Consider the following 56,573-nt stretch of genomic DNA (forward strand, 5'->3'; position numbering starts at 1 on the left):
CATGGCGGCGAGGCCGGGCATGTCGCCCCGCCCAATCTTGCGCAGAGCCTCAAGCAACTCGCCGCGATGCCCGCGGTGCAATTCCCCGGCGAGGGACCGCACCCCGACAATCACGGCAAGAGCGCGCCGACCGCGCCCAGCTACGGCCACGGCCGCTTCTTCCAGACCGGGCGCACGCTGGCGACGATGGTCGCGCGCGTCTGCGACGATGAAGAAGCGGGTCCCCTGCCCGTGTCCGTCGATGAACCGCCGCTGGTGACGGTGCAGCGCAGCGGCGCACGCGTCGAGGTCGCCGCTGCCAATGAAGCGGCACGCGCGCTCGGCATCGGCCCCGGCACCGCGCTCACCATGGCGCGCGCGCAGGTGCCGGGGCTCGACGTGCGCGAGGCCGAGCCCAACCGCGACGCCGCCGATCTCGCCGCGCTCGCCACGTTGCTCGCGCGCCGCTGGGCGCCGACCGTCGCGGTGTCGGACGCCGACGGGCTGTTCGTCGAGCTGACCGGGGTCGCGCATCTCCACGGCGGCGAGGCGCGCTTCTGCCGGCGGCTGCTGCGGCTGCTCGCGCGCTACGGCATCGCGGCACGCATCGCGGTCGCCGACACGCCGGGCGCGGCCTGGGCGCTGGCACGGTTCGGCGCGCAGGACGCCGTGCAGATCGTCACACCTGGTGGACAGGGCAAGGCGCTGGCGCAGCTGCCGGTCGCGGCGCTGCGGCTCGACGCATCCGCGCTGGAACTGCTCGCGCGGCTCGGGATCGAGGCGATCGGCCAGCTCACCGCGCTCCCCCGCGCGCCGCTCGTCCGCCGCTTCGGCCGCGCGATCGCCGACCGCATCGATCAGGCGCTCGGCCAGCTGCCCGAACCTTTCGAGCCGATCGTCCCGCCGACGCGCGTCGCGGTCGAGCAGCGCTTCGTCGAGCCGATCGCCACCCCCGAGGCGATCGAACATTGGCTGCGCGAACTGATGCAGCGGCTGGCGGTCGCGCTGGCCAAGGCCGGTCAGGGTGCGCGCGCGGTCGAGATGATCGCCGCGCGCGTCGATGGCGTGCCGCAGATCCTGCGGCTCGGTTTCGCGCGCCCGACCCGCGACACCGCGCACATGCTGCGGCTGACGCTGCGCCGCATCGAGGAGATCGAACCCGGCTATGGCATCGACGGCATCGCGCTGATCGTGCGCCGCGCCGACCCGCTCGGCGCCGAGACGCTCGCCCCCGCGCTCGCCGACGATGCCGCGCCCGATCTCGCGCCGCTGATCGACGCGCTCATCAACCGCATCGGTGCGGGCCGGCTGTGGCGCGTCGCGCCGGTCGAGAGCGACGTTCCCGAACGCTCATGGACGCGCACCGCGCCGCTCGATCCCCCACAACGCGAGGCACAGAAACTGCGTCCCGACGACGTGCGCCAGCTCGACGCGCGCAGCCCCGACCACCCGTGGCACCCGCGCTGGCCGCGCCCGGTGTTGCTGCTGCGTCGTCCGGAGCGGATCGACCACGTTCTCGCCGAACTCCCCGACCAGCCCCCGAAGCGCTTTACGTGGCGCGGCACCACCCACCGCATCATCGGCGCTGAAGGGCCGGAGCGCGTCGCCGGCGAATGGTGGCGGCGCGCGCCCGAGCGGATGGCGGTCCGCGACTATTACCGTGTCGAGGACGAGACCGGGCAGCGCTTCTGGCTGTTCCGCCGCGGCGACGGGATGCGCAGCGAGACCGGCGATCTCAGCTGGTTCCTCCACGGGCTCGGCAATTGAGCGGGGCCCGCGTCATGCGCCCCCCTCCCGTCATTGCGAGCGTAGCGAAGCAATCCAGGGCCGGACCAGGACGCCCTGGATTGCTTCGCTGCGCTCGCAATGACGACGACGCTTACGGCTCACGGCTCCCGGCTGTGACCCCATGACCTATTCCGAACTTCAGGTCGCGACGCACTTCTGCTTCCTGCGCGGCGTGTCGTCGTGCGAGGAGCTGTTCACCACCGCCTCGGAAATGCGCCTCCCCGCGCTCGGCATCACCGATCGCAATTCGGTCGCCGGGATCGTCCGCGCGCTGGTCGCCGCCGAACAGACCTCGGCGCAGGGCAACCCGGTACGGATGGTCGCCGGCTGCCGGCTCGATCTCGTCACCGGCGCGTCGCTGCTCGTCTGGCCGCAGGACCTCGCCGCGTGGAGCCGGCTCACCCGCTTGTTGACGATCGGCAAGGCGCGCGCCCGCCCGCAGCATGGCGAGAAGGGTCGCTGCTTCCTGCACTGGGAGGATGTCGCCGCGCACGCCGCCGGGCTGGTCGCCGCGCTCGTCCCCGGCGCGGACGGCGCGGACGAGGGCGAATTGCGCTGGATGGCCGATCTGTTCGGCGCAGGTTCGGGCGACGCGCGCGGGCATGTCTGCCTGACGCAGCAGCGCCGCCCCGACGACGCGCGCCGACTGTACGAGGCGGCCGCCGCCGCGCGCCGCTACGGCCTCGCCCCGCTCGCGACCGGCGACGTGCTCTACCACCACCCCGACAAGCGCATGATCCAGGACGTCGTCACCGCGATCCGCGAGAAGACCACGATCGACGCGCTCGGGCTGCGCCGCGAACGCTCCGCCGACCGCTGCCTCCACCCGCCGCACGAGATGGAACGCCGCTTCGCGCGCTTCCCCGACGCGCTCGCCGCGGTTGAAGCGGTGGTCGAGCGCTGCACCTTCTCGCCGCGCGACCTGCGCGACCAGTATCTCTACCCCGAAGAGAAAGTGATGAGCGGGCAGACCCCGCAACAGGCGCTGGAGAAGCTCGCCACCCGCGCGCTCGACCGGCGCTTCGACGGCGCGGTGCCGCAGGCGTATGTGGACCTGCTCGCCAAGGAACTCGGGCTGGTCGCGAAACTCAACTACGCCGCCTATTTCCTGACGGTCCATTCGATCGTCGAATTTGCGCGCAGCCAGGACATCCTTTGCCAAGGGCGCGGGTCAGCGGCCAATTCGGTGATCTGCTTCGTGCTCGGCATCACCTCGATCGACCCGATCGTCCACCAATTGCTGTTCGAGCGCTTCCTGTCCGAGAACCGCGCCGAGCCACCCGACATCGACATCGATTTCGAGCACGAACGGCGCGAGGAAGTGATCCAGTGGATCTACGATACCTATGGCCATGACCATGCCGCGCTGACCGCGGTGGTCAGCCGCTTTCGCGCGCGCGGCGCGGTGCGCGAGGTCGGCAAGGTGCTCGGCCTGCCCGAGGACATGACCGCCGCGCTCGCCGGGCAGGTATGGGGCTGGTCGGAGGAAGGCGTCGCCGACCGCCATGTCGATGCGCTCAACCTCGATCGCGGCGACCCGCGGCTCGCGCTGACGCTCGAACTGGCGCGCGAGCTGATCGGCACCCCGCGGCATCTGTCGCAGCATCCCGGCGGCTTCGTGCTCACCCGCGACCGGCTCGACGCGCTCGTGCCGATCGAGCCTGCCGCGATGGCCGATCGCCGCGTGATTGAATGGGAAAAGGAGGATGTCGAGGAAGCCGGGATGATGAAGGTCGACATCCTCGGGCTCGGGATGCTTGGCTGTATGCGCCGCGCCTTCGACCTGCTCGCGCGGCACAAGAACCTGCATCTGACGCTCGACCACCCCGATTTGCAGACCGACGACGAGGCGACGTTCGCGATGATCCAGAAGGCCGATACGCTCGGCGTCTTCCAGATCGAGAGCCGCGCGCAGATGGCGATGCTGCCGCGGATGCTGCCGGTCAATTTCTACGACATCGCGATTCAGGTGGCGATCGTCCGCCCCGGCCCGATCCAGGGCGACATGGTCCACCCCTATCTCAAGCGCCGCGAACAGAAGCGCCGCAACCCCGCGATCGAGTTCGATTATCCGAGCCCCGAGCTGAAGGCGGTGCTCGGCAAGACCTATGGCGTGCCGCTATTTCAGGAACAGGCGATGAAGGTCGCGATCGAGGGTGCGGGCTTCACCCCGGCGCGCGCCGACGAATTGCGCAAGGCGATGGCGACCTTCAAATACACGCAGGGCGTCGGCCAGTTCAAAACCGAGCTGATCGAGGGCATGGCGAAGAAGGGCATCGGCCCGGACTTCGCCGAGCGGCTGGTCAAGCAGATCGAGGGGTTCGGCTCCTACGGCTTTCCCGAAAGCCACGCCGCCTCCTTCGCCAAGATCGCCTATGCCTCGAGCTGGATGAAATGCCATCATCCGGACGTGTTCTGCTGCGCGCTGCTCAACGCGCAGCCGATGGGCTTCTACGCCCCCGCGCAGATCGTCCGCGACGCGCGCGAGCATGGCGTGGTGATCCGCCCGGTCTGCGTCGTCGACAGCGACTGGGACACGCGGCTGGTCGATGAGGGCGACACCGCGCGGCTGCCGCTGCGGCTGGGGATGAAGATCGTCCACGGCGTGTCGATGATCGACGTGGCGCGGATCATCGCCGCGCGCGCCGAGGCGCCGTTCCGCTCGGTCGAGGATCTCTGGCGGCGCTCGGGCGTGCCGCTCGCGACGCTGGAGAAGCTCGCCAAGGCCGATGGCTTCCACGCGCTCGGGCTCGACCGGCGACAGGCGCTATGGGCGATCCGCGGGCTCGGCGAGACACCGCTGCCGCTGCTGGAGGCGGCCGAGCGCCGCGAACCGCCGGTCAGCCTCGTGCCGCTGACCGCCGGGCGCGAGGTGGTCGAGGATTACCGCGCGACGCAGCTCACCTTGCGCGAACATCCCTTGTTCTTCCTGCGCGACCGGCTCGCCGACCAGCGCGTGATCCCGTGCGCGCAGCTCAGGGAGACGCGCGACGGCCGCCGCGTCGAGGTGGCGGGGATCATCCTTGTCCGCCAGAAGCCCGGCTCGGCCAAGGGCGTGCTGTTCATCACCATCGAGGACGAAACCGGCGTCGCCAACATCATCCTGTGGCCCGACCGGTTCGAGGCACAGCGCACCGTCGTGATGTCCTCGGCGATGATCAGCGTCACCGGCGTCGTCCAGCGCGAGGGCGAGGTGATCCACGTCATCGCCGATCGCATCCACGATCGCACCGCGATGCTGCGCGCCGTCGGCGACATCGACCTGCCGCGCCTCACCAGCCGCGGCGACGGCGCGACCCATCCCGGTTCCCCGGACCGCGGCGATCCCGGCTGGAAGACGCGCGTGCGCAGCGACTATCATCCGCCGTTCCGCACCGGCTGCGATCCCGAAGACGTGATCCCGATCCGCAGCCATGATTTTCATTGATCCACGCTCGGCCACGCGTGAATTGCGCTAACAATGCCGCAACGATTGATCCATGTCATGCATATGACCGATCCCGTCTATCAGCTCGTCTATATCAGCCGCGCCACCCGGCCGCTCGACGACGCCGAGCTGGCGCGCCTGGCGAGCGGCGCCGCGCGCTTCAACGACCGGTACGGCATCACCGGGCTGCTGCTCCATGACGGCAGCCGCTTCATCCAGGCGCTCGAAGGCCCGCAGCCGCACATCGAGACATTGATGGCGCGGATCGCGCGCGACCCGCGTCATGACTCGATCGCCTATGTCGAGCGGCGCACCGTCGCGGCGCGGCAGTTCGGCGGCTGGGCGATGGACGCACGCCGCATCCGCGACGCCGAAGGGGCACAGGCATTCCTCGACGATCTCAAGCAGATGCTCACGGCGGTCGACGATCATCGGCTGGTCGCCGCGTTCATCGGCTTCGCGATGCTCGGCCGCCCCGAACTCCGCGCGCACCGCGCGTCGCCCGGGGCCTAGCCGGTCAGCCGACCGTCTGTTCGATTGTGCCGAAGATCGGGTGGTGGCGATCGTCCTCCATCCAGATCCGCACCGTGTCGCCCTTGCCGAGGTACGGCGTCTGCGCCGCGCCATGCTGGATCGTCTCGATCGTGCGCAGCTCGGCGAGGCACGAATAGCCGACCCCACCTTCCGCGATCGGCCGCCCCGGCCCACCCTCGGCGTCGCGGTTGGAGACGGTGCCCGACCCGACGATCGTCCCCGCGCCCAATGCGCGCGTCTTCGCGGCGTGTGCGATCAGCGTCCCGAAGTCGAAGGTCATGTCCTCGCCCGCCTCGGCACGACCGAACGGCGCACCATTCACCTCGACCAGCAACCGGCGGTGCAACTTGCCATCGCGCCACCAGTCGCCCAGCGCCTCGGGGGTCACGAACACCGGCGAGAAGGCCGAGGCCGGCTTGGACTGAAGGAACCCGAACCCCTTGGCGAGTTCGGCCGGTATCAGGTTGCGCAGCGACACGTCGTTGGTCAGCCCGACCAGCCGGATCGCCGCCAGCGCCTCTTCGCGCGAGGCGCCCAGCGGCACGTCGCCGGTGACGACCACCACCTCGCCCTCCAGATCGCAGCCCCAGTCCTCGTCGGCGAGCGGGATCGCGTCGCGCGCGCCGAGGAACCCGTCCGACCCGCCCTGATACATCAGCGGATCGTGCCAGAAGCTGTCGGGCAGTTCCGCCCCGCGCGCCTGCCGTACCAGCGCGACATGGTTCACATAGGCCGAGCCGTCGACCCATTGATAGGCGCGCGGCAGCGGCGCGGCGGCATCATGTTCATGGAAGCGCTCGCGCGGGATCGCCTCGTTGCGCAGATCGATCGCCAGCAGCTCCAGCGCGGGGGCGACCTGCGCCCAGTCGTCGAGCGCGGCCTGCAGCGTCGCGCAGATATGGCCGGCATCGGCATACCAGGCCAGATCGTCCGAAACGACGACCAGGCGACCGTCGCGCCCCTGCTTCAGACTGGCGAGTTTCATGCGCTACCTCTCCTTGTTCTCGGGCGAGTGTAACGAGGTGGCGCACGCCCCGCTACAGCCGCCGCAGCAGCAACGTCGCGCGCCCGATCACCTCGATCTCGGCGAGCGGCACGCGCTCGACCGGCCATAAGGGATTGTCGCTGCGTATCTCGACCGTATCGCCGTCCGGCACCAGCCGCTTGACCATCACCGCCTCGCCGCGCCGCACCACATAGATGCCGCCACGCGCTGCGATTCTCCGGTTCGCCTGATCGACCAGCAGCCGGTCGCCATCCTTCAGCGTCGGCGCCATCGAGTCGCCGCTCACCCCGACCACCGAGGCGGCCTCCGGCGTCACCCCAGCACCGCGCAACACCACGCGCGGCAGCCGCTCGTGGCGCAGCAGTTGCTCGTCGGCGACCTGCCCGACGCCCGCTGCGGCCCGGACCGCCAGCCATGGCACCGCCACCTCCTCGCTGATCGGCGGCGGTGCCCCCAGTACCGCCTCGTCGATCGCGAGGAAATCCGCCAGCATCCGCCGCTCGCGCTCGGGCAGCACGCGCGGCGAGCCGCGGTTCACGAACTGCCCCAGATACGCCTGATTGCGCCCGAGCATCCGCGACAGCGCCGACAGCGCCACCCCGCGCGCGCGCGCGGCCGCCGCAAGTGCCTGTTGTGGCGTCTCGTTCATCACACGACCCTACACTGAGGATTTTTCCTCGACAAGAAGAACAAAGGAGAACATATTAGGAACACAGAGTCGGAGTGAGAGTCCATGTGCCTGTTGAACGACATCGACGTCTATTTGCGAAGAACCGGCGTGGCGGAGACCACGTTCGGGCGGCGCGCGGTCAACGATCCGCGGCTGGTCCGCGACCTGCGCCGTGGGCGCGTACCGGGGCCGGCGCTGTGCGCGCGGGTCGCGGCGATCCTGTCGGCGCGCCCGCAATGATCGCGCGGCTGTTCCAGCGTGCGCTGGTGCGCGACGCGGCGCGTTACGGTATCGCGCTCGCGGTAGAGCATGATCGCGCGATCCCGTGGCACAGCGCCACCTTCTCGGGCGCGCGTCACGAATTGATCGTCAGCGCCGCAACCGATGCGACGCTCGATGCCTGGCTGACGGGGCTACCGACACGCGACGTGGCGATCCCCGGCCAGATCGTCGCCGACCTGCGCATCGTCACGCAGGTCGCCGATGCGGAACGAACGATGCTGCGGATCGAGGGGGTGACGGTGGCGTGCGACCTCAGCGCGCCGGAATGCGGTGCAGCGTCCGTTCGAGCACGATCGGGTCGACGAACGCCGCCGCCGACACCGGCGTACAGCGGCGCAGCGCGCCCGGATCGAAGGCGCTGAGCTTCAGGTTCAGGTCGCGCGGCAGCGGCCGCTCGGGCGGCGGCGCCATCCACGCACACGGCGCGACGCCCCCCGCCGCCGTGGTGCGCTCGACGCGCCGTCGACCGAGCCGCGACACCGCGGCACGCATGGTATCGAGCACGCCGTGGCCGCGCGCGGAAAGCGGAAGGGGCAGGATGTCGTCGAGCATGTCCGCAGTGTAGCGGAACAATCGTGAGCAGATGGTAAACGCCGCAGTATCCTTATTGCGGCGTTTACCCTGCCCGCTGCTTAGTCGGCGTCGGCGAGTTCTTCGGTCAGTGCGTCGATGATCGCCTTGTTGAACGCCGGGATGTCGTCGGGCTTGCGGCTGGTGATCAGATTGTCGTCGATCACCACCTCCTCATCTTCCACTTCGGCACCGGCGTTCGCCAGATCGGTGCGGATCGAGACGAAGCCGGTCACGCGCCGCCCGTCGATCACGTCCGCCTCGGCGAGCAGCCACGGTGCGTGGCAAATCGCGGCGACGATCTTGTCATCGTCCATGAACTGCTGGACGATGTCGACCGCCAGTTCCTCGACGCGCAGCTTGTCGGGGTTGGCGACCCCGCCCGGCAGCACCAGCGCGTCATAATCGTCGACCTCGACCTCCTCCAGCGTCAGGTCGGGCGTGGCGGTTTCCGCCTTGTTGATGTCGCCCTTCATCCCCTGGATCGGGTCGCGCTTGATCGAGGCGAGCGTCACGGTCGCGCCGGCCGCCTCCAGCGCCTTGCGCGGCTCGAACAATTCCACGGTCTCGAACCCGTCGGCGGCGATCATCAGCACGCGGGCTTGCGACAAATCGGCCATGTCAGTCTCCTGCTGGAAAGGAAGTGTTCCGGCGCCCCAACCCCCCGCGTGTGCCGCCCGTTCCGGGAACGATGCGCGGACCTTGCGCATTTCAAAAGCCGGGTCACAGCACCGCGGAAGGGCACAGGTGGCAGGCAATATCGTTTTCTTTGAGGATGATACGCCCGGTATCACGCGCAAGCGCACGCGCCACGATGCCTGGGCCTATTATGATGCGAGCGGCAAGCGGATCACCGATCGCGACGAAATCGACCGGCTGAATGCGATCGGCCTGCCCCCCGCCTATACCGATGCCTGGTTCTGCCCCGATCCCGATGGCCATATTCAGGCGGTCGGCTGGGACGAAAAGGGCCGCAAGCAATATCGCTATCACCTCGGCTTCCGCGCGCAGCAGGAGGCCGCCAAATACGATCTCTGCGCCCCGTTCGGCCGCGCGCTGACCAAGCTGCGCGCGCGTGTCGAGGCCGATCTCGAACGCCGCCGCCACACCAAGGAGCGCACCGTCGCCGCGGTGGTCAAGCTGCTCGACGTCGCCGCGCTTCGCATCGGCAACGAGACCTATGCGAAGACGAACAAGAGCTTCGGGCTGACCACCCTGCGCGACCGCCATGCGCAGATCAGCGGCAGCACGCTGAAGCTGGAATATAAGGCGAAGTCGGGCAAGATCCGCAAGCTCAAGATCACTGACGGCAGCCTCGCGCGCTTCGTCAAGAAATGCCAGGACCTGCCCGGCCAGAAGCTGTTCCAATATGTCGGCGAGGACGGCGAGCCGCACGCGGTCACCTCTTCCGACGTCAACGCCTATCTGCGTGAGGCAATGGGCGCGGGCTTCACCGCCAAGCACTTCCGCACCTGGGGCGCGAGCGTCGTCGCCTTCGAAACGCTGATCGAGGCCGAGGCGCCGATCGGGCTCAAGGCGATGCTCGAACCCGTCGTCGCGCATCTCGGCAATACCCCGGCGATCGCGCGCAAATCCTATGTCCACCCGGCGTTGATCGAACTCGGCAAGGACAAGGCCGCGCAGGCCGCGTTCCGCCAGTCGCTGCGGCTGCCGCGGTCGACCCAATATCTGACGCGTACCGAGCGCGGGCTGATCGCCTTCCTCGAAGCCTGCGGTGCGTGCGAGCTGAAAGCCGCCTGACATGAGCAATACCAGTACCGCCGCCGCGCAGAAGGCGGCGTTCGATACCGATCGCGTCGGTCAGCAGGCCGGCGCGTTGCTCCACTCCAGCCTGATCTGGCTGCAACAGCATTGGTTGCAGATCCTGATCGCGGTCGGGATCGGCGTCGCCATCGCGCTCTTACTGTTCTGGGTGCGCGCGTTCGGGCCGCGGCTGGCGCATCGCAGCGCCTCGGGCAAGGGCTGGGCGGCGGTGCTCGGCCGCGCGATCGAGCGCACCAACGCCTTCTTCATCATCATGCTCTCGGCCAAGCTGGTCGACGGCTATGCCGCGACCCCGGCCGACGTCGACAAGACGATCACCTTCCTGTTCACCGTCGCGGCGGTGTTCCAGGCGGCGATCTGGGCGCGCGAGCTGATCCTCGGCGCAATCGAGCACCGCACCCGCGACGAACATTATTCGGGCGAGGCGCTGATGAGCGCGATGGGGCTGATCCGCCTGCTCGTCAGCTTCGCGGTGTTCGCGATCGCGCTGGTGGTCGTGCTCAGCAACCTCGGCGTCAACGTCACCGGCCTCGTCGCGGGCCTCGGCGTCGGCGGCATCGCGATCGGTCTGGCCGCGCAGGGAATTTTCGCCGATCTGTTCGCCGCGCTGGCGATTATCTTCGACCGCCCGTTCCGCCGCGGCGACAAGGTCAGCTATGGCAATACCAGCGGCGTGATCGAGGCGATCGGGCTGAAATCGACGCGCATTCGCGCCTTCACCGGCGAGCTGCGGATCATCTCCAACCGCAATCTGCTCGACAAGGAGATCCAGAACACGTCGCAGCGCGATCACGTCCGCGTGTCGTACACGATCGGCGTCGCTTACGAGACGCCACCCGAGACGCTGGAGCGCATCCCCGCGATCCTGACCGAGCTGGTCGAGGCGGAGGGCGCCAAGGTCGCGCGCGCCGGCTTCGAATCGTTCGGCGCGTCGAGCCTCGACTTCGCGTTGCAGGTCGACACGCCCGGCGACGACTGGGCGACCGCGCACAACGTCCGCAACCGCCTGCTGGTCGCGATCATCCGCCGCTTCGCACAGGAAGGGATCACGATCCCATACCCGACGCAGACCACCTATACCGCCGCGCCCGACGGAACGCTGGTGATGCCGTACGCGGAGCCGGCACCCTCGCCAAACAGCTGACCGTCGCCCCTGCGCAGGCAATTCGGGAATCGACGAGCAAGCGTAAGACGCTCTCCACTCAATATCCGTCGCCCCTGCGCAGGCAGGGGCCCATGTCTGTCGAATGCATGAGGACGGTTTGACACACACCCAACGTGTATGTGTCCGATGATCCACCTCGACGAAACAGAGATAGGCCCCTGCCTTCGCAGGGGCGACGGCGGGTTTGGTGACGCCACCCTCCCGATAGAGCCCGTCATTCCCGCGAAGGCGGGAATCCAGAACCTCTGACGCTCCGGCGCTTGCCAACACCTGCGTCCCCAAAATCTCTCCGGCACGAAAAACGGCGAAGGCCGCCCACCCCAAAGCCCCACTCCCCACCCACAAACGCAAAGTTGCTGGCACAATCCCCCGCCTGCTCTCACCTCGGCAACATGCAGAAACCTTCCTTTACGGTGCAGGTGTTCGCCGGCATGGCGATCGGCGTCGCGCTCGGCTTCGTGGCGCGCTCCGCTCCCGACGGCGCGCTCGCCGAAACCCTCCGCCTCACCGGTGAGAGCTTCGTCAAATTGCTCAAGGCGTTGGTCGTCCCACTCGTTTTCACCGCCCTGGTCGCTTCGGTCGCGGCGCTCCGCGATCTCGGCAATGCCGCGCGGCTGGTCGGCCAGACGCTGCTGTGGTTCGCGATCACCGCGCTGATCGCGGTCGCGATCGGGCTGACGCTCGGCACGATCCTCCAGCCCGGCGCGCGCGCCGGCGTCGATGCGGCCAGCGCGGTCGAGCCGGGCACCACCGGCTCGTGGCTCGACTTCCTGCAAGGGCTGATCCCCGCCAATTTCCTCGGCCTGGAAGGATCGACGAAGCTGGCGGACGGCGCGGCCACGACGCGCCTCTCGTTCAACGTCTTGCAATTGATCGTCGTCGCGATCGCGGTCGGCGCGGCGGCGGTGAAGGTCGGCGCGGCAGGCGAGGCGTTCCTGTCGGTCAACGCCTCGCTGCTGACGATCTTCCATCAGTTGCTGCGCTGGGTGGTGCGACTCACGCCGTTAGGCACCGCCGGGCTGATCGGCACCGCGATCGTCCGTTACGGCTGGTCGTCGCTCACCGCGCTGGGCAGCTTCGCGGGCGCGGTCTATCTCGGGCTCGCGCTGGTGCTGTTCGGCGTCTATCCCGCGCTGCTCGTGGCGAACCGCCTTTCCCCGCGCCGCTTCTTCGCGACCGCCTGGCCCGCGATCCAGCTCGGCTTCGTCTCGCGCTCGTCGATCGCGACGTTGCCGGTCACCGAGGATGTCGCCGAAAAGGCCGGCGTCCCGCGCGACTATGCCGCCTTCGCCGTCCCCTTCGCCGCAACGACCAAGATGGACGGCTGCGCCGCGATCTACCCGGCGGTGTCGGCGCTGTTCGTCGCGCAATATTATAACGTGCCGCTCCACGCGCCCGATTACGTCCTGATCGCGCTCGTCTCCGTGATCGGCTCGGCCGCGACCGCCGGGCTGACCGGCGCGCTCGTCATGCTCACGCTGACGCTCACCACGCTCGGATTGCCGCTCGAAGGGGCCGGATTGCTGCTCGCAATCGATCCGATCCTCGACATGGGGCGCACTGCGGTGAACGTAGCGGGGCAAATCGTGGTCCCGTTGATCGTCGCACAGCGTGAAAAGCTGCTCGTTTCCGATCCCCGACGCGCCGTAACGCGACCGGCATGAACCCTTCCGTGCCTGCGACGTTCGTGCAGGCACTGGTAGGAGTATGATCGAGATGAAGAAAGCTCTGCTGACGGCGCTGGCGATCGCCACCGTCTCCGCCCCGATGGTCGCCGCCCCCACGGCAGACGCCCAGCGACGCGACCGGGATTATCAATGGCATGGCGACCGCGACGACTGGGACGCATCGCGCGATTACCGCCGCGGCAAGTATCGCGAGCGCCGTTTGACCCGCGAGGATCAGGTCTATCGCGGTCGTGACGGCCGGTCCTACTGCCGCCGCAACGACGGCACCACCGGTCTGGTGGTCGGCGGCGCCGGCGGCGCGCTGCTCGGCAACCTCGTCGGCGGCGGGCTGCTCGGCACGCTGGCCGGCGGTGGCGCGGGTGCGCTGCTCGGTCGCGAGATCGACCGCGGCAAGGTGCGCTGCCGCTAAGCGCGAAGGCCCGCGCCGGCATGTATCACCGGCGCGGACCTGCTTTTTAGAAGATCGGGTTCGCCACTCCGCACCCGCTATATACTGAATTTCATATTTTCGGTTCGTACCGACTTGCGAGCGGCTCATTGATGCGCCTACACAACCGCCAGAGGTTGGGAGAGAGGCGCCGTGACGCTCGACGATGTGGAAGCCGCGATCGGACGCACCAGCGTCTCGGCGTGGATCACGGTGACGCAGGCGATGATCGACGCCTTCGCCGAGGCCACCGGCGACCGCCAGTTCATCCACATCGACCCCGTCCGCGCCGCCGCGACGCCGTTCGGCACCACGATCGCGCACGGCTTCCTCACCTTGTCGTTGCTCCCGCGGCTGATGGCTGAAACGCCCGACCTGCCGACGGTCAGTAACGCGACGATGCACGTCAATTACGGCGGCAACCGCGTCCGCTTCCTCGCCCCCGTCCCGTCCGGCGCGCGCATCCGCGCGCACTCGCGGCTGTTGTCGTTCGAGCAGAAGCGCCCCGGCCAATATCAATCGACCGCCGAGGTCACGATCGAGATCGAAGGGCAGGAAAAGCCCGCGATGCTCGCCGAATGGATCACCCAAATCTTCGTCTAGGCTGCACCGAAAGGCCCTACCCCATGCGCTCCGCCGTCATCGTCTCCACCGCCCGCACTCCGATCGGCCGCGCCTATCGCGGCGCATTCAACAACCTGCCCTCGCCGACGCTCGCCAGCCATGCGATCAAGGCCGCGGTCGAGCGTGCCGACGTCGACGGCGCGGAGGTCGACGACGTCGTTCTCGGCGCCGCGCTGCAACAGGGGCACCAGTCGCCGAACATCGCGCGCACCAGCCTGTTGCGTGCCGGGCTGCCGACCAGCGTGTCGGGCATGTCGCTCGACCGGCAATGCGCCTCCGGGCTGATGGCGATCGCCACCGCCGCCAAGCAGATCGTCCTCGACGGGATGCAGATCGCGATCGGTGGCGGGGTCGAGAGCATCAGCATGGTGCAGACCCCCGAGATGCGCGTTGCCCCCGACCCCGAGCTGCTGGCGATGCACAAGGACATCTATATGCCGATGCTCCAGACCGCCGAGATCGTCGCCAAACGCTACGGCATCTCGCGCGAGGCGCAGGACGAATACGGCTATCGCTCGCAGATGCGCACCGCTGAGGCGCAGGCCGCCGGGCGCTTCGATGCCGAGATCGTCCCGGTCACCGCCACCAAGGCGAACGTCAACAAGGAGACGAAGGAAGTCTCGCACGAGCAGGTCACGCTGACTAAGGACGAGGGCAACCGCGCCGACACCACGCTGGAGGGGCTGCGTGGGCTGAAGCCGGTGCTGGGGCCGGACCTCAACATCACCGCCGGCAACGCCTCGCAGCTGTCGGACGGTGCCTCGGCCAGCGTGCTGATGGAGGAGAAACTCGCCGAGCAACGCGGGCTGACCCCGCTCGGCCGCTACGTCGGCATGGCGGTGGCGGGCACCGCGCCCGACGAGATGGGGATCGGCCCGGTCTTCGCCGTGCCCAAGCTGCTCGAGCGCAACGGCCTGACGATGGACGATATCGGCTTGTGGGAACTGAACGAGGCGTTCGCGGTGCAGGTACTCTATTGCCGCGACAAGCTCGGCATCCCCGACGAATTGCTCAACGTGAACGGCGGCGCGATCTCGATCGGCCATCCCTATGGCATGTCGGGCGCGCGGATGGTCGGCCACGCGATGATCGAGGGCAAGCGTCGGGGCGCCAAGCATGTCGTCGTCACGATGTGCGTCGGCGGCGGCATGGGCGCGGCCGGGCTGTTCGAGGTGCTGTGACGTTGAACGCGCGGCTGCATTCCGCTATATAGAATGTCGGTGACGTCATAGCACCGCCTCATGTGAGCCCCGGTCGTGCCAGCGGCCGGGGCTCAAATGCGTTTGGGGCCCGGCTGCCAGGCCGGACCCCGCCCGTGCGCTACTTCCGCGCCGCCTCGATCATCCGCACGACCAACGTCGCGAAGGCGATCAACACGCCGAGGAACATGCACAAGTCAGCAAACGTCATAGTTCACTTCCTCATGGTGGCGGCGGGATTGCCGCCGCTTGCCATCATGACGGTGGCGCAACGACCGCGCAACCAACGCCCCCGCCTCACGTTCTCCCGTCGAACCCGAACAGGAGATGCGATATGGCCGACGCCAACACCGATCCGAAGAAGCTGAAGCAGGATCTCTGGGAGAAGATGGCCGACAGCCCGTTCGTGATGGTCGGCCCGGCCGACGGCCACGCCCACCACGAACCGCTGACCGCGCAGCTCGACGAGGATCAGGTCGACACTTTGTTCTTCTTTATCGGCAAGACCAACCGGCTCGCCGACGGCGGTCGCGTGATGGCGCAATATGTTTCGAAGGGGCATGACTTCTTCGCCTGCCTCGACGGCACCGCGCGGATCGACAACGATCAGGCGCAGATCGACAAGCTCTGGAATAAGCAGGCCGAGGCGTGGTTCCCGGAAGGCCGCAACGATCCGAACCTCGCGCTGCTGCGAGTCGACATCGACTCCGCGGAGCTGTGGGAGACGGACATATCGCTGTCGGGGCGTGTGAAGATGCTGTTCGGGGGCACGATCAAGGCCGGCGAGGAAGGCAGCCACGCCAAGCTCGAGACGACCGCCGAGAACAGCCCGGCCTGACCGTCGCCCCTGCGCAGGCAGGGGCCCATGTCTGTGGAGTCCTTTGCAGGCGTTTGACACAAGAAGCGACGTTCCTGTGTCTAACGGAGGTGACAGACTAGACAGACATGGACCCCTGCCTGCGCAGGGGTGACTGTTTAGAAAACAGGGCCGGTCGTCACCAGCGACCGGCCCGTTTCACATCAGCTATTCGCCGCGATCCATTCCTCGACCACCGGCGCGATGCGGTTGCGCCATTTCGAGCCGTTGAAGATCCCGTAATGGCCGACCCCCTCGGCCATGTAATAGCGCTTCTTCTTGGCCGGCAGCGCGGTAGCGATCGTCAGCGCCGCCTTGGTCTGCCCCAGCCCGCTGATATCGTCGCGCTCGCCCTCGATCGCCAGCAGCCCGACGTCGGTGATCGCGCCGGTATCGACGCGCCGCCCGCGGTGCTGCATCTCGCCCTTCGGCAGGCTGTGCGACTGGAAGACGGTGTCGATCGTCTGGAGATAGAATTCCGCGGTCATGTCGCAGACCGAGCGATATTCGTCGTAGAAGCGCTTGGTCGCCTCGGCGCTGTCGTCGTCGCCGGTGACGAGATGCTTGAACAGCTCGTAATGGCTCATCATGTGATTGCCCAGGTTCATGGTCATGAACCCGGACAGTTGCAGGAAGCCCGGATAGACCTTCCGCCCCGCGCCCGGATACAGCATCGGCACCGTCGCGATGACGTTCTGCTCGAACCACGCGAACGGCCGCTCGGTCGCGAGCGTGTTGACCGCGGTCGGCGCCTCGCGCGTGTCGATCGGGCCGCCCATCATCGTCAGCGTGCGCGGGCGGCACGGGTTGCGGTCGGCGCTCATCAGCGCGGTCGCGGCGAGGCACGGCACCGACGGCTGGCACACCGCCAGCATGTGCGCGCCGTGCGGCCCGTCCGCCGCGCCGTCCTGATCCGGCCCGATCGCTTCGAGGAACGCGATCAGATAATCGATATAGTCGTCGAGATCGAAGCGCCCCTCGCGCGTCGGCACCAGCTTCGCGTCGCGCCAGTCGGTGATGTAGACGTCGGCGACCGGCAGCATCCGCTCGACCGTACCCCGCAGCAAGGTCGCGAAGTGCCCCGACATCGGCGCGGCGATCAGCAGCCGCGGTCCGCCCTCGACGCCCTCCCGGCGGAAGCGCTTGAGCTGCCCGAACGGGCGTTGCAGCACGATTTCCTCGACCACCGCGACCTCACGGCCATCGACGATCGTCTTCTCGAATCCGAACGCCGGCTTGCCGCGCGATGCCGAGGCGTGAGCGAACACCTCCAGCGCCGATGCCATCACCGGACCGCCGCCCAGATAGGCGAACGGATTGGACGGGTTGTTCAGCCAGTTAGCCCCCACCGTCGCCATCGCGCTGGCCGAGGCCAGCCATGAGCGCTGGAATTCATAGGCGTCGTACAACATTCGCGTCTTCCTTCCCCGGCTCCGCCGGTGCGGCGCCTATAGCAACTTGGCCCGTCGCAACGCGACTGCAACGATTGCAGTCGGATTTGGTCCCGGTTCTCTACCCTCTCACGATACGTTGAGCGGATCGGCACGCGCTGCTAGGCCGCCTGCCATGGCCAGCGCTTCCGACGTCGCTCCTTCCCGCCGCCTCGGCAATCTGGCGATGGTCTTCCGACACGCCCGCAAATACCCGCTCCAGATTACCGCGGCGTTTAGCGCGCTGGCGGTCACCTCGGGCGCGACGATCGCGATCCCGTACAGCTTCAAGCGCGTCATCGATCGCGGATTTGCCGGGAATGGCGCGTCGGCGGAGTCGGTCGCCTCGTCCTTCCACTATATGCTGATGATCGTCGTGGTGCTCGCGATCGGCACCGCGGTTCGCTTCTATTTCGTCGCCTGGCTGGGCGAGCGGGTCGTCGCCGACATCCGCACCGAAGTACAGCGGCACCTGATGACGCTCAGCCCGTCCTTCTATGAGAGCAATCGCCCATCGGAGATCGCCTCGCGGCTCACCGCCGACACCGGGCAGATCGAGACAGTGGTCGGCAGCACGGTGTCGATCGCGCTGCGCAATTCGTTCACCGCGATCGGCGGGCTGATCTACCTGTTCGCGATCTCGCCCAAGCTCGCGGCGATGCTGCTCGCCGGCATCCCGCTGATCATCGCGCCGATCGCGCTGCTCGGGCGGCGCGTCCGCAATCTGTCGCGTACCTCGCAGGACCGGATCGCCGATGTCGGCTCGATCGTCGTCGAGACGCTGGGTGCGATGAAGATCGTCCAGGCGTTCGGACAGGAGGCGCGCGAGAGCGCGCGCTTCACCGACGCGGTCGAGGCGACAATGGCGGCGGCGCGCAAGCGGGTGGCGCTGCGCGCGATCATGACCGCGATCGTCATCGGATTGATCTTCGGCGCGATCACGCTCGTGTTGTGGGAAGGCGCCGACGACGTCGCCGCCGGGCGGCTGTCGGGCGGCGCGATCGCCGCCTTCGTGCTCACCGGCGGGATCGTCGCCGGCGCGTTCGGCGCGCTGACCGAAGTCTATGGCGATCTGCTGCGCGGCGCGGGCGCGGCGGGCCGGCTGAGCGAATTGCTCGCCGAACGCCCCGAGATCGCCCCGCCCGCGCAGCCGGTCGCGCTGCCGAACCCGCCGCAGGGCCGCGTCGCGTTCCACCACGTCGAGTTCCGCTACCCCAGCCGCCCCGACGTTGCCGCGCTCCACGACTTCACGCTGGAGGTCGCCCCCGGCGAGACGCTGGCGGTGGTCGGCCCGTCCGGCGCGGGCAAGTCGACGCTGTTCCAGCTGCTCCAGCATTTCTATCAGCCGGCGCGCGGCGAGGTGCTGGTCGACGGCGTCGACCTCACCCGCGCCGACCCGGCCGAGGTTCGCGCGCGGATCGCGATGGTCCCGCAGGAGACGGTGATCTTCGGCACCAGCGCGCGCGACAATCTGCGCTACGGCCGCTGGGACGCCGATGACGCGCAGGTGTGGGCCGCGGCCGAGGCCGCCAACGCCGCCGACTTCCTGCGCGCGCTCCCCGAGGGGCTCGACACGTTCCTTGGCGAAGGCGGTGCGCGACTGTCGGGCGGGCAGCGGCAGCGCGTCGCGATCGCACGCGCGCTGCTCCGCGACGCACCGATCCTGTTGCTCGACGAGGCGACCAGCGCGCTCGATGCCGAAAGCGAGCGTCTGGTGCAGGACGCGCTCGAACGGTTGATGGCGTCGCGCACCACGATCGTCATCGCGCACCGCCTCGCCACCGTCCGCGCCGCCTCGCGGATCGTCGTCATGGACGGCGGCCGGATCGTCGAGGAGGGCAGCCATGCGACGCTGATCGGCGCGGGCGGGCTCTATGCGCGGCTCGCCAGCCTGCAATTCCACGACGCTTGATTCCGGTCGCTTGACCGCCGCCGCGCTTCTCCTAGTCTGGGCATGGGAAGAGGAACGGGGGCGGGTGATGCGTAGATGGTGGGCAGCGACGGCGCTGGCCTTGGGACTGGCGACGCCCGCCGCGGCGACGTGGCAACAGGCATCGTCGCGCCACTTCGTCGTCTACTCCGACGATGAACCCGACAAGGTCACCGAGTTCGCCACGCGCCTCGAGCGGTTCGACAAGGCGATGCGCGTGATGCGCGGCATGGCGGACCCGGCGTTCAGCCCGTCGCAGCGCGTGCGGGTCTTCGTCGTCAAGGATGTCGCGACCCTGCAAAAGCTGCTCGGCAACCGCAACGCCGCCGGCGTCTATATGCCGCGGCTGTCCGGCCCGGTGGCGTTCGTGCCGCGCAAGACCAACGACACCGGCAAGCTCGCGCTGACCCCGCAGGCGGTGCTGCTCCACGAATATGCGCACCATTTCATGTTCTCGTCGTGGGGGGATCAGCCGTTTCCGGCGTGGTTCGTCGAAGGCTTTGCCGAGTTCAACGCCACGATGGTGTTCGAGCCCGAGCGGCTGCTGATCGGCGCGCCGCCGCTCTATCGCGCTTATGGCCTGATCGACGACAGCCTTGTGCCGATGCGCGATCTGCTGACGATGGCGCCCGGCGACAAGCGGCTGGATCCGGACCAGCGACAGGTCTTCTATGGCCGCGCGTGGCTGCTGACGCATTATATGTTGCTCAATGCCGAGCGTCGCCCACAATTGGCCGCCTATCTCAAGGCGCTGGAGAAAGGCGGCGACCCCAAGACGGCGGCGGCGTTGCTCGGCGATCCACGCAAGCTCGATCGCGCGCTCAACAATTACGCGCGTCAGACGCTGCCGATGCTGGGCATGAAGGTCGAGACGCTGCCGATCGACCCGGTAACGACGCGCACACTGACGCCGGGCGAGGAAGCGATCATGCCGGTCGTGCTCCGCTCGACGCGCGGGGTGAATCCCAAGACCGCGCCCGCTGTCGCCGTGGCCGCGCGGAAGATCGCGGCGGACTTCCCGAACGATCCGGCGGTGCAGGTCGCGCTTGCCGAAGCCGAATATGATGCCGGCGCCTATGCGGCCGCCGATGCCGCTGCGGCGCGTGCGCTCGTCGCCAAGCCGAACCTGCGCGAGGGCCTGATCTACCGCGGCATGGCGCAGGTCGCGCTGGCGGAGAAGGAGCATGTCACCGACCCGGCGCGCTGGAAGGCGGTGCGGCAATGGTTCATCACTGCCAACCACCTCGACGGCGAAGATCCGTGGCCGCTGGTCGCGCATTATCAGGCGCTGCGCACGGCGGGCGGGCCGATGAGCCCCAATGCCGAGAAGGGGCTCGATTATGCGTTCATGCTCGCGCCGTTCGACAGCGGGCTGGCGATGCAGGTCGCGGCGATGCACGTCCGCAAGAAGGAATATGACGCGGCGGTACCGGCGCTGCGCCGCGTCGCTTACGACCCGCACGGCGGCGGCGCGGCGACGCTGGCGGGTGTCGTGCTGACCGCCATCGAGAGCAAGGACACCACGGCGATCGATACGATCGCGGCGGCGATGGACAGCAAGAAGGACGAGGACGACGGCGAGGAGGAGAAATAGCGGGACGGCGCCAGTCCGCGACCCGGCAATCCCGCGTCATCCCGGACTTGATCCGGGATCCCGCTTCTTCTCCTTGCCCCGCTGTTCGGCCGGACACCGGCTTATCCAAACGTCATTGCGAGCGTAGCGAAGCAATCCAGGGTCGCATCAGGACGCGCTGGATTGCCGCGCTACGCTCGCAATGACGATAGTGGCTTTGGTCCGCCGACCAACCCCCGGGTCACGTCCGGGGCAGCGACTGGCCGATCGTTAGAAGCTCAGCCCGCGTGCTCGGCCAACACGGTCAGCCCGCGCGCATTCACCTCGGCGAAGCCACCGCGGATCGCGATCGTCTCCGGCTGGCCACCGGCGATCTTCTGCACCAGCACCTCGCCGTCGCGGATCGTCGACATGAACGGCGCATGGCCCTCCAGCACCGCGAAGTCGCCGTCGGTGCCGGGCACGGTCACCATGTGAACGTCCTCGGAGATGAGCAGGCGTGCCGGCGTAACGAGTTCGAAATGCAGCATGATCTTGACCTTAAACTCCCTCTCCCCTCCGGGGAGAGGGCCGGGGTGAGGGGCAGTGAGGGAGGGTGACCAAACAACTAGCGCCTTCGCGCGTGGCCGCCCCTCACCCAACCAGTTCGGGGGTAAACATTACCCCGTAATGTTTAGGTCATGCCGGGGCATGACCGACCCCCGAACTCCCCAACGGGGAGAGGGCCAGAACGAAGCCTTACGCCTCCTTGGCCATCTTCTCGGCCTTGGCGATCGCCTCGTCGATCCCGCCGACCATGTAGAAGGCCGCTTCCGGCAGGTGATCGTATTCGCCGTTCACCACCGCCTTGAAGCTGCGGATCGTGTCCTCGAGCTGGACGAACTTGCCGGGGATGTTGGTGAACACCTCGGCGACGTGGAACGGCTGGCTGAGGAAGCGCTGGATCTTGCGCGCGCGGCTGACGGTCAGCTTGTCCTCTTCGGACAGCTCGTCCATCCCGAGGATCGCGATGATGTCCTGCAGCGACTTGTACTTCTGCAGCGTCGCCTGCACCGCACGCGCCGTCTCATAGTGATCCTGCCCGACGGTGCGCGGCTCCAGCACGCGGCTGGTCGAATCGAGCGGATCGACCGCCGGATAGATGCCCAGCTCCGAGATCGCGCGGTTGAGCACGGTCGTTGCGTCAAGGTGCGCGAACGAGGTCGCCGGCGCCGGGTCGGTCAGATCGTCCGCGGGGACGTAGACGGCCTGAACCGAAGTGATCGAGCCCTTGTTGGTCGAGGTGATCCGCTCCTGCAGCGCACCCATGTCGGTCGACAGCGTCGGCTGATAGCCCACCGCCGACGGAATACGACCCAGCAGCGCCGACACTTCCGCGCCCGCCTGCGTAAAGCGGAAGATGTTGTCGACGAAGAACAGCACGTCCTGCCCTTCCTGATCGCGGAAATATTCCGCGATCGCGAGGCCCGACAGCGCCACGCGCGCACGCGCGCCCGGCGGCTCGTTCATCTGGCCATAGACCAGCGCCACCTTCGAACCCTCGCTGACCGCATTGCCCTCGGCATCCTTGGCGATGACGCCCGCGTCGAGGAACTCGTGGTACAGGTCGTTGCCCTCGCGGGTCCGCTCGCCGACCCCCGCGAACACCGAGGTGCCGCCATGGCCCTTCGCGATGTTGTTGATCAGCTCCTGGATCAGCACGGTCTTGCCGACGCCCGCGCCGCCGAACAGGCCGATCTTGCCGCCCTTCGCATAGGGCGCGAGCAGGTCGATGACCTTGATCCCGGTGACCAGAATGGCGCTCTCGGTCGACTGGTCGACGAAGTCCGGCGCCTTGGCGTGGATCGGCGCGCGCAGGTCGGTGGCGATCGGGCCGCGCTCGTCGATCGGCTCGCCGACGACGTTCATGATGCGGCCGAGCGTCGCCGGGCCGACCGGCATCAGGATCTGCGCGCCGGTGTCAGTGACGGTCTGGCCGCGGGTCAGCCCCTCGGTCGAGTCCATCGCGATCGTGCGGACGGTGTTCTCGCCGAGGTGCTGCGCGACCTCGAGCACCAGCCGGACGCCGTTGTTCTCGGTTTCCAGCGCCGACAGGATCGCCGGCAGCTGCTGGTCGAAATGCACGTCGACCACCGCGCCGATCACCTGGCTGATGCGGCCGGTGTTGTTGGTCTGGCCCGTAAGGTGAGTCGGGCGATCCTCTAGGACGGTGGCCATTGTCTTACCTCTTCGTCGCCCCTGCGTAGCCGGGGGGTTTGTATCTGCTTAACATAGTGCGCCTCTCTTGGAGAGAGACGTTGACGTGACTTACAGTGCCTCAGCGCCCGAGATGATCTCGACCAGCTCGGTCGTGATCGCCGCCTGACGCGCGCGGTTGTACTGGATGCTCAGCCGCTTGATCATGTCGCCGGCGTTGCGGGTCGCATTGTCCATCGCGGTCATGCGGCTGCCCTGCTCCGAGGCGGCATTTTCCAGCAGCGCGCGGAAGATCTGGATCGCGACGTTGCGCGGCAGCAGATCGTCGAGGATCGCTTCCTCGCTCGGCTCATATTCCACCGTCGCGTCCGACGCCTTCGCGTCCTTGACTTGCGGAACCGCGACCGGGATGATCTGCGCGCCGATCGGCTCCTGCACCAGCGCCGACTGGAAGCGCGCGTAGAACAGGTGCGCGACGTCGAACTCGCCGGCCTTGAAGCGCGCGATCAGATCGTCGGCGATCTCCTTGGCGGCGTCGAAGCTCGCGGTCTTCATCTCCGACAGGTCATGGTCGGCGACGATCCCGGTCGGGTAGAAGCGCTTCATCACGCGCCCCTTCTTGCCGGCGATGTAGAAGCGCACGGTCTTGCCCGCAGCCTCCAACTCCTCGGCCTTGCGGCGCGCGGCACGCACGATGTTGGTGTTGAACGCACCCGCCAGACCGCGCTCCGAGGTCGCGACGACCAGCAGATGCACCTGATCCTTGCCGGTGCCCGCCAGCAGCGGCGACGCGCCGACGCCGACCGTCCGCGCGAGGCTGGCGACGACGCCCTCCAGCCGCTCGGCATACGGACGCCCCGCGATCGCCGCCTCCTGCGCGCGGCGCAGCTTGGCGGCGGCGACCATCTTCATCGCCTTGGTGATCTTCTGCGTCGACTTCACCGAGCCGATGCGGATCTTGAGGGCCTTCAAACTTGCCATTTGGGTCCTTCTTCTCCCGCTCCCCGCCGGGGAGAGGGCCGGGGTGAGGGGCCGGAGCCTCGCAGAGAGGGCGGTCTCGGTGAGACACCTGCCCCTCACCCAACCCTCTCCCCGGCGGGGAGAGGGCTAAATGCCTCTTACGCGAACGTCTTCGCGAACTGCCCGAGCGCTTCCTTCAGCTTGGCCTCGGTGTCCTTGCCCAGCTCGCGGCTGTCGCGGATCGCGGCCAGCACTTGCGGGTGGTCGGCGCGCATGTAGCTGAGCATCGCCGCTTCGTAGCGGTTGACGTCGGCGACCGGCACATTGTCGATGAAGCCGTTGGTGCCCGCGTAGATCGAGACGGTTTGCTCCTCGAACGGCATCGGGCTGAACTGCGGCTGCTTGAGCAGCTCGGTCAGCCGCGCGCCGCGGTTGAGCAGCTTCTGCGTCGAGGCGTCGAGGTCCGAGCCGAACTGCGCGAACGCCGCCATCTCGCGGTACTGCGCCAGCTCCAGCTTGATCGAGCCCGACACCTTCTTCATCGCCTTGGTCTGCGCGGCGCCGCCGACGCGGCTGACCGACAGGCCGACGTTGATCGCCGGGCGGATGCCCGCGAAGAACAGGTCGGTTTCGAGGAAGATCTGGCCGTCGGTGATCGAGATCACGTTGGTCGGGATGTACGCCGACACGTCGCCGGCCTGTGTCTCGATGATCGGCAGCGCGGTCAGCGAGCCCGAGCCGTTCGCCTCGTTCATCTTGGCCGCGCGCTCCAGCAGGCGCGAGTGGAGATAGAAGACGTCGCCTGGATAGGCTTCGCGGCCCGGCGGGCGGCGCAGCAGCAGCGACATCTGGCGATAGGCGACCGCCTGCTTCGACAGATCGTCGAACACGATCACGGCGTGCATCCCGTTATCACGGAAATACTCGCCCATCGCGGTGCCCGTGTAGGGCGCGAGGAACTGCAGCGGCGCGGGGTCCGAGGCGGTCGCGGCGACGACTATGGAATATTCCATCGCGCCATTCTCTTCGAGCGTGCGGACCAGCTGCGCGACGGTCGACCGCTTCTGGCCGACCGCGACATAGACGCAGTACAGCTTCTTCGATTCGTCGGTGCCGGCGTTGGCCTGCTTCTGGTTGATGAAGGTGTCGATCGCGATCGCCGACTTGCCGGTCTGGCGGTCGCCGATGATCAGCTCGCGCTGGCCGCGGCCGACCGGCACCAGCGCGTCGATCGCCTTCAGCCCGGTCTGCACCGGCTCGTGCACCGACTTGCGCGGGATGATGCCCGGCGCCTTGACCTCTACGCGGCTGCGCTGCTCCGACGCGATCGGGCCCTTGCCGTCGATCGGATTGCCGAGCCCGTCGACCACGCGGCCGAGCAGCCCCTTGCCGACCGGCACGTCCACGATCGTGCCGGTGCGCTTGACGGTGTCGCCCTCGCGGATCTCGGCGTCCGAGCCGAAGATCACGACGCCGACGTTATCGGCCTCGAGGTTGAGCGCCATGCCCTGCACGCCATTGGCGAACTCGACCATCTCGCCCGCCTGGACGTTGTCGAGCCCGTAGATACGCGCGATGCCGTCACCGACGCTGAGCACCTGCCCGGTTTCCGAGACCTGCGCCTCGGTGCCGAAGTTGGCGATCTGGTCCTTGATGACGCGGGAGATTTCTGCGGCGCGAATGTCCATCAACTCAGCCTTTCATCGCGCTGGCAAGCGCATTCAAACGGGTGCGGATCGACGAATCGATCATCTGGGAACCGATGCGGACGACCAGGCCGCCCAGGATTTGCGGGTCGACCGCCAGGTCGACCGACACCTCGCGACCGACGCGGCGGCGCAGCTGCTGCTTCAGCTCGTCGACCTGCTCGGGAGTCAGCGGGTGCGCGCTGGTGACTTCGGCGGTGGTTTCGCCACGATGCCGCGCCGCCAGCGTGCGATACGCCCGGATGATCTGCGGCAGCGCGCCCAGCCGGCGGTTCTCGGCGAGCACGCCGAGGAAGCTGCGCGTCGTGGCATCGAGCCCGAGCTGGTCGGCGGCAGCGAGCACTGCCTTGACCGCCTCACCGCGCGCGATGACCGGCGAGGCCGTCAGCGTCTTGAAGTCGCCCGACGCGGCCAGCGCCTCGCGCACCGCCGTCAGGCTTTGTTCGACGCGATCGACCGCACGGGCCTCCACCGCCAGATCGAACAGCGCGCTCGCATACCGGCCGCCGAGGCCGGCCTGGATGCTGCTGCCCTGATTACCGCTGGAACTCTCCACGCGATCCACTTTCCTCGTCATGACCCAAGGGTGCCCACCCATGCGAACGGATAGCGCACATCGGGTGCGCCTCGCTTGGGTACGGCGCGCGTAGCAAAGGGGGAACCGCGATGCAACCGGAGTGAAACCGTCGTGATGCCGACGCGGGAGCTTTGAGCGCAAGTCTCGGGATGCGACACGCGCGCGACCGGCGTAGACCCGGCGGCATGAGCGCGACGATCGATCCCGACACCGCCTGGGATGCCTTCACCCGCCGCGATCGCGCTTTCGACGGGCGCTTCGTGGTCGCGGTGCACAGCACGCATATCTATTGCAAGCCGAGCTGCGCCGCACGCCGCCCGCGCCGCGAAAACGTCACCTTCCTGTCCGATGCCGCGGCGGCGCGCGCGGCCGGCTATCGCGCTTGCCGGCGGTGCCTGCCCGATTCGGTCGCCCGCGACCGACAGGCGGTGATCGCCGCCGCGACGCTGCTCGCCGGTGACGCGCCACCCCCGCTGACCGCGCTGGCGGCGGCGGTCGGCTACGCCCCGCATCACTTCCATCGCCTCTTCCACCGGCTGACCGGCATCACCCCTGCCGCTTATGCCCGCACCTGTCGGGCCGACCGCGTGCTGGCGGCGCTGCGCGACGCCGCTGGCGTGACCGACGCCATCTATGCGGCCGGCTATGCTGCGCCGAGTCGCTTCTACGCCGATGCCGCGCGGTTGGGGATGACGCCGCAGGCCGCGGCAGTGGGCGGCGCGGGCGAGACGCTCCACTGGATGCGCCTCGTCACCCCGCTCGGCCCGTTGTTGCTCGCCGCCACCGCGCGCGGCTGGTGCCGGTTCGCCTTCGATGAGGACAGGGACGAACTCCACGCCGCCTTTCCCGCCGCGACGCTGCTGCCCGGTGCCCGGGCATGGCGGACGCACGCGGAAGCGCTGATTGCTCAAGCGGCAGCGGTGCCGGTGGACGGTTCGCTGCCCCGGGCGCTGCGCCGCACCGCGTTCCGCACCCTGCTCCACCAGAATGCGACACCGATTGGTTAGCCAAATCGAAAGGCTTGCGCGGTAGCGGTCGTCCTCGAGCCACTTCGAGGACGATCAGGGTCGATGAACGCGTTCGGACGCCGCAACGGCGGCATGGGTACCGGCGGCAATGGCGCAGGGCTGCGCGGCGGGTTCGGCGTCGCCCGCCCGATGCACGTCCAGCCCGGCGCCAACCCGCGCGACGATCAGCCGGTGGAGACCGCCGCTCCGCTCGACGCGCTGGCCGCACTCGATCCGCTGACCCCGCCGGGCCAGATCGACGCGATGCAGCGCCTGTCGGATCGCCAGAACGCGACCGGCGAGTCCGGGGCGAGCCGCATGGAAGGCTTCGAGGCGTCGATCCACAAGATCAAGGAGCAGGTGCTGCCGCGCCTGCTGGAACGCGTCGACCCGGAGGCAGCCGCGACGCTCGGCAAGGACGAGCTGGCCGAAGAATTCCGCCCGATCATCGGCGAGGTGCTCGCCGAGCTGAAGCTGACGCTCAATCGCCGCGAGCAATTCGCGCTCGAAAAGGTGCTGGTCGACGAATTGCTCGGACTCGGGCCGCTCGAGGAATTGCTCGCCGACGCCGAGATCAGCGACATCATGGTCAACGGCCCCGACCAGACCTTCGTCGAGCGCAAGGGCAAGCTGGAGATGGCGCAGATCCAGTTCCGCGACGAGGAGCATCTGTTCCAGATCGCGCAGCGCATCTGCAACTCGGTCGGCCGCCGCGTCGACCAGACCACGCCGCTTGCCGACGCGCGCCTGAAGGACGGCAGCCGCGTCAACGTGATCGTGCCGCCGCTTTCGCTGCGCGGCACCGCGATCTCAATCCGCAAATTCTCCGCCAAGCCGATCACGCTCGACATGATGGCCGGCTTCGGCAGCATGAGCACGAAGATGGCGACCGCGCTGAAGGTCGCGGGCGCGTCGCGGTTCAACATCGTCATCTCGGGCGGCACCGGCTCGGGCAAGACGACGATGCTCAACGCCTTGTCGAAGATGATCGACCCCGGCGAGCGCGTGCTGACGATCGAGGACGCCGCCGAGCTGCGCCTGCAGCAGCCGCACTGGCTCCCGCTCGAAACCCGTCCCGCCAACCTCGAGGGTCAGGGCGAGATCAGCATCCGCGACCTCGTCAAGAACGCGCTGCGTATGCGCCCGGACCGCATCATCCTCGGCGAAATCCGTGGCGCCGAGTGTTTCGACATGCTGGCGGCGATGAACACCGGTCACGACGGCTCGATGTGCACGCTCCACTCCAACTCCCCGCGCGAGGCGCTGGCGCGCATGGAGAACATGGTGATGATGTCGGACATCAAGGTGCCCAAGGAAGCGATCAGCCGCCAGATCGCCGACAGCGTCGACATGATCATCCAGGTCAAGCGCCTGCGCGACGGCAGCCGCCGCGTCACCAACGTCACCGAAGTGATCGGGATGGAAGGCCCGGTGATCGTCACGCAGGAATTGTTCAAGTTCGAATATCTCGACGAGAGCGCCGACGGGAAAATCATCGGCGAATACCGCTCGATGGGGCTGCGACCGTACACGATCGACAAGGCCAAGCAGTTCGGCTTCGACCAGGCCTATCTGGAGGCGTGCCTGTAAGGCGCCCCCCACCGTCGCCAGGACCACACCCCCCGTCGCCCCGGACTTGATCCGGGGCCCCGCTTCTTCCTCGCGCGCGGAGTAAGAAGCGGGATCCCGGATCAAGTCCGGGATGACCGGATTACTTGCTCCCGCCCCCGTCATTCCCGCGCAGGCGAGACCTCTGCGAAAGTGCGGAGCATATCCTTCGTAAGCCGTTCCCCGGCGCAGGCCGGGGTCCAGTTGGGAAGGTGTTTCGGTTAGTTACAAGCCTCCCCCAACTGAGCCCCGGCCTTCGCCGGGGAACAGAAAACGGGTTTCGCAGAGGTCTCGCGCAGGCGGGAAAGACGTTCCCAGGCAGCAACGCCTACCCGCCCCGTGACACGCCCGCCCGATCCGCTACACCGACCGCGTGCCGCTCCTTTCAATCCTCGCCGTCGCGCTCGCCGCCGCGCCGCTGCCCGAACCGCGTGCGGCATGGGTCGGGCGATCGACGCTCGCCGCCGATGCGGAAGGCCGCTGGATCCCGTTCGACCTGACCCCCGGCAACCAGATCCGCTTCACCATGGCCGTCGACGGCCGGCCGGTGACCGCGATCCTCGACACCGGCGTCAGCTATTCCGTCCTCGCCCGCCGCTTCGCCGAAGCGTATCGCCTTCCGGTCCGCGCCGAAGGTCGCGCGACCGTGATCGGCGGCAGCGTCGCGATCGGCCGGGTCGAGACGCGCACGGTCGCGATCGGCGCGGTGACACGGCGCGGCGGCAGCCTGGCGGTCGCCGACCTGCCCGCCGCCGCGACCGGCAGCGCGCTGGCGGTCGACCTGCTCGTCGGGCGCGATCTCACCGCACCCTATGCGCTCGACATCGACTATCAGGCGCGCCGTTTCCGCCTGCTGCGCAGCGGCACCCGCCCGTTCGCCGGAGTCACCGCGCCGCTGTCGATCGCGCCCGAGCGGATGGTCTATGTCAGCGCGATCGGCGCGGCGGGCGCGACGCTGGCGCCGATGGTGGTCGATACTGGCGACGGCTCGGCGATCACGCTCGGCCCGGCGGCGTGGGCGACCGCGCGCGCTGCGGCGGGGCCGGTGACCACCACCGTCTCGTTCGGGCTCGCCGGTGCGGTGGTCAGCGACATGGCGATCGTGCCCGCGCTGCGGATCGGCGACGCGATCGCGCGCGATGTCGAGGTTCGCGTCGAGTCGGCCGGTGGCTTCTCCGACACGATCGGGGTCGCGGGGCGGATCGGCTCGGGGTTCCTCCAGCGCTATCGCGTGCTGCTCGACCCCGCCGCGGGGCATATGCTGCTCGGCACCACGAACGAGACGGACAAGCCGACGCTGCGTTCGACCAGCGGCCTGCTGCTGGCGCTGACCGGCGACCGGTTGCGGGTCCTCCACGTCATGCGGGGCAGTCCGGCCGCGGCGACGGGGTGGCAGAAAGGCGACACGATCTGCGCGGTCGACGGCACGCGCATCGGTCCGGGTTATGCGCGCAGCGCGCTGGCGAGCTGGCCTGCGGGGCCGGTGGGGCGCACCATCACGCTCGACGATTGCGCCGGCGCGCGGCGCACGCTTTCCTTGCGACGCTTCTACTGATCGGCCTTACTCGCCGACGGCACTACCGGCGGCATCGACCGTTGAGCACGAACATGATGCCGAAAAGGAGTCGGATGCCGCAGTTCACCATCATCTTCGCCGGCCGCGAATCGGAGCGCATCACCATCGAGTGCGCGGACCTGATCACTGCCCGCAACGACGCGGTGCAGCGGCTCGGCCGCTATCTCGCCGATCACCCCGGCTATGCGGAGGAAGGCCATTGGCGGGTCACGGTTCAGGACGATATGGGCCGCGCCGCCGCCACGGTGATCGTGGCGACCGTCACACCACGCAATTCCGGTCTGGCCGGCTGAACCGGCGCGGCGCGGTCAGCGCCGCCCACCCTCGTCGGCGCGTGGTTCGCTCATCCGCTGCTGCCCGCGCGCTCGTGCCGCGCTTCGCACCAGTTCCTCGCTCAGCCGCATCGCCGCCTCGGCGGTCAGATTATAGCTCGCGCCGCAGCGGGAGAGCACGGTCACCACACCATCGTCGGCAGTGACGTTCGGCGCCATCGTACATAAATCGGTCTTCATGCTGCACCTGTCGTGACGGGTGAAGGCGTCCGAACCTATCCGATGACGACGTCCTGCAGAAAGGAGGTAACCGTCGAGGCATGGGCCTTCGATCCCGGGAAAAACCCGGCGCAGGCGCAGTGGTTCCCGCTGCCGCATCAGGCCTTTAGCGCGACCCACCCGGCGATCGCGGCGACGACCAGCGCGATCACCTGCACCAACGTCCAGTCCACCCATCCCACCGCATCGGGGTTTACGCGTCGCCGCCGACGATGTTCGCGCCACCCGGCCAGCACCGCAACGCCGACCGCCGTCGCCGCGATCGCGCATAGCAGCCCTTGCGCATCGCTCATCGCGGCGTCAGCCTCCACGTCATCCAAATGTGGAGAGGTTTTCGTCCATGCATCGCCTTGCCCCCGTTCTGTTGCTCGCGGTTCCCGCCGCACTCAGCGCCGCGCCGCGCCCGCCCGCACCGATCGCCGCCGCGGTGGCGGCGCCGACGCGCACCCCCGCCAATATCGCGCGCGACCGTTATCGCCACCCTGCCGAGACGCTCGCCTTCTTCGGGGTGAAGCCGACCGACACCGTGGTCGAGGCTTGGCCGGGCGGCGGCTGGTACACCGAAATTCTGGCACCGGTCACCGCCGCACGCGGACGCTACTATGTCGCCGGGCCGTGGGAAAAGGGGCTGAACGGGGTGCGCGGGCTCCAGAGCAAGGACGCCGCGACCTATGGCAAGGTCCAGCTCGCCGCGCTGCCCGCGCAGGCCGGTCAGCCGACCGTGCCCGATGGCAGCGCCGATGTCGTGCTCACCTTCCGCAACGTCCACAACTGGCGGTTCGGCGGCGAGGATCGGGCGCGGCAGATGTTCGCGGCGATGTACCGGATGCTGAAGCCCGGCGGGACGCTCGGCGTCGTCGAGCATCGCCTGCCCGAAGCACGCGACTCCGCCGCCGAGGAGAAGAGCGGGTATATGAAGCCGAGCAGCGTGATCGGCTTCGCGACCGCGGCCGGGTTCAGGCTGGCCGGCAAATCGGAGGTCAACGCCAATCCGAAGGACACTGCCGACTGGCCGGGCGGTGTCTGGACGCTGCCGCCCAGCTATGCGCTCAAGAATGTTGACCGCGCCAAATATGCCGCGATCGGCGAAAGCGACCGGATGACGCTCAAGTTCGTCAAGCCGAAGTGAGCGTTGATCCAGCGGTTCCTTAGTTCGTCGCCCCGGACTTGATCCGGGGCCCCGCTTCTCCCAGCCCACTGACGTAAGAAGCGGGATCCCGGATCAGGTCCGGGATGACGGCGCTGGACAGGGTAGATCGAAACCGCGGAGGCAAGGCTCACTCCCCGAGCTTGTCGACCTTGTCACGCAGCTGCGCCAGCTCGGCCTTGAGCGCCGCAATCTCGCCGTCCTTGCCGCTCGCGGCCACCGGTGCCGGCGCGACCGGCGGTTTGAACGCCTGCGCCGCCGCCTCGAACATCTCCAGGTTGCGCTTGGCGATTTCGGCGAACGGCGACCCTGCGAACGCTCCCTCGACCGCGGTCTTGAACTGCGCCTGATTGCGGCGGAAGCTGTCCATCGACGCGTCGAGATAATCGGGCACCATCGCCTGCATCGAATCGCCATACAGCGCGATCAACTGGCGCAGGAAATTGACCGGCAGCATCGTCTGCCCGCGGCTTTCCGCCTCCATGATGATCTGCGTCAGGACGTTGTGCGTGATGTCCTCGTCGGTCTTGGCGTCCACGACCTTGAACTCACGACCTTCGCGCGTCATCGCCGCGAGATGTTCCAGCGTGATGTAGGAGGAGCTTTCGGTATTGTAGAGCCGGCGGTTGGCGTACTTCTTGATGACGACCACCCCGTCGGTACCATGCTGCTTCTTCATCGCGCGAGATCCCCGTGACCGAACCCATTCGCGGTATTGCACAAAATGTGGCGCTGCAACACGGTCAATACGGTCCGCGTCCACTGCCGCTGTTCCTGGACATGCTGCGCCGCGAGACTGCAACATCGCCGCAACGCGCCGCCGCCGCGCTCGCCGGATTGCGTCGCTATCAGGAAGCCCCGCGCAAGCGCCGCAGGCTCCCGCCGGTTCGTTATCGTTGCGGCGCGGCGCGCCTGCGCGATGGCGCGCGCAACAGCGATGGTATGCCGGTGGTGCTGGTGCCGTCGCTCATCAACCCGCCTTACGTTCTCGATCTCGCGCCCGGTCGCTCGCTGGTTCGGCATCTGGCGACAGCGGGCTTTCATCCGTGGCTGGTCGACTGGGGAATGCCGCGCGCGCAGGATGCGGGGCTCGATCTGGCGGCGCATGTGACGCGGCGATTGCTGCCCTTGCTCTCGCGACTCGACCGGCCGCCGCTGCTGGTCGGCTATTGTCTCGGCGGCACGCTCGCGATCGCGGCGGCAGCGGCGCTCGCGCCGGGCACGATCGCGGGGGGTCGCGACGATCGCGGCGCCGTGGCATTTCGCCGGCTATGGCGACGAGGCGCGCGTCGCGCTCGCGACATTGTGGGAACAGGTGGCCCCCGGCGCAAAGGCGCTGGGCGTGCTGCCGATGGAGGTGCTGCAGACCGCCTTCTGGCAACTCGATCCCGCACGGACGATCGGTAAATATGCCGCCTTCGCGGCGATGCCGGCCGCCAAGGCCGCGGATTTCGTGCTGCTCGAGGATTGGGCGAACGGCGGTTCCCCGCTCACCTATGCGGCGGGCGCGGACCTGTTTGAGACGTTGCTCGCCGATGACCGGCCGGGGCGCGGCATGTGGCGCGTCGGTGATGCGGCGGTCGATCCGCTTCGCCTGCCCTGCCCCGCGATCGAGTTCGTGTCGCTGACCGATCGAATCACCCCGGCGGCGACTGCGATCGGCTTGCCTGCGCGTCACGATCTCGCGCTCGGGCATGTGGGCATGATGGTCGGCGGCCGTGCGAAACCGATGCTGTGGGACCCGCTGACCGATTGGCTCCGCGCGCCGGGCTGATCAGGACCAGACGCGCTCGAACCGATTACCCAGCCCGGTCAGCAGCTCATACTGGCTGACGCCGCTCGCTCCCGCGACATGCACCAGATCGTCGTCGAACCGCACCCAGTCGCCCTCGCGCACCGTCGCCGCGCGCGCGTCGAGCGCCACCAGGTCCATCGACACGCGCCCGATCACCGGCAGCGCCGCGTCGCCCGCGAACGCGCAGCCCCGGCTGGACAGCGCGCGGCGATAGCCGTCGGCATAGCCGAGGTTGACGATCGCGACCGGCAGATCGACCTCCGCGCGCCACGTCGCATTGTAACCGACGGTATCGCCCGCGCGCACCGTCCGGCATTGCAGCACCTCGGCCGCGATGGTCGCGACCGGGCAGATCGCGGACGCCAGACCCGCGACCGGCACCCCGCCATAAAGTGCGAGGCCGGGGCGGGTGACGTCGAAATGATACCCCGCGCCCAGCGCGATCCCCGCCGAATTTGCGAGGCTCATCCGCCGCGCCCCGGTCCGCCCCGCGAGCGCCGCGAAGCGGGCGCGCTGCACCTCGTTGAGCGCATGGCCGGGTTCGTCGGCGCAGGCGAGGTGACTCATCAGCGTATCGATCGCCAATCCGTCGAGCAGCCCCCCCGCGATGTCCGTCTCCGACACCCCCAGCCGGTTCATGCCCGTGTCGACCATCACGTCGCACACCTGCCCCGGTGCGACGATCCGCCACCGCGCCACCTGTGCGGCGGTGCTCAGCACGGGGCGGACGCCGGGCAGGTCGGGCAATGGCAGGTCCGCCTCGCGCAATCCGTGGAGCACGGCGATCGTCGCGTCGCGACCGACGATCAGGTCGGCGATCGCCCGCGCCTCCGCCCAGGTCGCGACGAACAGGTCGCGGCACCCCGCATCCAGCAGCCGCGGCACCACCTCGCGCGCGCCCAGCCCATAGCCATCGGCCTTCACCGCCGCCCCGCACGCCGCCGCCCCGCTCAACCGCGCCAGCGCACGCCAGTTGGCGACCAACGCGTCGGAGGAAAGATACAGGCGGTGCGGGCGGTGCGACATGCACAGCCGGTTAGCGCCTCCGCGAACGGCGCGCCACCGTTGCGAAACTGTGGATAACTTCGTGGATAGCGCGGGGGTAACTACTGGATAACCATGGGACAGACGGCGCAAAACCTGTGGAAGGGTTCGGGCATAGCGCATGACGAACGAAGGCGACGTGACGCGCCCGTCAGGACGGGCTAGGGGCGCGGGGATGACCACGGTCGCTCTTATCGTCGCCGCCGGCACCGGCTCCCGCAGCGGCAGCACGCTCCCCAAGCAGTTCGCGCCGATCGCCGGCCGTGCGATGCTGGCCTGGAGCCACGACGCGCTCGCCGCGCATCCTGCGATCGACCGCGTGCTGGTCGTCGTCGCGCCCGGACAGGAGCCGCTGCTGCGCGCCGCGTTGCCCGATGCCGCATGGGTGACGGGCGGCGCGGAGCGGCGCGACAGCGTCGCGGCCGGGCTCGCCGCGCTCGGCGATGCGACCCGCGTGCTGGTGCATGACGCCGCGCGGCCGTTCGTGCCCGCGGCGGTGGTCGATCGGCTGCTCGCCGCGCTCGACGATGCCGAGGGCGCGATCCCGGTGCTGCCGGTCGCCGACACATTGGTCGCGACCGACAGCGCGACCGTCGCGCGCGACACGCTGCGCCGCGTCCAGACCCCGCAGGCGTTCCGCGTCGACGCGCTCGCCGCCGCTCATGCCGCATGGGACGGACCGGTCGCCACCGACGACGCGCAGATGGTGCGTGCGCTGGGCAAAAGCGTCGCGATGGTCGAAGGCGATACGATGCTCGACAAGATCACCTACCCCGCCGATTTTGCGGTCGCCGAGGCGCGCGTCGCGACCGAGACGCGCTCGGCGAGCGGCTTCGACGTCCACCGGCTGGAGGATGGCGAGGAATTGTGGCTCGGCGGCGTGCTGATCCCGCATCATCAGGGCCTGTCGGGGCATAGCGACGCCGATGTCGCGCTCCATGCGATCACCGACGCCGTGCTCGGCACGATCGCGGCCGGCGACATCGGGACGCACTTTCCGCCGAGTGATCCGCAATGGCGCGGCGCCGAGTCGGGGCAGTTCCTCGCGCACGCACGCTCGCTGGTCGAGGCGCGCGGCGGGCGGATCACGTTCGTCGACCTGACATTGATGTGCGAGGCGCCCAAGATTGGGCCGCATCGCGCGGCGATGCAGGCACGGATCGCGGAACTTCTGGGGCTCTCGACCGATCGGGTGAGCGTGAAGGCGACCACCACCGAGCGACTGGGGTTCACGGGCCGTGGCGAGGGCATCGCGGCACAGGCGGTTGCGACTGTCGAGCTGCCGCGCGGAGGTCGGGCATGAAGCGCGTCGCGGGGCTGATCGCACTGGTCGCGATGCTGGCGGCGCCCGCCGCCGCGGCGCAGACGCCGTGCCTGAGCACCACCGACGCCGAGTCGATCGCGCTGGTGGCGATGCCCGAGATCATCCGCGATGCCGGTCGCGTCTGCGCGGCGCTGCCCGCGACCAGCCTGCTCAAGCGGCAGAACGGCGAGTTTCTCGCCAAATACGACCGCGAGGCCGATCGTGCGTGGCCGGCGGCGCGCACCGCGATTGCGAAGCTCAGCGATCCGGCGGTGGAACTGCTGCTGCTCAGCGACTATGCGCGCCCGATGCTGACATCGCTTTTCGCGCCGCAGATCACCGGGCGCATCCAGGCCGGCGACTGCCCGACGCTCGACCGGCTGGTCACGCTGCTCGAGCCGCTGCCGGCGCGCAACACCGCCGGGATCGTGGTCGCGACGCTGCAATATCTGAAGTCCGAAAAGAACAAGGGGAAGCGTACCGACATCCCCGATCTGCCGGTGTGCCCGGCGGGGGCCACGCGATGAACGACATCACCTTGCCGCAGGAACTGGTCGACGCCGCGCGCCGCGTGGTGGAGGCGAATCGCGCCGCCGGACGCCGTGTCGCGGTCGCCGAAAGCTGCACGGGCGGGCTGGTCGCCGCCGCACTGACCGAGATCCCCGGCTCGTCCGACGTGGTCGAGGCCGGGTTCGTGACCTATTCCAACTCCGCCAAGCAGAAGCTGCTCAACGTCAGCGGCGACGTGCTCGACACGTTCGGTGCGGTGTCGATCGCGGTGGCGTGGAGCATGGCGCAGGGCGCGCTCGCCAAGTCCGACGCCGATGTCGCGGTCGCGATCACCGGGGTCGCGGGCCCGGGCGGCGGTAGCGAGAAGAAGCCCGTCGGCACCGTAGTCTTCGCGCGTGCCGAGCGTGGCGGCGATCCCGCGGACGTGATCGCCGACAAGCGCTTCTTCGGCGACCTCGGCCGTGGCGGGGTGCGGCTTCAGGCGGCGCTGTGCGCGCTGGAGCTGCTGCTGCCCGACGCGCCGTAGAGCTTGGCGGCGCGTTCCTCGAACGCGCCGATCATCCGGCGCAGCGCGACGCCGAACACTTGGCCCGCCAGCATCTCGAACATCCGGTTCTTGAACGCGAAATCCACCGAGAAATCGACGAGGCACCCGCCCTCGCCATCCGCGCGGAAGCGCCAGTCATTGTTGAGATACTTGAGCGGGCCCTCGATATATTCGACGCGGATCGTCTCCGGCTGCTGCTTGGTCACCTTGGAGGTGAACGTCTCGCGCAGGCCCTTGAACCCGACGATCATGTCGGCGAGCGTCTCTTCCGGCGTGTCCTTGCGGACGCGCATCGCGCTGACCCACGGCAGGAATTCCGGGTAGCGCCGCACGTCCGCGACCAGGTCGAACATCTGCTCCGGCGTGTAAGGGAGCCGCCGCGTCTCGCTATGCTTAGGCATTCGGCCGCTGGGCCAGCTTCGCGTCGCGCGCCGCCTTCATCTTCGCGAAATCGTCGCCGGCGTGATAGCTCGACCGCGTCAGCGGCGACGAGGCGACCAGCAGGAAGCCCTTGGCGCGACCGATCGCGGCATAGGCGTCGAACGCCGCCGGGGTGACGAAATCGGCGACCTTGGCGTGGCGCGGCGTCGGCTGGAGATACTGCCCCATCGTCAGGAAATCGATGTCGGCGGAGCGCATGTCGTCCATCACCTGATGAACTTCCAGCCGTTCCTCGCCCAATCCCAGCATGATGCCGGACTTGGTGAAGATGGATGGGTCAAGTTTCTTGACGCTTTCAAGCAATCGGAGCGACGCATAATAACGCGCACCGGGCCGGATGGTCGGATACAGCCGCGGCACGGTTTCCAGATTGTGATTATATACGTCCGGACGTGCGGCAACGATTGCCTCGACCGCCGCCTCATGCTTGTTGCGGAAGTCGGGGGTCAGAATTTCGATCGTGGTATTTGGATTGGTGCGACGAATGGCCTCGATGACCCTCACGAACTGCTTCGCACCGCCATCGGGCAGATCGTCGCGATCCACCGAGGTCACGACGATATGCGCCAACCCCATCTGCGCCGCCGCATCGGCGACGTTCTGCGGTTCCATCGGATCGACCGCGCGCGGCATCCCCGTCTTCACGTTGCAGAAGGCGCAGGCGCGCGTGCACGTATCGCCGAGGATCATGACGGTGGCGTGCTTCTTGGTCCAGCACTCCCCGATGTTCGGGCAGGCGGCCTCTTCGCACACCGTCGTCAGGCTCTTCGAACGCATCAGCGCGCGAGTCGCGGCGAAGCCTTCGCTGGTCGGGGCTTTCACCCGAATCCAGTCGGGCTTGCGTTGCCGCTGGGGAGCCGGGAGCGGGGTCATGTCGTTCATGGGCAGCAGATAGCGTTTACTTCCACCCGAAACAACGAAGGGCTTTTACCGCATGAGAAAGTTCCACGACCTGATCGAGGGCTATTACCGCTTCCGCGGCAACGAATGGATCGAGGAGCGCGAGAGCTGGAGCAAGCTGGCCGAGGGTCAGGAGCCCAAGGTGATGGTGATCGCCTGCTCCGACAGCCGCGTCGACCCGGCGACGATCTTCGGCACGGTGCCCGGCGAGGTGTTCGTGGTGCGCAACGTCGCCAACCTCGTCCCGCCGTTCGATCCGTCGGGCGGTCTGCACGGCGTGTCGGCGGCGCTGGAATTCGCGGTCACGGTGCTGAAGGTCGACGAGATCCTGGTGCTGGGCCATGGCCAGTGCGGCGGCGTCAAGGCGTCGCTGTCGGGCGCGCTGCGCGATGCCAAGCCGGGTGAAGGCGGGTTCGTCGCCGAGTGGATCAAGCTGCTCGACGAAGCGCGCGAGAAGGTGATCGCCGAGCATGGCGACGGCCCCGAGGGCCAGACCGCGCTGGAGCGCGAGGGCGTCAAGGTGTCGATCAAGAACCTCAAGACCTTCCCGTTCGTGAAGGAGCGGCTGGAGGACGGATCGCTGACGCTGCACGGCGCGGTGTTCGCGATCAAGGACGGCAAGCTGAACGTGCTGCAGGAAGACGGGCATTACGAAGCCGCGTAAGCGTTCGTGATGTGCGGCGGCCGCTTCGCGCCCTTTCCGGGCGCGGGGCGGCCTTTTCCGTTTGCGGGTCGAGTGGCCTAGCCACAACCACCGTCGCCCCTGCGAAGGCAGGGGCCTATCTCTGTAGAGTGGGCGAGCGCGGGCGCGGACACACAGGCCGGGCGTGTGTCCGCGCTGTACCACGGGACGAAACAGACATGGGCCCCTGCCTGCGCAGGGGCGACGGTGGATGTGTGAGGGTCCTCCACCTAACCGTCGCCCCGGACCTGATCCGGGGCCCCGCTCCTTTTTCGCGACCGGTCTAGGAGCGGGATCCCGGGTCAAGCCCGGGATGACACGCGTCACCCCGCGTGCGGGCTGACCGTCGCCGCAGCGTCCTTCTTCGGCGCCTCCGCGGTCACCCGCACGCTCAACTCGCGCAACTGCTTCGCCGAGGCGGGCGACGGCGCGCCCATCAGCAGGTCCTCGGCGCGCTGGTTCATCGGGAACAGCGACACCTCGCGCAGATTCTGCGCATCGCACACCAGCATCACGATCCGGTCGACGCCCGCCGCCATCCCGCCGTGCGGCGGCGCGCCATACTGGAACGCGCGGTAGAGACCGCCGAACCGCTCCTCGACGTCGGCCTTCGACAGCCCGACCAACTCGAACGCCTTGACCATCAGCTCGGGCGACTGGTTGCGGATCGAGCCCGAGGCGATCTCATAGCCGTTGCAGACCAGATCGTACTGATAGGCCTTGATCGTCAGCGGGTCCTGCCCGCCCAGCGCATCCATCCCGCCCTGCGGCATCGAGAAGGGGTTGTGCGCGAACTCGACCTTCTTCTCGTCCTCGTCATATTCGTAGAAGGGGAAGTCGACGATCCAGCACAGCCGGAACGCGCCCTGCTCGATCAGCCCGAGCTGGTCGGCGACGCGGGTGCGCGCCAGACCGGCCAGCTTGGCGGCCTGCTCGGGCTTGCCCGCGGCGAAGAACAGCCCGTCGTCCGGCCCCAGCCCGAGCGCGGCGTACAGCGCCTCCATCCCCTCGGTGCCGTGGTTCTTGGCGATCGGGCCGCCGAACTCGCCGCCCTTGCGCGTGACATAGCCGAGCCCGGCATGGCCCTCGCTGCGCGCCCAGTCGTTCATCTCGTCGAAGAACTTGCGGCTCTTCTCGGCGGTGCCCGGCGCCGGGATCGCGCGCACGACGCCGCCCGACCCGACGATCCGCTCGAACAGCCCGAAGCCCGAGGTCGTGAAATGCTCAGACACGTCGGTGATGAGCAGCGGGTTGCGCAGGTCGGGCTTGTCGCTGCCGTACTTCAGCATCGCCTCGTCATAAGGGATGCGCGGAAACTGGCCGATCGGCGTGACGGTGCGGCCGTCGGCGAACTTCTCGAAGATGCCGCCGATCACCGGCTCCATCGTCTCCCACACCTCTTCCTGCGTGACGAAGCTCATCTCGAGGTCGAGCTGGTAGAATTCGCCCGGCAGGCGGTCGGCGCGCGGGTCCTCGTCGCGGAAGCACGGCGCGATCTGGAAATAGCGGTCAAAGCCGGCGACCATCAGCAATTGCTTGTACTGCTGCGGCGCCTGCGGGAGCGCGTAGAACTTGCCCGGATGGATGCGGCTCGGCACCAGGAAGTCGCGCGCGCCCTCCGGCGACGAGGCGGTGAGGATCGGGGTCGAATATTCGGTGAAGCCGGCATCCTCCATGCGGCGGCGCATGTCGGAGATCACCTTGGTGCGGCGGACGATATTGGCGTGCAGCGTCTCGCGGCGCAGGTCGAGGAAGCGGTAGCGCAGGCGGATGTCCTCGGGATAGTCCTGCTCGCCGGCCACCGGCATCGGCAGCTCCTCGGCGGCCGACAGCACGGTCGCGGCGCGGGCATAGACCTCGATCTCGCCGGTCGCGAGGTTCGGGTTCACGGTGCCTTCGCTGCGGCGCTTCACGTTGCCGTCGATCGTCACCACCGACTCGACGCGCACCGCGTCGAGGATCGCCAGCGCGGGCGAGTCGCTGTCGGCGACGATCTGCGTGATCCCGTAATGGTCGCGCAGGTCGACGAACAGCACGCCGCCGTGATCGCGCTTGCGATGCACCCAGCCGGAGAGGCGGACGGTGTCGCCGGCCTGATCGGCGGACAGCGCGGCGCAATGGTGGGTGCGATAGGCGTGCATGAAAAATCTCTGACCTATGGGCGACCGCGCGGGGCGCGGCACGGCCACGTTTTTGACCGGGGTCGCCCTCCCCTTTCGGAACCCACTTTGTCAAGGCGCGTGCACGGGTCTATGGACGGGCGCTTATGCACGTCCATCCGCTCATCACCGACAGCGCAACGCTCGCCAATCTCTGTGCCCGCCTTGCCGATGCCCCGTTCGTCACCGTCGACACCGAGTTCATGCGCGAGAGCACCTATTATCCGGAGCTCTGCCTGATCCAGATCGCCGATACCGAGGAGGCCGCGGCGATCGACCCGATGGCGCCGGGGCTCGATCTCGCGCCGCTGCTCGACCTGCTGGTCGACAATGAGGAGGTGCTGAAGGTCTTCCACGCCGGCGGGCAGGACATCGAGATCATCTACAATCTCACCGGGCGGACCCCGCATCCGCTGTTCGACACGCAGGTCGCGGCGATGGCGCTGGGTCAGGGCGAGCAGATCGGTTACTCGAACTTGGTCGACAGCTGGCTGGGCGTGCAGATCGACAAGGGCGCGCGCTTCACCGACTGGGCGCGCCGCCCACTCGACGCGCGGCAGATCGAATATGCGATCGGCGACGTGACGCATCTGTCGCGCATCTTCCCGAAGATGCTGGAGCGATTGAAGAAGACCGGGCGCGGCGCGTGGCTCGACCAGGAAATGGAGCGGCTCGCCGATCCCGCCAATTACGCCAACGACCCCGATGTCGCATGGAAGCGCGTGCGCGTGTCGAGCCGCAAGCCCGAGGTGCTCGGGCGGCTGAAGGCGATCGCCCGCTGGCGCGAGCTCGAGGCGCAGGCCAAGGACCTGCCGCGCGGGCGGATCGTCAAGGACGAGACGATCGCCGATCTCGCCGGCCACCCGCCGCGCAAGCAGGCCGATCTCGCCAAGGTGCGCGGGCTGTCGCAGACCTGGGCAGGCAACGACATCGGCGCGCGGTTGATGGCCGCGATCGACGCCGCCCGCCCGCTGTCCGAGGACGAAATGCCGCCCCGCGAGGATCGCAAGCCCGGGCTGGGCAAGGAAGGCGCTTTGGTCGCCGACCTGCTCAAGCTGCTGCTCAAGATCCGCGCGCGCGACATCGACGTCGCGCCGCGGCTGCTCGCGCGCGGCGACGAGCTGGAATTGCTCGCCGCCGGCCAGCGACAGGGGCTGCAGATCCTGCAGGGCTGGCGCTTCGACCAGTTCGGACAGGACGCGCTCGATCTGGTCGAGGGGCGGCTGGGCTTCGCGGTGCAGGACGGGCGGCTGAAGATGACGCGGACGGAGGCGGCGGCATGACGCGGTTGATCGGAGTGCTCGCGCTGCTGACGCTCGGCGCATGTGCGAAGCCTGCCGCGCCGATCGCAGAGACCACCGCGCCCGGCGTGCAGTGCGACGCCAATGCGGTGCAGTCGCTCGTCGGGCGCATGGCCGCCGACGTGACCGCCGAGGCGCAGAAGCGCAGCGGCGCGCGCTCGGTACGCAGCTATCGCAGCGGCGACGCGGTGACGATGGACTTCCGCCCCGACCGGCTGAACGTCGAGCGCGACGCGACCGGCAAGGTGGTGAAGTTCACCTGCGGTTGATGCCGCGGTCGCCCCGGACGTGATCCGGAACGAAGAGCGACGGGCGCGCTCCCCTCGATCGGGCAGACCGCCGTCATTGCGAGCGTAACGCTCGCCATGACGTCAATCAGAACAGCCCGTCGTCGTCATCGTCGAACGCCGCAGCGGCCGGTGCCGCAGGCTGCTCCATGCCGGGCAGCAGGAAGGCGGCGTGGATCTCACGCTCGGACGCCATCGTGTAGAGCCCGGCCGCCCAGGGGAGCAGCCGCCGCAGCACCTCCTCGTCCGCCTCGGTCAATTCGGTCGCCGCTGCCTGCCGGTTGAGCACCACCGCACCGACGTCGAGCTGATCGGCGAACCCCTGTTCGTGCTGCAGGGCGCCGACATCCTGCTGGAGCGTCGCGATGATCCGCCGCGCCTCGTCCCCGCCATTCGACATCGCGTGGTCGGAGGTTTCGCAGGCGCTGCGCACGACCGCCAGCGCATCGTCGAGCGCCCCGGTCGACCCGCCCGCGCCATCGCTGCCTTCGGGCCGCAGGTCGAGCATCCCCAGCGATTGCACGACGCGCTCGATATCGCTGCTCAGTCGGGTCAGCCGCGTCGCGCACGGATTCACCTCGGTGGCGATCACCGCCACTGCGCGGCCGATCACGCCATGCCGGCGGCATAGCAGCCGGGTGTTGGTGGAGATGTCCTGCACGTCCATCGCGATACGCTGGATGCGGCCCAGCCCGCGCGACAGATCGGCGATCGTGTTGGCGACGAACGCGGTCAGCCCCTCGAGCTGACGATCCGCCTCGGTCAGCCGGCCGGTGACATGGCCAAGCCCGGCGATGCCGCTCTGCAGCTTGTTGAGCGCCTCGCTCTCCTCGCCCTGTGCCTGCGCGGCGACGATCTTCATCAACCCCTCGGCGAGCGGACCGAGTTGCGCCAGCGAGCCGACCAGCGCCCCCATCTCGCGCCGGAAGTCTTCTGCGATCCCCGCCATCTGCGCCGCGACCAGCCGCGACAGATGCGCGCCCGCGCCCGGTGCCTCCGGCTCCGCCTGCGCGGCGCGGAGGATCGCGATGCAATGTTCGACGCGCTGGCGCACGCTGTCGCCGACCTGGATCGCGCCCAGGATGCGCGCCACCTCGGCCTGCACCTGCTGCATGATCGCGCGCACGTCACGCGCCATCTTCGCGGTCGATTCGAGATGCCGTTCCAGCACGTCGGCATTGCCGGACAATTCGCCGGGCACCGTCGCGGGCACCTTGCGGCATTCGTCGGCGAGCAGGTCGTCGGCTTCCTTCACGTCGCGTACCACGGTGCCGAAACTGGCCAGCTCCTGCTCGAACTGCTTCAGCTCGCGCCGCCCGCTGTCCAGCTTGCCCTCCATGCCGGTCGCGAACTGCACGAACGACATCTCGCCCGACGAGGCGATCTTGATGTTCATGCCGTAGATGCTGAGCGTCCGCAGCAGCTCCGCAACGTCGGACAGCAACTCGCGCAGCTCGCGCGTGCGCAGCGTCAGCGCCCCGATCTGCCCGGCGCGCTGGCGGCGTTGCTGCGGCAGCGTGCCGAGCCTCTGCGCGGCCTGACGCAGCTTGTCGACCGCCGCCCCTGCCACCTCGGGCGACAGGGCGCGCTGCACCTCGTCCAGCCCGGTCGCCATCCGGTCGACGGTGTTGATCGTCGACGCCAGCGTCTCGCCCACCGCGCGGAACCGCGATTCCAGATCGCCGATCAGCAGGTCCAGATCGTCGGCCAGTCCGCCCAGCGGCAACGCCGTCGCGGTCGCCGGATCGATAGTGCGCAGCAGCATCTTGTCTCCTTTCCTCTCAGCGCGCCGTGGCGGACAGCAGCTCGCGCGCGATCCGGCCCAGCGGCACGACCTTGTCCGCGGCACCGCGCGCGATCGCTTCCTTGGGCATCCCGAAGACGATCGACGTCTCTTCGTCCTGCGCGAAGGTGCGCGCGCCGGCGGTCTTCATCTCCAGCAGCCCGCGTGCGCCGTCGTCGCCCATCCCGGTCATGATGATGCCGACCGCGTTCGACCCGGCGTTGCGCGCCGCCGAACGGAACAGCACGTCCACCGACGGGCGATGCCGCGACACCAGCGGGCCTTCCTTGACCGACACGACGTAACGCGCGCCCTGCCGCTCCAGCATCGTGTGGCGCAGCCCGCCCGGCGCGATCAGCGCGCGGCCGCGCATCACCGTGTCGCCGTCCTCGGCCTCCTTGACGTCGATCTGGCACAGCCCGTCGAGCCGCCGCGCGAAGGCGCGCGTGAAGCTCTCCGGCATGTGCTGGACGATCACGATGCCCGGCGAGTTGGCGGGCAGTTCCTCCAGCACCTCGCGCAGCGCCTCGGTCCCGCCGGTCGACGCACCGATGCACACCACCATTTCGGTGGTCTTGCTCATCGCGCGCCCGGTCGGCGGCGGCAGCACCGCATCGGCGGACAGTTTCTGCTGCGGCGCCTTCGACGGGGTCGCGCGCCGCCCGGTCACACGGGCACGCGCCGCGCCCTTGACGGTCTCGCGAATCATCAGATGCGCTTCGGCGAGATGGTCGGCGACCCCGACGCGCGGCTTAAGGATCACGTCGACCGCGCCGGCTTCCAGCGCCTGGAGCAACGTCTCCGACCCTTCCTCGACCAGCGAGGAGCACATCACCACCGGCACCGGGCATTGCGCCATCAACCGCCGCAGGAAGGTGATGCCGTCCATGCGCGGCATCTCGACGTCCAGCGTGATGACGTCGGGCACCTCGGCCTGCATGTGCCGCGCGGCCGCGAACGGATCGGCGGCGGCGGCGATCACCTCGATCTGCGGATCGGCGGACAGGATCGCGGTCATCGCCTGGCGCACGCTGGCACTGTCGTCGATCACAAGGACGCGGATCTTCTTCATGGCCGCCAGATCTTCTTGAACACGGTGTTGGCCACCGGCGTGAGGGGGAGCGAGAAGCCCGCGACCGATTCCGAATGACCCAGGAACAGCAGGCCGTCCGGGCGCAGGCACGCCGCCAACCGCCGCACCACCTGCTCCTGCGTGGGCTTGTCGAAATAGATCAGGACGTTGCGACAGAAGATGATGTCCATCGGCTCGCCGACCGGATAGGATTCGTCCATCAGGTTGAGCTGCGCGAAGCCGATCGCGCTGCGCAATTCGGGGACGATCCGCACATCCTCGCGGTCCCGCTCGCGCGGACGCAGCACGTAGCGCTGGCGCAACGCGGCCGGCACCGGGTCGACCATCGCCGCCGGGTAAATGCCGCGCCGCGCCGTCGCCAGCACCTCGGTATCCAGGTCGGTCGCCAGGATGCCATATTCGGGGCCGCGCCGATCACGGGCATAGGCGTCGAGCACCATCGCCAGCGTGTAGGGCTCCGCGCCCGTCGAGCACGCCGCGCTCCACACCCGCAACCGCCGCCGGCCCTCGGCCTGCATCTGCGGCAGCGCGACGCCTTGCAGATAGTCGAAGTGCTTGGGCTCGCGAAAGAAATCGGTCTTGTTGGTGGTGACCGCGTTCAGCAGGTGCTGGCGTTCGTTGTCGAGATTGTCGTCCTGGAAGACCCAGGCGCAATATTCGCCGAGGCTGTCGAGCCCGGTCGCACGCACGCGCCGCCGCAACCGCCCTTCGATCATCGTCAGCTTGGCCGGCGGCAGGCGAATGCCCGCCTGCGCGTAGATGTAGCGCGCGATCTGGTCGAAGTCGCACTTCGACAGCGAATCTTCGACCGGTGCGGCCCGAGCCGGTGCGTTCATGTCCCGCTCCCGCCGCTCGTCAAGCCGCCAGCGTGCCGGGGGCGGATCCCCCCAGCAGGCCGGCGTCGTCGCCCGCGAAGATCCGCGGCAGATCGAGCAAGGCGACGAACCCGTCCTCGCGCCGCAGGATCGCCTCGACGTGGCCCGAGCGCCAGCGCCCGCCCAGATCGGGCGAGGGCTCCACCGCATCCCCGCCGAAGCGGCTGACGTCGAGCACGCGGTCGACCACCAGCCCGACGACCAGCGGCGCGGCGCCGGCGACCGGCGCCTCCACCACCAGCACGCGCGTCGCCAGCGTCGTCTCCGCGGCGGCCATGCCCAGCCGCACGCGCAGGTCGATCATCGGCACCGACGTGCCGCGCACGTCGGTCAGGCCCAGCAGCCAGGCCGGCGCATCGGGCATCCGGAACGCCGGGCGATGGTCGAGGATCTCGCGCACCTCGGTCACGGGCAGCGCGAAGCGCTCCGCCCCCAATCCGAAGACGACGACTTGCAATTCCGTTCCAGGAGCGATCATGCTGCACGTCCAAACTCGGCGTCTTCGCCGTCCGGTCCGCCGGTGGTCAGATCGAGCGCAAAGCCGCGGACCCGGGCCTGTTGCTCGGCGACCGAGCCGCCGCGCACGGCGGGCTTGGTCTTCTTGGCGGCCGGCGCGGCGCTGCGCGCTGCCGGACGCGGGGTGTGACGCGCGGGCTTGCGACCGTCGTCGACACGGAAGAAGGCGATGCTTTCCTGCAGTTCCTCGGCCTGGCTGGCGAGTTCTTCGGAGGTGGAGGAAATCTGCTCGGACGCCGAGGCGTTCTGCTGCGTCACCTTGTCGAGCTGCTGGATCGCCTCGTTGATCTGGCTCGCACCGATGTCCTGCTCGCGGCACGCCGCGCTGATCTCGGACACCAGCTCGGCGGTCCGGCGGATGTCGGGCACCAGCTTGGTCAGCATCTCGCCGGCCTGCGCCGCCGCCGTCACCGTCTCCGACGACATGCCGCTGATCTCGCCCGCCGCGGTCTGGCTGCGCTCGGCCAGCTTGCGCACCTCGGCGGCGACCACCGCGAAGCCACGCCCATGCTCGCCGGCACGCGCCGCCTCGACCGCCGCGTTCAGCGCCAGCAGATCGGTCTGGCGCGCGATTTCCTGCACGATGCCGATCTTCTCGGCGATCGTCCGCATCGCGGTGACCGCCTTCTCGACCGCCTGACCGCTCAGCTCGGCATCCTGCGACGACTGGCGCGCGATCTTCTCGGTCTGCGTCGCATTGTCGGCGTTCTGCTTGATGTTCGCCGCCATCTGCTCCATCGACGCCGACGCCTCTTCGGCCGCCGCCGCCTGCTCGGTCGCGCCCTGGCTCACCTGCTCCGACGACGACGACAGCTGCTGGCTGCCCGCCGCGACGTTCTGCGCCGCCAGCGTGGTCTGCCCGATCGTCTCGCGCAGCCGCAGCGTCATGCGGTTGACGGTGTCGACCAGGTCCTTGATCTCGTCGTTGCTGCGCACCGCGACTTCCACCGACAGGTCGCCATCGGCCACCGCGGACACCGCCTCGCTGACCTGCCGCAGCCCCTTCGACACCAGCCGCGCGATCCACAGCGCGCCACCGATCGCAATCAACAGCGCGATCACCGCCGTCGTCAGCAACGTGGTGCGCGCACTGGCATAGAGCGTCGCGGCTTCGGCATTGGCCTTCGTCAACTGCCCCTGCGTGATCGCCGTCAGCTGGCCCAGCGTCTCGCCCAGACGCGAAGCGATCGCGCGACCCTCGACCATCGACAGCGCCGCCGCCTCATCGTTGCGGCCAGCCATCGCCAGCTCCCGGGCCCGCCCGCTCACCGCGCGATAGCCATCCCATTCCTCCAGGCTCTTCTTCCAGACCGGGCGTCCCTGCTCGGTGGCGATCTTCAGTCCGCCCTCGAGGCTTTCGCGCACCTTGCGGTCATATTCGACGAACTTGGCGTCATAGTCGCGCTTCAGCGCAGCATCCGACGTCATCATCATGTTCTTTTCGTTGCGGATGGCGCGCCCGATATCGCCGTCGGCGGTCAGCGACAGCTGAATGCGCCGGGCCGGGCCGTCCACGATCTGGGCGATCATGTCGTTCAGCACGCCGATCTTCGACACACCCACCCCGACGACGAGGCACAGCAGCAGGATGATCGCCGTAAACGTCCCGGCCAATTTCATCTTAATCGTGGCGCGCATAGCAAGTCCTTTCCTCGCACGGTGGTGCGTTCAACGCGGCCGCCGCAGCGGTTTACCTTCTTCGCTTACCTCGACAGAAATGAAGGAACGGTTCAGGCGCATTTAGATAATGCAGTAGGTTAAGAGGATTTCAGCCGACGATGGCGGGGCGGATGTGCCGCCCCGCCGGCCGCATCAGGCCGCCCGACCGAAGTCGGCGTCCTCGCCGTCCGGGCCGCCGGTGCTCAGGTCGAGCGCGAAGCCGCGCACCCGCGCCTGTTGCTCGGCGACCGAGCCGCCGCGCGCGACGGGCTTGGCCTTCTTGGCCGGCGCGGTCGTGGCGGGCGCCGTGCTACGGGCCTTGGCGCGCACCGGCTTGCGACCGCTGTCGACGCGGAAGAAGGCGATGCTTTCCTGCAGTTCCTCGGCCTGGCTGGCGAGTTCCTCGGAGGTGGAGGAAATCTGCTCGGACGCCGAGGCGTTCTGCTGCGTCACCTTGTCGAGCTGCTGGATCGCCTCGTTGATCTGCGAGGCACCGATGTCCTGCTCGCGGCACGCCGCGCTGATCTCGGACACCAGCTCGGCGGTCCGGCGGATGTCGGGCACCAGCTTGGTCAGCATCTCGCCGGCCTGTGCCGCCGCCGTCACCGTCTCCGACGACATGCCGCTGATCTCGCCCGCCGCGGTCTGGCTGCGCTCGGCCAGCTTGCGCACCTCGGCGGCAACCACCGCGAACCCGCGCCCATGCTCGCCCGCACGCGCCGCCTCGACCGCCGCGTTCAGCGCCAAGAGGTCGGTCTGGCGCGCGATTTCCTGCACGATCCCGATCTTCTCGGCGATCGTCCGCATCGCATTGACCGCCTTCTCGACCGCCTGACCGCTCAGCTCCGCATCCTGCGACGACTGGCGCGCGATCTTCTCGGTCTGCGTCGCATTGTCGGCGTTCTGCTTGATGTTCGCCGCCATCTGCTCCATCGACGCCGACGCCTCTTCGGCCGCCGCCGCCTGCTCGGTCGCCCCCTGGCTCACCTGCTCCGACGACGACGACAGCTGCTGGCTGCCCGCCGCGACGTTCTGCGCCGCCAGCGTGGCGTCACCGACCACCCCGCGCAACCGGTCGACCATCGTGACCAGCGCATGACCCAGCTTGTCCTTGTCCGACAGCGGCTGGTGATCGACGGTCAGGTCGCCGCCCGCGATCGCATCGGCCAGCGCCGCGCTCTTGCGCAGGTTCGCGGTCATGCGGTTGACGGTATCGACCAGATCCTTGATCTCGTCGTTGGTGGTGACGACGACGTCCTGATCGAGATCGCCGATCGACACCGCCTCCACCGCGACGCCGATGCGCTTCAGCCCGCGCGACACCACCAGCGAGATCCAGACGGCGCCCGCCACCGCGATCAGGAAGGCGATGACGCCCGCGGTGATCATGATGGTGCGGCTTTCGGCGTAAAGCTGGTTGGTGGCTTCGTCGGCGTCCTTCATCGCCGCGCGCTGGAAGTCGCTGAGCTTGGCGATGTCGGCGTTGAAGCGGACGTTGAGCGGCGCCTGCTTGTCGTTCGACAGCTTGGCGGCCTCTTCGTTCTGGTTGGCCATGCCAAGGTCGCGCACCCGATCGAAGACCGGCTTCAGCTCGGTCCAGTCGTGGCCCACCGCTTCCCAGAACGGCTTGCTCTCGGGGCTGGCGGCGGCGATGCCCTGCTGGATCGTGCGATCAAGCTCGTTCTCGCCGGAGACGACCTTGTCGTAATACAGCTTCATCGTCGCCGCATCGGTGTTGAGCGCGAGCGACTGCTGGTCGGCGAGCGACTGGCTTTGCAGCGTGTCGACCGACTGCGCGAGCGACAGGGTGCGTGCGGGGCCCGCGATCACGTCGCTGATGGCGCTGTTGAGAGTGCTCATCTTCGAGACGCCGACGCCGATGACCACAGCCAGCAAAACCACGAGGACCGCGAAGGTCGCTCCCAGCTTCATCTTGATCGTTGCGCGCATGATTTCCTCCAAAGCGTTGGTGACACACGCATCGTCCCCGCTTCCCAGGAACATACGCGCGGTGGGATGCCGATCCGCGTTCGCATGGGCGAACGGACCGGCGGTCAGCTACTCAACCGCCCGACACCGCGGTTGTCAGTGGCGGGGCCACGAAGGCCCCGCCGGAACATCATGCCGCGCGACCGAAATCGGCGTCTTCGCCGTCCGGCCCGCCGGTGCTCAGGTCGAGCGCGAAGCCACGCGCACGCGCCTGCTGGTCGGCAACGGTCGCGCCACCGCGCATTGCGGGCTTGGCCTTCTTCATCGGCTTGGCGGCGACGCCGCGCGACGGCTTGCGAACGGCGATCGTCGCCTTCGGCTCATTGGTGCGGAAGAAGGCGATATTGGCCTCCAGCTCCTCGGCCTGCCCGGCAAGCTCCTCGGACGTCGAGGAGATCTGCGACGACGCCGAGGCGTTCTGCTGCGTCACCTTGTCGAGCTGCTGGATCGCCTCGTTGATCTGGCTGGCACCGATGTCCTGCTCACGGCACGCCGCGCTGATCTCCGACACCAGCTCGGCGGTCCGGCGGATGTCGGGCACCAGCTTGGTCAGCATCTCGCCGGCCTGCGCCGCCGCCGTCACCGTCTCCGACGACATGCCGCTGATCTCGCCCGCCGCGGTCTGGCTGCGCTCGGCCAGCTTGCGCACCTCGGCGGCGACCACCGCGAAGCCACGCCCATGCTCGCCGGCACGCGCCGCCTCGACCGCCGCGTTCAGCGCCAAGAGGTCGGTCTGTCGCGCGATTTCCTGCACGATCCCGATCCGCTCGGCGATCGTGCGCATCGCGGTGACGGCCTTCTGCACCGCCTGCCCGCTCTGCTCGGCATCCTGCGACGACTGGCGCGCGATCTTCTCGGTCTGCGCGGCGTTGTCGGCATTCTGTTTGATGTTGGCGGCCATCTGCTCCATCGACGCCGACGCTTCCTCGGCCGCCGCCGCCTGCTCGGTCGCGCCTTCGCTGACCTGCTCGGCGGTGCTCGACAGCTGCTGGCTGCCCGCGGCGACCTGCGCCGAGGCGGCGGCGACCTCGCCCGCGAACTTCGACAGATTGTCGACCAGCGTGTTGATCGCGGCCTTCATCCGCTCATGATCGCCCTCGCACGCGATCTCGACGCGCTGCGTCAGGTCGCCGCCGCTAACCAGGCCCAATACGCGATTACCCTCGGCGATCGGCAGCAGGATCGCATCGAGCATCCCGTTGATCCCGCCGACCAGCTTGCCGAAATCGCCCGGGAAGCGCGTCACGTCGCCACGCTCGCTGAGCTGCCCGGCGGTCGACGCGTCGATCAGCCGGCGGATTTCGCCGATGATCTCGCGGAAATTGCCGCGCAGTTCCTCGATCGTGTCGTTGATGAACGCCTTCTTGCCGGGGAAGCGCTCCAGCGGGGCGTCGAAATTGCCCTCACCGAACTGCTTGATGCACGCCATCGCCTGCTTCTTCACCGCGATATGGCCGCTGACCATCGTGTTGATGCCCTGCGCCATTACCGCGAAGTCGCCCTGGAACTTGGCGACGGGCACGAACACGTCGATGTCGCCGCGGTCGTGCTCGGCGGACATGGTGTTCATCTCCGCGATCAGCCCCTTCAGGCTGGCGCGCAGCCCCTCGACGGTGTCGTTGATGAACGCCTTCTTGCCCGGGAAGGTCTCCAGCGGCGCGTCGAACCGCCCCTCGCCCAGCGCCTTCACGCACGCCAGCGCCGCCTTCTTGACCGCGATGTGCGACCCGACGAGCGCGTTGATGCCGGCCGCGGCCTGGCCGATGTCGCCACGGAACGCCGCGGCGGGAATGACCGTGTCGATGTCGCCCGCGGCATGTTCCGCCGACATCCGGTCGATCGCCTCGCGCAGCCGAAGCGACGGGTTCAGCGCCTCGTCGAGCAGGTCGTTGACGACCACCAATATCTCCCGCGCCTCGCCGCTCGCCTCGTCCAGCCTGGCGCGGCGGGACAGGTCACCCTCGCCAAGTGCGCGGGACAGCTGGCGAAGCTCCGCCAGCGCATGGTCGGGACGAGCGGTTTTCTTGAACGCAGGGAGCAACGACATGGCAAAACCTCTAAAACGCTAAGGCAGCATGGGGATCAGGGCCGTGGCGACAGCACGGCGGCGAAGATGGCGGAAAGATCGGGCAGGATGATGAGATCGTCCCGGCAGCGGACGAGCCGGCGCACGTAGTCGCGCTGCCAGCGCATCCCGACCGCAGGAGCCTCCTCGCTCGCTTCGGCGCTGAGCGTCGCGACCTCGCGCACGTGATCGGTGCGCAGCCCGACCAGCGTCGGCTCGCCGTCGATCGGCAGTTCGATGACGACGATCCGGCTGTCCGGCGTCGTCTCCGCCGCTTCCATCGCGAAGGCGAGGCGCAGGTCGGCGACCGGCACGATCCGCCCGCGAAAGTTGACGACGTGGCGGACCAGCGCCGGGGCGCCCGGCACCGACGTCTCGGGCAGCAGATCGAGGATCTCGCGGACCATCGTCGCTTCCAGCGCGAGCGTCTCGCCGCCGACGTCGAAAGTCAGGACCTCCAGCTCGCCGCGCTCGTTCCAGGCGGTGCCCCCCGCGGCCATGGCGGCCTCGGCGCGTTGCTTAGCTTGCGGCACGGAGCGTCTCCTCACGGGGTTGCGCCATCGCGACCAGTTGCGCGACGTCCAGGATCAGCGCGACATTGCCGTCGCCGAGGATCGTCGCGCCGGAGAAGCTGCCGACGCCGCGATGGAAGGCCGACAGCGATTTGATGACGGTCTGGTGGTTGCCGATGATCTGGTCGACAACCAGCCCGACGCGCTCGCGCCCGGTGGCGACCACCACGATCTTCTGGTGCGGATCGGGGCGCGTGCCGGTGGCGAACAGGTCGCGCAGCCGCACGAACGGCACCAGCCGGTCGCGCAGCGTGATCAGGCTGCGCCCACGCGAGCGCAGATCCTCCTCCAGCGACAGTTCGAGGCATTCCTCGACCGCCGACAGCGGGATCACGTAGCGGCTCTCGCCGACGCGTACCAACAGCCCCTCGATGATCGCCAGCGTCAGCGGGATGCGCAGCGTGATCGTCGAGCCCTTGCCCGCCTCGCTCGCCACGCTGATCGAGCCGCGCAGGCTTTCGATCGTGCGCTTGACGACGTCCATCCCCACGCCGCGCCCGGACAGGTTGGTCACCTGCGCCGCGGTGGAGAAGCCGGGGTGGAAGATCAGCCCGAACAATTCCTCGTCGGCCAGTTGCTGGCCCGGCTCGATCAGCCCGTTGGCCTCGCCCTTGGCGCGGACGCGGTCGCGGTCGATCCCCCGCCCGTCGTCGACGATCGTGATCAGCACCTCGCCGCCCGCCTGATGCGCGCTGAGCTTCACCAGCCCGGTTTCGGACTTGCCCGCCGCAAGGCGGTCGGCCGGCGCTTCGAGCCCGTGGTCGCACGAGTTGCGGATGATGTGGACCAGCGGATCGAACAGCCGCTCGATCACGGTCTTGTCGACCTCGGTGGTCTCGCCCGACGTCTGCAGTTCGATCGCCTTGCCGGTTTCGCGCGCCAGATCGTGGATCAGGCGGCGGAACCGCCCGAACAGCGACGACACCGGCACCATGCGCAACACCATCATCGTGTCGCGCAATTCGCCGGCCAGCCGCTCGATGTCTTCGGTGACCGAACGCAGCAGCAGGTCGTGGCGATTGTTCGCCAGCTGCGACAGCCGGCTCTGCGCGATCACCAGCTCACCGACGCGGTCCATCAGCGCGTCGAGCCGGTCGGCGGGCACGCGGACGTTCTCGACCGCGGGCTGCGCGGCCGCGGGCGGCCCGCCCGCCGCAACGACCGGGGCGGCCGCCTCGACCGGGGCGGCGGCGACGGGCGCCTCCTCCACCACGACCGGCGCCACCGGCGTCTCCTCGCCCAGCGGCGCGATCTCCAGCGTCATGTCGTCCATGACGAAGATGAACACGTCCTCGATCGCCTCGCGCGAGATGTCGCCGCGCAAGGTCACGTCCCAGCCGAGATGGCATTCGTTGGGCACCAGCTGACCCAGCGGCGGCAGCGTGTCGGTGCGCACGCGCACCTCCGCCTCGCCCAGGTCGCGCAACTCGTCGAGCAGCATCAGCGGGTTGGTGCCGTTGGCCATCGCGTCGGCCGGCAGGCGGAAGAACATCCGCCAGCCCTGCGCCGCCGGGGCGGGCGCACTCGCGCCTGCGGCGGTATCGCCGCCGCGCGCGGCCTCGACCGCCGCGGCCAGCCGCGCCAGGATCGCATCGCCCTCGGCCTGCGGCGCGTTGCCCTCGACCAGCGCGGCCATATGGTCGCGCGCGGACAGGATCACGGACACCAGTTCGGCGGTCGCGGGCACCTCGCCCTTGCGGACGCGGTCGAACGCGCTTTCGCAATGGTGCGTGAATGCCGCCAGTGCGTCGAAGCCGAACATCGCGCCCGAACCCTTGAGCGTGTGCAGTCCGCGGAACACCGCATTGACCAGCGCCATGTCGTCCAGCCGGTGCCCGAGATCGAGCAGCCCCTGTTCGACCTGCTCCAGCAGCTCGCCCGCCTCCACCCGGAAGGTGGCTGTCGGGTCCTCGGTCACTTGCCGAGCACCTTCTGCGCGACGCGGATCAACTGGTCGGGCTGGAACGGCTTGACCAGCCAGCCGGTCGCGCCCGCCGCCTTGGCCTGCGCCTTCATGTCGGCGTCGCTCTCGGTCGACAGGAAGATGATCGGCACGCCGGCCTGCGCGGGCTGTTCGCGCAGCGCGCGGATCATCGACAGGCCGTCCATGTTGGGCATGTTCAGGTCGGTGACGATCATGTCGAAGCGCGTGCCCGTCGCCTTGGCGAGCCCGTCGGCGCCGTCGACCGCCTCGGTCACGGCATAGCCCGCGCCGGTCAGCGCGATGCGGATCGCCATCCGCAGGCTGGCGCTGTCGTCAACGGTAAGGATCGAAGCGGTCATTGCGCGCAATCTCCGTGGAACCAGAACAAGGCGTCGTCCTCCGACGCAGGAATGAAGCCGGCCCGCGCCAGCAAGGCACGGAACGGGTCGCCGACCGGGGCGGTCAGCGCGAAATCGCGGCCGTCGTCGCGCGCGGCGCGGCGTGCGGACTCGACCAGCTGCACCACGCTCAGGTCGGGCGCGGCCACGGCGGAGAGATCGAGCCGCACCGCATCGCTCGCCGCGAAGGCGTGCGACAGATCGTCGGCGAGCAAGCCGATCGATGGCAGGCACAGGTCCCCTGCCGCGACCACATGGGTGATCGACATCAACTTGTTGCTCCTTCACTGGACGTCGGACCCGCCGGGGCGGGCCGCGGCGCCGAACGCCCGAACCATTGCGGATCGCGCCGCATCGGGCGCATGGAAACTTCCGCTACGACCGCCTTGCTACCGGCAAGGGGTAAAATGACGATTAACCCGCCCGCTGCCGCCCTGATCGACGGCCAAAGCTGATCGACGTAATGTCA

Annotated in this window: 52 protein-coding genes and 3 pseudogenes (1 of these 55 only partly in view); 26 read left to right on the top strand and 29 right to left on the bottom strand. The window is 68.5% G+C overall.

The window, feature by feature from the left end:
* The 3 genes from PGN16_RS10290 to PGN16_RS10300 form a co-directional block, all read left to right on the top strand.
* Positions 1-1,746: the 3' portion of a DUF6504 family protein gene (locus PGN16_RS10290; RefSeq protein WP_335309303.1), read on the top strand. The gene continues 624 nt to the left of window position 1, outside the view; only the last 1,746 of its 2,370 coding nucleotides appear in the window; its start codon lies off the left edge, out of view; its stop codon occupies positions 1,744-1,746.
* 142 nt (positions 1,747-1,888) lie between these two features.
* Positions 1,889-5,194, top strand: coding sequence for an error-prone DNA polymerase (locus PGN16_RS10295; protein ID WP_335309304.1), 3,306 nt, complete (start codon positions 1,889-1,891; stop codon positions 5,192-5,194).
* Between the two features lie 63 nt (positions 5,195-5,257).
* Positions 5,258-5,707: a BLUF domain-containing protein gene (locus tag PGN16_RS10300; RefSeq protein WP_335309305.1), complete on the top strand. Its 450-nt coding sequence runs from the start codon at positions 5,258-5,260 to the stop codon at positions 5,705-5,707.
* Between the two features lie 4 nt (positions 5,708-5,711).
* Here the strand turns inward: PGN16_RS10300 and PGN16_RS10305 are convergent, their stop codons facing one another.
* Positions 5,712-6,713, bottom strand: a complete 1,002-nt coding sequence (locus PGN16_RS10305) for a fumarylacetoacetate hydrolase family protein (RefSeq protein WP_335309306.1) — start codon at positions 6,711-6,713, stop codon at positions 5,712-5,714.
* Positions 6,714-6,765: 52 nt separating this feature from the next.
* Positions 6,766-7,383, bottom strand: a complete 618-nt coding sequence (locus tag PGN16_RS10310) for a S24 family peptidase (protein WP_335309307.1) — start codon at positions 7,381-7,383, stop codon at positions 6,766-6,768.
* A 129-nt stretch (positions 7,384-7,512) separates the two neighbouring features.
* On the opposite strand from PGN16_RS10310, the gene PGN16_RS10315 reads away from it, so the two are divergent.
* Complete coding sequence (locus tag PGN16_RS10315; RefSeq protein WP_335309308.1) at positions 7,513-7,644, top strand: hypothetical protein; 132 nt, start codon at positions 7,513-7,515, stop codon at positions 7,642-7,644.
* Entirely contained in the window at positions 7,641-8,048 is a 408-nt protein-coding gene (locus PGN16_RS10320) for a hypothetical protein (protein ID WP_335309309.1), read from the top strand. Before PGN16_RS10315 ends, PGN16_RS10320 begins: the two co-directional genes overlap by 4 nt.
* Here the strand turns inward: PGN16_RS10320 and PGN16_RS10325 are convergent.
* Together PGN16_RS10325 and PGN16_RS10330 are read right to left on the bottom strand one after the other, a co-directional pair.
* Positions 7,939-8,238, bottom strand: coding sequence for a hypothetical protein (locus PGN16_RS10325; protein ID WP_335309310.1), 300 nt, complete (start codon positions 8,236-8,238; stop codon positions 7,939-7,941). The two genes, PGN16_RS10320 and PGN16_RS10325, sit on opposite strands and share 110 nt — an antisense overlap.
* Positions 8,239-8,318: 80 nt before the next feature.
* Positions 8,319-8,876 (bottom strand): type 1 glutamine amidotransferase domain-containing protein, encoded by a 558-nt coding sequence (locus PGN16_RS10330; protein ID WP_335309311.1) that lies wholly within the window; start codon positions 8,874-8,876, stop codon positions 8,319-8,321.
* 127 nt (positions 8,877-9,003) lie between these two features.
* Here PGN16_RS10330 and PGN16_RS10335 point away from each other — a divergent pair, with 127 nt between their 5' ends.
* From PGN16_RS10335 to PGN16_RS10365, 7 genes are all read left to right on the top strand, one after another.
* A complete protein-coding gene (locus PGN16_RS10335) occupies positions 9,004-10,017 on the top strand; it encodes a DNA topoisomerase IB (RefSeq protein WP_335309312.1) in 1,014 nt (337 codons plus the stop codon).
* Between the two features lies 1 nt (position 10,018).
* Positions 10,019-11,185: a mechanosensitive ion channel family protein gene (locus tag PGN16_RS10340; protein WP_335309313.1), complete on the top strand. Its 1,167-nt coding sequence runs from the start codon at positions 10,019-10,021 to the stop codon at positions 11,183-11,185.
* Positions 11,186-11,598: 413 nt separating this feature from the next.
* Entirely contained in the window at positions 11,599-12,870 is a 1,272-nt protein-coding gene (locus tag PGN16_RS10345) for a dicarboxylate/amino acid:cation symporter (RefSeq protein WP_335309314.1), read from the top strand.
* A gap of 52 nt (positions 12,871-12,922) precedes the next feature.
* On the top strand, positions 12,923-13,303 hold the full coding sequence (locus PGN16_RS10350; RefSeq protein ID WP_335309315.1) for a glycine zipper 2TM domain-containing protein: 381 nt from the start codon (positions 12,923-12,925) through the stop codon (positions 13,301-13,303).
* Between the two features lie 171 nt (positions 13,304-13,474).
* Positions 13,475-13,924 carry a MaoC family dehydratase gene (locus tag PGN16_RS10355; protein WP_335309316.1) on the top strand — a complete coding sequence of 150 codons (450 nt, stop codon included), beginning with the start codon at positions 13,475-13,477 and terminating at the stop codon, positions 13,922-13,924.
* Between the two features lie 23 nt (positions 13,925-13,947).
* Entirely contained in the window at positions 13,948-15,126 is a 1,179-nt protein-coding gene (locus PGN16_RS10360) for an acetyl-CoA C-acyltransferase (protein WP_335309317.1), read from the top strand.
* 352 nt (positions 15,127-15,478) lie between these two features.
* A complete protein-coding gene (locus tag PGN16_RS10365) occupies positions 15,479-15,982 on the top strand; it encodes a pyridoxamine 5'-phosphate oxidase family protein (protein ID WP_335309318.1) in 504 nt (167 codons plus the stop codon).
* Positions 15,983-16,164: 182 nt separating this feature from the next.
* Here the strand turns inward: PGN16_RS10365 and PGN16_RS10370 are convergent, their stop codons facing one another.
* The gene (locus tag PGN16_RS10370; RefSeq protein WP_335309319.1) at positions 16,165-17,412 is read right to left on the bottom strand and encodes a polyhydroxyalkanoate depolymerase; all 1,248 of its coding nucleotides are present in this window, start codon (positions 17,410-17,412) and stop codon (positions 16,165-16,167) included.
* A 154-nt stretch (positions 17,413-17,566) separates the two neighbouring features.
* On the opposite strand from PGN16_RS10370, the gene PGN16_RS10375 reads away from it, so the two are divergent.
* Together PGN16_RS10375 and PGN16_RS10380 are read left to right on the top strand one after the other, a co-directional pair.
* A complete protein-coding gene (locus tag PGN16_RS10375; RefSeq protein WP_335309320.1) occupies positions 17,567-19,342 on the top strand; it encodes an ABC transporter transmembrane domain-containing protein in 1,776 nt (591 codons plus the stop codon).
* 67 nt (positions 19,343-19,409) lie between these two features.
* Positions 19,410-20,954: a hypothetical protein gene (locus tag PGN16_RS10380; RefSeq protein WP_335309321.1), complete on the top strand. Its 1,545-nt coding sequence runs from the start codon at positions 19,410-19,412 to the stop codon at positions 20,952-20,954.
* 257 nt (positions 20,955-21,211) lie between these two features.
* Here the strand turns inward: PGN16_RS10380 and PGN16_RS10385 are convergent, their stop codons facing one another.
* The 5 genes from PGN16_RS10385 to PGN16_RS10405 form a co-directional block, all read right to left on the bottom strand.
* The gene (locus tag PGN16_RS10385; protein ID WP_335310320.1) at positions 21,212-21,466 is read right to left on the bottom strand and encodes an ATP synthase F1 subunit epsilon; all 255 of its coding nucleotides are present in this window, start codon (positions 21,464-21,466) and stop codon (positions 21,212-21,214) included.
* Between the two features lie 205 nt (positions 21,467-21,671).
* A complete protein-coding gene (gene atpD, locus PGN16_RS10390; RefSeq protein WP_335309322.1) occupies positions 21,672-23,150 on the bottom strand; it encodes a F0F1 ATP synthase subunit beta in 1,479 nt (492 codons plus the stop codon).
* A gap of 90 nt (positions 23,151-23,240) precedes the next feature.
* On the bottom strand, positions 23,241-24,110 hold the full coding sequence (locus PGN16_RS10395) for a F0F1 ATP synthase subunit gamma (RefSeq protein ID WP_335309323.1): 870 nt from the start codon (positions 24,108-24,110) through the stop codon (positions 23,241-23,243).
* A 137-nt stretch (positions 24,111-24,247) separates the two neighbouring features.
* On the bottom strand, positions 24,248-25,777 hold the full coding sequence (gene atpA, locus PGN16_RS10400) for a F0F1 ATP synthase subunit alpha (RefSeq protein WP_335309324.1): 1,530 nt from the start codon (positions 25,775-25,777) through the stop codon (positions 24,248-24,250).
* A 4-nt stretch (positions 25,778-25,781) separates the two neighbouring features.
* Positions 25,782-26,351 carry a F0F1 ATP synthase subunit delta gene (locus tag PGN16_RS10405; RefSeq protein WP_443019620.1) on the bottom strand — a complete coding sequence of 190 codons (570 nt, stop codon included), beginning with the start codon at positions 26,349-26,351 and terminating at the stop codon, positions 25,782-25,784.
* Positions 26,352-26,557: 206 nt separating this feature from the next.
* Here PGN16_RS10405 and PGN16_RS10410 point away from each other — a divergent pair, with 206 nt between their 5' ends.
* The 4 genes from PGN16_RS10410 (at position 26,558) to PGN16_RS10425 (ending at position 30,856) form a co-directional block, all read left to right on the top strand.
* The gene (locus tag PGN16_RS10410) at positions 26,558-27,379 is read left to right on the top strand and encodes an Ada metal-binding domain-containing protein (RefSeq protein ID WP_335309326.1); all 822 of its coding nucleotides are present in this window, start codon (positions 26,558-26,560) and stop codon (positions 27,377-27,379) included.
* 63 nt (positions 27,380-27,442) lie between these two features.
* A complete protein-coding gene (locus PGN16_RS10415) occupies positions 27,443-28,969 on the top strand; it encodes a CpaF family protein (protein WP_335309327.1) in 1,527 nt (508 codons plus the stop codon).
* A 391-nt stretch (positions 28,970-29,360) separates the two neighbouring features.
* The gene (locus PGN16_RS10420) at positions 29,361-30,542 is read left to right on the top strand and encodes a retropepsin-like aspartic protease (RefSeq protein WP_335309328.1); all 1,182 of its coding nucleotides are present in this window, start codon (positions 29,361-29,363) and stop codon (positions 30,540-30,542) included.
* A 74-nt stretch (positions 30,543-30,616) separates the two neighbouring features.
* Positions 30,617-30,856 (top strand): DUF6894 family protein, encoded by a 240-nt coding sequence (locus PGN16_RS10425; protein ID WP_335309329.1) that lies wholly within the window; start codon positions 30,617-30,619, stop codon positions 30,854-30,856.
* Positions 30,857-30,871: 15 nt separating this feature from the next.
* On the opposite strand, the gene PGN16_RS10430 is transcribed toward PGN16_RS10425, so the two are convergent.
* Both PGN16_RS10430 and PGN16_RS10435 read right to left on the bottom strand, forming a co-directional pair.
* Entirely contained in the window at positions 30,872-31,075 is a 204-nt protein-coding gene (locus PGN16_RS10430) for a hypothetical protein (protein WP_335309330.1), read from the bottom strand.
* A 137-nt stretch (positions 31,076-31,212) separates the two neighbouring features.
* Positions 31,213-31,407 carry a hypothetical protein gene (locus tag PGN16_RS10435; RefSeq protein WP_335309331.1) on the bottom strand — a complete coding sequence of 65 codons (195 nt, stop codon included), beginning with the start codon at positions 31,405-31,407 and terminating at the stop codon, positions 31,213-31,215.
* Positions 31,408-31,454: 47 nt separating this feature from the next.
* Here PGN16_RS10435 and PGN16_RS10440 point away from each other — a divergent pair, with 47 nt between their 5' ends.
* Positions 31,455-32,243 carry a class I SAM-dependent methyltransferase gene (locus PGN16_RS10440; protein WP_335309332.1) on the top strand — a complete coding sequence of 263 codons (789 nt, stop codon included), beginning with the start codon at positions 31,455-31,457 and terminating at the stop codon, positions 32,241-32,243.
* 148 nt (positions 32,244-32,391) lie between these two features.
* Here PGN16_RS10440 and phaR read toward each other — a convergent pair whose 3' ends face one another.
* Positions 32,392-32,940: a polyhydroxyalkanoate synthesis repressor PhaR gene (gene phaR / locus PGN16_RS10445; RefSeq protein WP_335309333.1), complete on the bottom strand. Its 549-nt coding sequence runs from the start codon at positions 32,938-32,940 to the stop codon at positions 32,392-32,394.
* A 101-nt stretch (positions 32,941-33,041) separates the two neighbouring features.
* Here phaR and PGN16_RS20230 point away from each other — a divergent pair.
* Positions 33,042-34,035: pseudogene (locus tag PGN16_RS20230) on the top strand (alpha/beta hydrolase).
* Here PGN16_RS20230 and alr read toward each other — a convergent pair.
* A complete protein-coding gene (gene alr, locus PGN16_RS10460; protein ID WP_335309337.1) occupies positions 34,036-35,082 on the bottom strand; it encodes an alanine racemase in 1,047 nt (348 codons plus the stop codon).
* Between the two features lie 193 nt (positions 35,083-35,275).
* On the opposite strand from alr, the gene PGN16_RS10465 reads away from it, so the two are divergent.
* Genes PGN16_RS10465 through PGN16_RS10475 form a run of 3 tightly spaced genes read left to right on the top strand, consistent with a single transcriptional unit; the run spans position 35,276 to position 37,439 of the window.
* Positions 35,276-36,403 (top strand): bifunctional 2-C-methyl-D-erythritol 4-phosphate cytidylyltransferase/2-C-methyl-D-erythritol 2,4-cyclodiphosphate synthase, encoded by a 1,128-nt coding sequence (locus PGN16_RS10465; protein WP_335309339.1) that lies wholly within the window; start codon positions 35,276-35,278, stop codon positions 36,401-36,403.
* A complete protein-coding gene (locus tag PGN16_RS10470) occupies positions 36,400-36,930 on the top strand; it encodes a hypothetical protein (RefSeq protein WP_335309340.1) in 531 nt (176 codons plus the stop codon). The genes PGN16_RS10465 and PGN16_RS10470 overlap by 4 nt, the downstream gene beginning before the upstream one ends.
* Positions 36,927-37,439 carry a CinA family protein gene (locus tag PGN16_RS10475; RefSeq protein WP_184035638.1) on the top strand — a complete coding sequence of 171 codons (513 nt, stop codon included), beginning with the start codon at positions 36,927-36,929 and terminating at the stop codon, positions 37,437-37,439. The genes PGN16_RS10470 and PGN16_RS10475 overlap by 4 nt, the downstream gene beginning before the upstream one ends.
* Here the strand turns inward: PGN16_RS10475 and PGN16_RS10480 are convergent.
* Positions 37,391-37,861, bottom strand: coding sequence for a type II toxin-antitoxin system RatA family toxin (locus PGN16_RS10480; RefSeq protein ID WP_335309341.1), 471 nt, complete (start codon positions 37,859-37,861; stop codon positions 37,391-37,393). The two genes, PGN16_RS10475 and PGN16_RS10480, sit on opposite strands and share 49 nt — an antisense overlap.
* Positions 37,854-38,783: a lipoyl synthase gene (lipA, locus tag PGN16_RS10485; protein WP_335309342.1), complete on the bottom strand. Its 930-nt coding sequence runs from the start codon at positions 38,781-38,783 to the stop codon at positions 37,854-37,856. Before lipA ends, PGN16_RS10480 begins: the two co-directional genes overlap by 8 nt.
* A 52-nt stretch (positions 38,784-38,835) precedes the next feature.
* Between lipA and PGN16_RS10490 the strand changes: the two genes are divergently transcribed.
* Positions 38,836-39,465, top strand: a complete 630-nt coding sequence (locus PGN16_RS10490; RefSeq protein WP_335309343.1) for a carbonic anhydrase — start codon at positions 38,836-38,838, stop codon at positions 39,463-39,465.
* A gap of 341 nt (positions 39,466-39,806) precedes the next feature.
* On the opposite strand, the gene aspS is transcribed toward PGN16_RS10490, so the two are convergent.
* The gene (aspS, locus tag PGN16_RS10495) at positions 39,807-41,624 is read right to left on the bottom strand and encodes an aspartate--tRNA ligase (RefSeq protein WP_335309344.1); all 1,818 of its coding nucleotides are present in this window, start codon (positions 41,622-41,624) and stop codon (positions 39,807-39,809) included.
* Positions 41,625-41,749: 125 nt separating this feature from the next.
* Between aspS and rnd the strand changes: the two genes are divergently transcribed.
* The gene (rnd, locus tag PGN16_RS10500) at positions 41,750-42,925 is read left to right on the top strand and encodes a ribonuclease D (RefSeq protein WP_335309345.1); all 1,176 of its coding nucleotides are present in this window, start codon (positions 41,750-41,752) and stop codon (positions 42,923-42,925) included.
* The gene (locus tag PGN16_RS10505; RefSeq protein WP_335309346.1) at positions 42,922-43,212 is read left to right on the top strand and encodes an I78 family peptidase inhibitor; all 291 of its coding nucleotides are present in this window, start codon (positions 42,922-42,924) and stop codon (positions 43,210-43,212) included. Before rnd ends, PGN16_RS10505 begins: the two co-directional genes overlap by 4 nt.
* Positions 43,213-43,318: 106 nt before the next feature.
* Here PGN16_RS10505 and PGN16_RS10510 read toward each other — a convergent pair whose 3' ends face one another.
* From PGN16_RS10510 to PGN16_RS10560, 12 genes and pseudogenes are all read right to left on the bottom strand, one after another.
* Positions 43,319-44,995 (bottom strand): hypothetical protein, encoded by a 1,677-nt coding sequence (locus PGN16_RS10510; protein ID WP_335309347.1) that lies wholly within the window; start codon positions 44,993-44,995, stop codon positions 43,319-43,321.
* Between the two features lie 16 nt (positions 44,996-45,011).
* Positions 45,012-46,085, bottom strand: coding sequence for a protein-glutamate methylesterase/protein-glutamine glutaminase (locus PGN16_RS10515; protein ID WP_335309348.1), 1,074 nt, complete (start codon positions 46,083-46,085; stop codon positions 45,012-45,014).
* The gene (locus PGN16_RS10520; protein WP_335309349.1) at positions 46,082-46,942 is read right to left on the bottom strand and encodes a CheR family methyltransferase; all 861 of its coding nucleotides are present in this window, start codon (positions 46,940-46,942) and stop codon (positions 46,082-46,084) included. The genes PGN16_RS10515 and PGN16_RS10520 overlap by 4 nt, the downstream gene beginning before the upstream one ends.
* A 19-nt stretch (positions 46,943-46,961) precedes the next feature.
* Positions 46,962-47,459, bottom strand: coding sequence for a chemotaxis protein CheW (locus PGN16_RS10525; protein WP_335309350.1), 498 nt, complete (start codon positions 47,457-47,459; stop codon positions 46,962-46,964).
* A pseudogene (locus PGN16_RS20235) lies at positions 47,456-48,511 on the bottom strand (methyl-accepting chemotaxis protein); the annotation flags it as partial. The pseudogene PGN16_RS20235 and the gene PGN16_RS10525, both read right to left, overlap by 4 nt.
* Positions 48,512-48,613: 102 nt before the next feature.
* Positions 48,614-49,135: pseudogene (locus tag PGN16_RS20240) on the bottom strand (MCP four helix bundle domain-containing protein); the annotation flags it as partial.
* A 174-nt stretch (positions 49,136-49,309) separates the two neighbouring features.
* Positions 49,310-51,106: a methyl-accepting chemotaxis protein gene (locus PGN16_RS10535; RefSeq protein WP_335309352.1), complete on the bottom strand. Its 1,797-nt coding sequence runs from the start codon at positions 51,104-51,106 to the stop codon at positions 49,310-49,312.
* A 169-nt stretch (positions 51,107-51,275) separates the two neighbouring features.
* Complete coding sequence (locus tag PGN16_RS10540; RefSeq protein ID WP_335309353.1) at positions 51,276-53,192, bottom strand: methyl-accepting chemotaxis protein; 1,917 nt, start codon at positions 53,190-53,192, stop codon at positions 51,276-51,278.
* A gap of 35 nt (positions 53,193-53,227) precedes the next feature.
* The gene (locus PGN16_RS10545) at positions 53,228-53,710 is read right to left on the bottom strand and encodes a chemotaxis protein CheW (RefSeq protein WP_335310321.1); all 483 of its coding nucleotides are present in this window, start codon (positions 53,708-53,710) and stop codon (positions 53,228-53,230) included.
* A gap of 19 nt (positions 53,711-53,729) precedes the next feature.
* On the bottom strand, positions 53,730-55,700 hold the full coding sequence (locus PGN16_RS10550; protein ID WP_335309354.1) for a chemotaxis protein CheA: 1,971 nt from the start codon (positions 55,698-55,700) through the stop codon (positions 53,730-53,732).
* Positions 55,697-56,065, bottom strand: a complete 369-nt coding sequence (locus PGN16_RS10555; RefSeq protein WP_335309355.1) for a response regulator — start codon at positions 56,063-56,065, stop codon at positions 55,697-55,699. The genes PGN16_RS10550 and PGN16_RS10555 overlap by 4 nt, the downstream gene beginning before the upstream one ends.
* Positions 56,062-56,373: an STAS domain-containing protein gene (locus PGN16_RS10560; protein WP_335309356.1), complete on the bottom strand. Its 312-nt coding sequence runs from the start codon at positions 56,371-56,373 to the stop codon at positions 56,062-56,064. The genes PGN16_RS10555 and PGN16_RS10560 overlap by 4 nt, the downstream gene beginning before the upstream one ends.
* Between the last annotated feature and the right edge of the window lie 200 nt (positions 56,374-56,573).

The sequence above is a fragment of the Sphingomonas phyllosphaerae genome (assembly GCF_036946485.1).
Classification (GTDB): Bacteria; Pseudomonadota; Alphaproteobacteria; order Sphingomonadales; family Sphingomonadaceae; genus Sphingomonas; species Sphingomonas phyllosphaerae_E.

Coding starts and splice junctions, on each gene's coding strand:
- lipA (WP_335309342.1), bottom strand. CDS start 38,783: ATGAACGACATGACCCCGCTCCCGGCTCCCCAGCGGCAACGCAAGCCC.
- PGN16_RS10520 (WP_335309349.1), bottom strand. CDS start 46,942: ATGAACGCACCGGCTCGGGCCGCACCGGTCGAAGATTCGCTGTCGAAG.
- PGN16_RS10305 (WP_335309306.1), bottom strand. CDS start 6,713: ATGAAACTCGCCAGTCTGAAGCAGGGGCGCGACGGTCGCCTGGTCGTC.
- PGN16_RS10410 (WP_335309326.1), top strand. CDS start 26,558: ATGAGCGCGACGATCGATCCCGACACCGCCTGGGATGCCTTCACCCGC.
- aspS (WP_335309344.1), bottom strand. CDS start 41,624: ATGCACGCCTATCGCACCCACCATTGCGCCGCGCTGTCCGCCGATCAG.
- PGN16_RS10505 (WP_335309346.1), top strand. CDS start 42,922: ATGACGCGGTTGATCGGAGTGCTCGCGCTGCTGACGCTCGGCGCATGT.
- PGN16_RS10470 (WP_335309340.1), top strand. CDS start 36,400: ATGAAGCGCGTCGCGGGGCTGATCGCACTGGTCGCGATGCTGGCGGCG.
- PGN16_RS10440 (WP_335309332.1), top strand. CDS start 31,455: ATGCATCGCCTTGCCCCCGTTCTGTTGCTCGCGGTTCCCGCCGCACTC.
- PGN16_RS10430 (WP_335309330.1), bottom strand. CDS start 31,075: ATGAAGACCGATTTATGTACGATGGCGCCGAACGTCACTGCCGACGAT.
- PGN16_RS10540 (WP_335309353.1), bottom strand. CDS start 53,192: ATGTCGTTGCTCCCTGCGTTCAAGAAAACCGCTCGTCCCGACCATGCG.
- rnd (WP_335309345.1), top strand. CDS start 41,750: ATGCACGTCCATCCGCTCATCACCGACAGCGCAACGCTCGCCAATCTC.
- PGN16_RS10490 (WP_335309343.1), top strand. CDS start 38,836: ATGAGAAAGTTCCACGACCTGATCGAGGGCTATTACCGCTTCCGCGGC.
- atpD (WP_335309322.1), bottom strand. CDS start 23,150: ATGGCCACCGTCCTAGAGGATCGCCCGACTCACCTTACGGGCCAGACC.
- PGN16_RS10340 (WP_335309313.1), top strand. CDS start 10,019: ATGAGCAATACCAGTACCGCCGCCGCGCAGAAGGCGGCGTTCGATACC.
- PGN16_RS10320 (WP_335309309.1), top strand. CDS start 7,641: ATGATCGCGCGGCTGTTCCAGCGTGCGCTGGTGCGCGACGCGGCGCGT.
- PGN16_RS10300 (WP_335309305.1), top strand. CDS start 5,258: ATGACCGATCCCGTCTATCAGCTCGTCTATATCAGCCGCGCCACCCGG.
- PGN16_RS10370 (WP_335309319.1), bottom strand. CDS start 17,412: ATGTTGTACGACGCCTATGAATTCCAGCGCTCATGGCTGGCCTCGGCC.
- PGN16_RS10360 (WP_335309317.1), top strand. CDS start 13,948: ATGCGCTCCGCCGTCATCGTCTCCACCGCCCGCACTCCGATCGGCCGC.
- PGN16_RS10525 (WP_335309350.1), bottom strand. CDS start 47,459: ATGATCGCTCCTGGAACGGAATTGCAAGTCGTCGTCTTCGGATTGGGG.
- PGN16_RS10415 (WP_335309327.1), top strand. CDS start 27,443: ATGAACGCGTTCGGACGCCGCAACGGCGGCATGGGTACCGGCGGCAAT.
- PGN16_RS10510 (WP_335309347.1), bottom strand. CDS start 44,995: ATGCTGCTGCGCACTATCGATCCGGCGACCGCGACGGCGTTGCCGCTG.
- alr (WP_335309337.1), bottom strand. CDS start 35,082: ATGTCGCACCGCCCGCACCGCCTGTATCTTTCCTCCGACGCGTTGGTC.
- PGN16_RS10325 (WP_335309310.1), bottom strand. CDS start 8,238: ATGCTCGACGACATCCTGCCCCTTCCGCTTTCCGCGCGCGGCCACGGC.
- PGN16_RS10310 (WP_335309307.1), bottom strand. CDS start 7,383: ATGAACGAGACGCCACAACAGGCACTTGCGGCGGCCGCGCGCGCGCGC.
- PGN16_RS10395 (WP_335309323.1), bottom strand. CDS start 24,110: ATGGCAAGTTTGAAGGCCCTCAAGATCCGCATCGGCTCGGTGAAGTCG.
- PGN16_RS10435 (WP_335309331.1), bottom strand. CDS start 31,407: ATGAGCGATGCGCAAGGGCTGCTATGCGCGATCGCGGCGACGGCGGTC.
- PGN16_RS10375 (WP_335309320.1), top strand. CDS start 17,567: ATGGCCAGCGCTTCCGACGTCGCTCCTTCCCGCCGCCTCGGCAATCTG.
- PGN16_RS10365 (WP_335309318.1), top strand. CDS start 15,479: ATGGCCGACGCCAACACCGATCCGAAGAAGCTGAAGCAGGATCTCTGG.
- PGN16_RS10480 (WP_335309341.1), bottom strand. CDS start 37,861: ATGCCTAAGCATAGCGAGACGCGGCGGCTCCCTTACACGCCGGAGCAG.
- PGN16_RS10555 (WP_335309355.1), bottom strand. CDS start 56,065: ATGACCGCTTCGATCCTTACCGTTGACGACAGCGCCAGCCTGCGGATG.
- PGN16_RS10465 (WP_335309339.1), top strand. CDS start 35,276: ATGACCACGGTCGCTCTTATCGTCGCCGCCGGCACCGGCTCCCGCAGC.
- PGN16_RS10515 (WP_335309348.1), bottom strand. CDS start 46,085: ATGAAGAAGATCCGCGTCCTTGTGATCGACGACAGTGCCAGCGTGCGC.
- PGN16_RS10535 (WP_335309352.1), bottom strand. CDS start 51,106: ATGCGCGCAACGATCAAGATGAAGCTGGGAGCGACCTTCGCGGTCCTC.
- PGN16_RS10475 (WP_184035638.1), top strand. CDS start 36,927: ATGAACGACATCACCTTGCCGCAGGAACTGGTCGACGCCGCGCGCCGC.
- PGN16_RS10330 (WP_335309311.1), bottom strand. CDS start 8,876: ATGGCCGATTTGTCGCAAGCCCGCGTGCTGATGATCGCCGCCGACGGG.
- PGN16_RS10545 (WP_335310321.1), bottom strand. CDS start 53,710: ATGGCCGCGGGGGGCACCGCCTGGAACGAGCGCGGCGAGCTGGAGGTC.
- PGN16_RS10345 (WP_335309314.1), top strand. CDS start 11,599: ATGCAGAAACCTTCCTTTACGGTGCAGGTGTTCGCCGGCATGGCGATC.
- PGN16_RS10350 (WP_335309315.1), top strand. CDS start 12,923: ATGAAGAAAGCTCTGCTGACGGCGCTGGCGATCGCCACCGTCTCCGCC.
- PGN16_RS10560 (WP_335309356.1), bottom strand. CDS start 56,373: ATGTCGATCACCCATGTGGTCGCGGCAGGGGACCTGTGCCTGCCATCG.
- PGN16_RS10380 (WP_335309321.1), top strand. CDS start 19,410: ATGCGTAGATGGTGGGCAGCGACGGCGCTGGCCTTGGGACTGGCGACG.
- phaR (WP_335309333.1), bottom strand. CDS start 32,940: ATGAAGAAGCAGCATGGTACCGACGGGGTGGTCGTCATCAAGAAGTAC.
- PGN16_RS10295 (WP_335309304.1), top strand. CDS start 1,889: ATGACCTATTCCGAACTTCAGGTCGCGACGCACTTCTGCTTCCTGCGC.
- PGN16_RS10425 (WP_335309329.1), top strand. CDS start 30,617: ATGCCGCAGTTCACCATCATCTTCGCCGGCCGCGAATCGGAGCGCATC.
- atpA (WP_335309324.1), bottom strand. CDS start 25,777: ATGGACATTCGCGCCGCAGAAATCTCCCGCGTCATCAAGGACCAGATC.